Source organism: Corynebacterium sp. HMSC22B11 (assembly GCF_001815965.1).
Classification (GTDB): domain Bacteria; phylum Actinomycetota; class Actinomycetes; order Mycobacteriales; family Mycobacteriaceae; genus Corynebacterium.
Map to the genome: position 1 here is coordinate 1 of NZ_KV823508.1, position 57,671 is coordinate 57,671.

The 57,671-nt window shown below is 64.7% G+C and carries 50 protein-coding genes (1 of these 50 running past the window's edge); 28 read left to right on the forward strand and 22 right to left on the reverse strand.

Annotated features, from left to right (window positions below):
* The first annotated feature begins 305 nt into the window (after window positions 1-305).
* The 4 genes from nrdH to nrdE all read left to right on the forward strand — a co-directional run bounded on the left by nrdH (window position 306) and on the right by nrdE (window position 4,889).
* Window positions 306-536, forward strand: a complete 231-nt coding sequence (gene nrdH, locus HMPREF3088_RS07560) for a glutaredoxin-like protein NrdH (RefSeq protein ID WP_070759159.1) — start codon at window positions 306-308, stop codon at window positions 534-536.
* Window positions 537-862: 326 nt separating this feature from the next.
* Complete coding sequence (locus tag HMPREF3088_RS07565) at window positions 863-2,197, forward strand: MFS transporter (RefSeq protein WP_070759160.1); 1,335 nt, start codon at window positions 863-865, stop codon at window positions 2,195-2,197.
* Between the two features lie 7 nt (window positions 2,198-2,204).
* On the forward strand, window positions 2,205-2,639 hold the full coding sequence (gene nrdI / locus HMPREF3088_RS07570) for a class Ib ribonucleoside-diphosphate reductase assembly flavoprotein NrdI (protein WP_070759161.1): 435 nt from the start codon (window positions 2,205-2,207) through the stop codon (window positions 2,637-2,639).
* Window positions 2,640-2,729: 90 nt separating this feature from the next.
* A complete protein-coding gene (gene nrdE, locus HMPREF3088_RS07575; protein ID WP_070759188.1) occupies window positions 2,730-4,889 on the forward strand; it encodes a class 1b ribonucleoside-diphosphate reductase subunit alpha in 2,160 nt (719 codons plus the stop codon).
* Between the two features lie 129 nt (window positions 4,890-5,018).
* On the opposite strand, the gene HMPREF3088_RS07580 is transcribed toward nrdE, so the two are convergent.
* Window positions 5,019-5,510 (reverse strand): ferritin, encoded by a 492-nt coding sequence (locus tag HMPREF3088_RS07580; RefSeq protein ID WP_070759162.1) that lies wholly within the window; start codon window positions 5,508-5,510, stop codon window positions 5,019-5,021.
* 248 nt (window positions 5,511-5,758) lie between these two features.
* On the opposite strand from HMPREF3088_RS07580, the gene nrdF reads away from it, so the two are divergent.
* From nrdF to HMPREF3088_RS07600, 4 genes are all read left to right on the forward strand, one after another.
* On the forward strand, window positions 5,759-6,754 hold the full coding sequence (gene nrdF, locus HMPREF3088_RS07585) for a class 1b ribonucleoside-diphosphate reductase subunit beta (protein ID WP_070759163.1): 996 nt from the start codon (window positions 5,759-5,761) through the stop codon (window positions 6,752-6,754).
* 307 nt (window positions 6,755-7,061) lie between these two features.
* Complete coding sequence (gene ctaD, locus HMPREF3088_RS07590) at window positions 7,062-8,759, forward strand: aa3-type cytochrome oxidase subunit I (protein ID WP_070759164.1); 1,698 nt, start codon at window positions 7,062-7,064, stop codon at window positions 8,757-8,759.
* A gap of 98 nt (window positions 8,760-8,857) precedes the next feature.
* Window positions 8,858-10,246, forward strand: coding sequence for a phosphoserine phosphatase SerB (gene serB, locus HMPREF3088_RS07595; RefSeq protein ID WP_070759165.1), 1,389 nt, complete (start codon window positions 8,858-8,860; stop codon window positions 10,244-10,246).
* A complete protein-coding gene (locus tag HMPREF3088_RS07600; protein WP_246818114.1) occupies window positions 10,246-11,112 on the forward strand; it encodes an aminoacyl-tRNA hydrolase in 867 nt (288 codons plus the stop codon). The genes serB and HMPREF3088_RS07600 overlap by 1 nt, the downstream gene beginning before the upstream one ends.
* A gap of 93 nt (window positions 11,113-11,205) precedes the next feature.
* Here HMPREF3088_RS07600 and HMPREF3088_RS07605 read toward each other — a convergent pair whose 3' ends face one another.
* The 3 genes from HMPREF3088_RS07605 to HMPREF3088_RS07615 all read right to left on the reverse strand — a co-directional run bounded on the left by HMPREF3088_RS07605 (window position 11,206) and on the right by HMPREF3088_RS07615 (window position 16,340).
* Window positions 11,206-12,777 carry an AMP-binding protein gene (locus HMPREF3088_RS07605; RefSeq protein ID WP_070759166.1) on the reverse strand — a complete coding sequence of 524 codons (1,572 nt, stop codon included), beginning with the start codon at window positions 12,775-12,777 and terminating at the stop codon, window positions 11,206-11,208.
* A gap of 148 nt (window positions 12,778-12,925) precedes the next feature.
* Window positions 12,926-14,929 carry an ATP-dependent DNA helicase gene (locus HMPREF3088_RS07610; protein WP_070759167.1) on the reverse strand — a complete coding sequence of 668 codons (2,004 nt, stop codon included), beginning with the start codon at window positions 14,927-14,929 and terminating at the stop codon, window positions 12,926-12,928.
* A gap of 73 nt (window positions 14,930-15,002) precedes the next feature.
* Window positions 15,003-16,340 carry a nicotinate phosphoribosyltransferase gene (locus tag HMPREF3088_RS07615; RefSeq protein WP_070759190.1) on the reverse strand — a complete coding sequence of 446 codons (1,338 nt, stop codon included), beginning with the start codon at window positions 16,338-16,340 and terminating at the stop codon, window positions 15,003-15,005.
* Between the two features lie 202 nt (window positions 16,341-16,542).
* On the opposite strand from HMPREF3088_RS07615, the gene clpS reads away from it, so the two are divergent.
* The 9 genes from clpS to HMPREF3088_RS07660 all read left to right on the forward strand — a co-directional run bounded on the left by clpS (window position 16,543) and on the right by HMPREF3088_RS07660 (window position 24,276).
* Window positions 16,543-16,848 (forward strand): ATP-dependent Clp protease adapter ClpS, encoded by a 306-nt coding sequence (gene clpS / locus HMPREF3088_RS07620; RefSeq protein ID WP_148812702.1) that lies wholly within the window; start codon window positions 16,543-16,545, stop codon window positions 16,846-16,848.
* A gap of 35 nt (window positions 16,849-16,883) precedes the next feature.
* Complete coding sequence (locus tag HMPREF3088_RS07625) at window positions 16,884-17,558, forward strand: DUF2017 domain-containing protein (protein WP_083317363.1); 675 nt, start codon at window positions 16,884-16,886, stop codon at window positions 17,556-17,558.
* Between the two features lies 1 nt (window position 17,559).
* The gene (locus HMPREF3088_RS07630) at window positions 17,560-18,729 is read left to right on the forward strand and encodes a P1 family peptidase (protein WP_070759169.1); all 1,170 of its coding nucleotides are present in this window, start codon (window positions 17,560-17,562) and stop codon (window positions 18,727-18,729) included.
* Between the two features lie 69 nt (window positions 18,730-18,798).
* A complete protein-coding gene (locus tag HMPREF3088_RS07635; RefSeq protein WP_070759170.1) occupies window positions 18,799-19,383 on the forward strand; it encodes a rhomboid family intramembrane serine protease in 585 nt (194 codons plus the stop codon).
* A 184-nt stretch (window positions 19,384-19,567) separates the two neighbouring features.
* The gene (murI, locus tag HMPREF3088_RS07640; RefSeq protein ID WP_070759192.1) at window positions 19,568-20,422 is read left to right on the forward strand and encodes a glutamate racemase; all 855 of its coding nucleotides are present in this window, start codon (window positions 19,568-19,570) and stop codon (window positions 20,420-20,422) included.
* A gap of 155 nt (window positions 20,423-20,577) precedes the next feature.
* On the forward strand, window positions 20,578-21,372 hold the full coding sequence (locus tag HMPREF3088_RS07645; RefSeq protein ID WP_070759193.1) for an MBL fold metallo-hydrolase: 795 nt from the start codon (window positions 20,578-20,580) through the stop codon (window positions 21,370-21,372).
* A gap of 21 nt (window positions 21,373-21,393) precedes the next feature.
* Window positions 21,394-22,167 (forward strand): ribonuclease PH, encoded by a 774-nt coding sequence (rph, locus tag HMPREF3088_RS07650; protein ID WP_070759171.1) that lies wholly within the window; start codon window positions 21,394-21,396, stop codon window positions 22,165-22,167.
* Between the two features lie 32 nt (window positions 22,168-22,199).
* Window positions 22,200-22,838: a non-canonical purine NTP pyrophosphatase gene (locus tag HMPREF3088_RS07655; RefSeq protein ID WP_070759172.1), complete on the forward strand. Its 639-nt coding sequence runs from the start codon at window positions 22,200-22,202 to the stop codon at window positions 22,836-22,838.
* Between the two features lie 82 nt (window positions 22,839-22,920).
* Window positions 22,921-24,276: an amidohydrolase gene (locus HMPREF3088_RS07660; protein ID WP_070759173.1), complete on the forward strand. Its 1,356-nt coding sequence runs from the start codon at window positions 22,921-22,923 to the stop codon at window positions 24,274-24,276.
* A gap of 75 nt (window positions 24,277-24,351) precedes the next feature.
* Here HMPREF3088_RS07660 and HMPREF3088_RS07665 read toward each other — a convergent pair whose 3' ends face one another.
* The 6 genes from HMPREF3088_RS07665 to HMPREF3088_RS07690 form a co-directional block, all read right to left on the reverse strand.
* Entirely contained in the window at window positions 24,352-24,732 is a 381-nt protein-coding gene (locus tag HMPREF3088_RS07665) for a DUF3817 domain-containing protein (protein ID WP_070759174.1), read from the reverse strand.
* Window positions 24,733-24,787: 55 nt separating this feature from the next.
* Window positions 24,788-25,231 carry a hypothetical protein gene (locus HMPREF3088_RS07670; RefSeq protein WP_012360708.1) on the reverse strand — a complete coding sequence of 148 codons (444 nt, stop codon included), beginning with the start codon at window positions 25,229-25,231 and terminating at the stop codon, window positions 24,788-24,790.
* 765 nt (window positions 25,232-25,996) lie between these two features.
* The gene (locus tag HMPREF3088_RS07675) at window positions 25,997-28,561 is read right to left on the reverse strand and encodes a DEAD/DEAH box helicase (protein WP_070759175.1); all 2,565 of its coding nucleotides are present in this window, start codon (window positions 28,559-28,561) and stop codon (window positions 25,997-25,999) included.
* Window positions 28,558-29,523 (reverse strand): HamA C-terminal domain-containing protein, encoded by a 966-nt coding sequence (locus HMPREF3088_RS07680; protein WP_070759176.1) that lies wholly within the window; start codon window positions 29,521-29,523, stop codon window positions 28,558-28,560. Before HMPREF3088_RS07680 ends, HMPREF3088_RS07675 begins: the two co-directional genes overlap by 4 nt.
* Before the next feature lie 231 nt (window positions 29,524-29,754).
* Window positions 29,755-30,093 carry a sulfate permease gene (locus HMPREF3088_RS07685; protein WP_070759177.1) on the reverse strand — a complete coding sequence of 113 codons (339 nt, stop codon included), beginning with the start codon at window positions 30,091-30,093 and terminating at the stop codon, window positions 29,755-29,757.
* 193 nt (window positions 30,094-30,286) lie between these two features.
* Window positions 30,287-31,180 (reverse strand): hypothetical protein, encoded by an 894-nt coding sequence (locus HMPREF3088_RS07690; protein ID WP_141759454.1) that lies wholly within the window; start codon window positions 31,178-31,180, stop codon window positions 30,287-30,289.
* Between the two features lie 128 nt (window positions 31,181-31,308).
* Between HMPREF3088_RS07690 and HMPREF3088_RS07695 the strand changes: the two genes are divergently transcribed.
* The gene (locus tag HMPREF3088_RS07695) at window positions 31,309-32,880 is read left to right on the forward strand and encodes a recombinase family protein (protein ID WP_070759179.1); all 1,572 of its coding nucleotides are present in this window, start codon (window positions 31,309-31,311) and stop codon (window positions 32,878-32,880) included.
* A 44-nt stretch (window positions 32,881-32,924) separates the two neighbouring features.
* Here HMPREF3088_RS07695 and HMPREF3088_RS07700 read toward each other — a convergent pair whose 3' ends face one another.
* Both HMPREF3088_RS07700 and HMPREF3088_RS07705 read right to left on the reverse strand, forming a co-directional pair.
* Window positions 32,925-33,137 carry a hypothetical protein gene (locus tag HMPREF3088_RS07700; RefSeq protein WP_034375397.1) on the reverse strand — a complete coding sequence of 71 codons (213 nt, stop codon included), beginning with the start codon at window positions 33,135-33,137 and terminating at the stop codon, window positions 32,925-32,927.
* 30 nt (window positions 33,138-33,167) lie between these two features.
* Window positions 33,168-33,869, reverse strand: coding sequence for an exopolyphosphatase (locus HMPREF3088_RS07705; protein ID WP_227909757.1), 702 nt, complete (start codon window positions 33,867-33,869; stop codon window positions 33,168-33,170).
* A gap of 520 nt (window positions 33,870-34,389) precedes the next feature.
* Here HMPREF3088_RS07705 and HMPREF3088_RS07710 point away from each other — a divergent pair.
* A complete protein-coding gene (locus HMPREF3088_RS07710; RefSeq protein WP_102239633.1) occupies window positions 34,390-34,659 on the forward strand; it encodes a helix-turn-helix domain-containing protein in 270 nt (89 codons plus the stop codon).
* A gap of 30 nt (window positions 34,660-34,689) precedes the next feature.
* Here the strand turns inward: HMPREF3088_RS07710 and HMPREF3088_RS07715 are convergent, their stop codons facing one another.
* From HMPREF3088_RS07715 to HMPREF3088_RS07725, 3 genes are all read right to left on the reverse strand, one after another.
* Window positions 34,690-35,277: a ClpP family protease gene (locus HMPREF3088_RS07715; RefSeq protein WP_034375306.1), complete on the reverse strand. Its 588-nt coding sequence runs from the start codon at window positions 35,275-35,277 to the stop codon at window positions 34,690-34,692.
* Entirely contained in the window at window positions 35,274-35,906 is a 633-nt protein-coding gene (locus tag HMPREF3088_RS07720) for a ClpP family protease (protein ID WP_034375303.1), read from the reverse strand. Before HMPREF3088_RS07720 ends, HMPREF3088_RS07715 begins: the two co-directional genes overlap by 4 nt.
* 141 nt (window positions 35,907-36,047) lie before the next feature.
* Window positions 36,048-36,653 carry a LysE family translocator gene (locus HMPREF3088_RS07725; protein ID WP_034375299.1) on the reverse strand — a complete coding sequence of 202 codons (606 nt, stop codon included), beginning with the start codon at window positions 36,651-36,653 and terminating at the stop codon, window positions 36,048-36,050.
* Between the two features lie 110 nt (window positions 36,654-36,763).
* On the opposite strand from HMPREF3088_RS07725, the gene HMPREF3088_RS07730 reads away from it, so the two are divergent.
* A complete protein-coding gene (locus HMPREF3088_RS07730; protein WP_034375297.1) occupies window positions 36,764-38,122 on the forward strand; it encodes an aminotransferase-like domain-containing protein in 1,359 nt (452 codons plus the stop codon).
* A gap of 131 nt (window positions 38,123-38,253) precedes the next feature.
* Here the strand turns inward: HMPREF3088_RS07730 and soxR are convergent, their stop codons facing one another.
* On the reverse strand, window positions 38,254-38,715 hold the full coding sequence (gene soxR / locus HMPREF3088_RS10230) for a redox-sensitive transcriptional activator SoxR (RefSeq protein WP_034375295.1): 462 nt from the start codon (window positions 38,713-38,715) through the stop codon (window positions 38,254-38,256).
* A gap of 50 nt (window positions 38,716-38,765) precedes the next feature.
* Between soxR and HMPREF3088_RS07735 the strand changes: the two genes are divergently transcribed.
* A complete protein-coding gene (locus HMPREF3088_RS07735) occupies window positions 38,766-40,199 on the forward strand; it encodes an MFS transporter (RefSeq protein WP_218079000.1) in 1,434 nt (477 codons plus the stop codon).
* On the opposite strand, the gene HMPREF3088_RS07740 is transcribed toward HMPREF3088_RS07735, so the two are convergent.
* From HMPREF3088_RS07740 to HMPREF3088_RS07750, 3 genes are read right to left on the reverse strand one after another with little or no spacing between them, the layout of a single operon-like run.
* Window positions 40,196-41,074, reverse strand: coding sequence for a siderophore-interacting protein (locus HMPREF3088_RS07740; protein ID WP_034375290.1), 879 nt, complete (start codon window positions 41,072-41,074; stop codon window positions 40,196-40,198). The genes HMPREF3088_RS07735 and HMPREF3088_RS07740 overlap by 4 nt on opposite strands.
* Window positions 41,071-42,666, reverse strand: coding sequence for an ATP-binding cassette domain-containing protein (locus HMPREF3088_RS07745; protein ID WP_034375287.1), 1,596 nt, complete (start codon window positions 42,664-42,666; stop codon window positions 41,071-41,073). The genes HMPREF3088_RS07740 and HMPREF3088_RS07745 overlap by 4 nt, the downstream gene beginning before the upstream one ends.
* Entirely contained in the window at window positions 42,663-44,270 is a 1,608-nt protein-coding gene (locus HMPREF3088_RS07750) for an ATP-binding cassette domain-containing protein (RefSeq protein WP_034375285.1), read from the reverse strand. The genes HMPREF3088_RS07745 and HMPREF3088_RS07750 overlap by 4 nt, the downstream gene beginning before the upstream one ends.
* 54 nt (window positions 44,271-44,324) lie before the next feature.
* Here HMPREF3088_RS07750 and HMPREF3088_RS07755 point away from each other — a divergent pair, with 54 nt between their 5' ends.
* The 5 genes from HMPREF3088_RS07755 (at window position 44,325) to mobF (ending at window position 51,631) form a co-directional block, all read left to right on the forward strand.
* Window positions 44,325-44,924: a TetR/AcrR family transcriptional regulator gene (locus HMPREF3088_RS07755; RefSeq protein ID WP_070759195.1), complete on the forward strand. Its 600-nt coding sequence runs from the start codon at window positions 44,325-44,327 to the stop codon at window positions 44,922-44,924.
* Between the two features lie 33 nt (window positions 44,925-44,957).
* Window positions 44,958-45,977 carry an ABC transporter substrate-binding protein gene (locus HMPREF3088_RS07760; RefSeq protein WP_070759180.1) on the forward strand — a complete coding sequence of 340 codons (1,020 nt, stop codon included), beginning with the start codon at window positions 44,958-44,960 and terminating at the stop codon, window positions 45,975-45,977.
* Window positions 45,974-46,984: a FecCD family ABC transporter permease gene (locus HMPREF3088_RS07765; RefSeq protein WP_070759181.1), complete on the forward strand. Its 1,011-nt coding sequence runs from the start codon at window positions 45,974-45,976 to the stop codon at window positions 46,982-46,984. Before HMPREF3088_RS07760 ends, HMPREF3088_RS07765 begins: the two co-directional genes overlap by 4 nt.
* Window positions 46,981-47,988, forward strand: a complete 1,008-nt coding sequence (locus HMPREF3088_RS07770) for a FecCD family ABC transporter permease (protein WP_034375273.1) — start codon at window positions 46,981-46,983, stop codon at window positions 47,986-47,988. Before HMPREF3088_RS07765 ends, HMPREF3088_RS07770 begins: the two co-directional genes overlap by 4 nt.
* Window positions 47,989-48,175: 187 nt before the next feature.
* Complete coding sequence (mobF, locus tag HMPREF3088_RS07775) at window positions 48,176-51,631, forward strand: MobF family relaxase (RefSeq protein ID WP_246818115.1); 3,456 nt, start codon at window positions 48,176-48,178, stop codon at window positions 51,629-51,631.
* A gap of 166 nt (window positions 51,632-51,797) precedes the next feature.
* Here mobF and HMPREF3088_RS07780 read toward each other — a convergent pair whose 3' ends face one another.
* Genes HMPREF3088_RS07780 through HMPREF3088_RS07790 form a run of 3 tightly spaced genes read right to left on the reverse strand, consistent with a single transcriptional unit; the run spans window position 51,798 to window position 56,003 of the window.
* Window positions 51,798-52,589, reverse strand: coding sequence for a siderophore-interacting protein (locus HMPREF3088_RS07780; RefSeq protein ID WP_070759182.1), 792 nt, complete (start codon window positions 52,587-52,589; stop codon window positions 51,798-51,800).
* Between the two features lie 4 nt (window positions 52,590-52,593).
* A complete protein-coding gene (locus tag HMPREF3088_RS07785) occupies window positions 52,594-54,372 on the reverse strand; it encodes an ABC transporter ATP-binding protein (RefSeq protein ID WP_070759183.1) in 1,779 nt (592 codons plus the stop codon).
* Window positions 54,369-56,003, reverse strand: coding sequence for an ABC transporter transmembrane domain-containing protein (locus tag HMPREF3088_RS07790; protein ID WP_052127051.1), 1,635 nt, complete (start codon window positions 56,001-56,003; stop codon window positions 54,369-54,371). Before HMPREF3088_RS07790 ends, HMPREF3088_RS07785 begins: the two co-directional genes overlap by 4 nt.
* 121 nt (window positions 56,004-56,124) lie before the next feature.
* Between HMPREF3088_RS07790 and HMPREF3088_RS07795 the strand changes: the two genes are divergently transcribed.
* Both HMPREF3088_RS07795 and HMPREF3088_RS10730 read left to right on the forward strand, forming a co-directional pair.
* Window positions 56,125-56,958, forward strand: a complete 834-nt coding sequence (locus tag HMPREF3088_RS07795) for a helix-turn-helix transcriptional regulator (protein WP_052127050.1) — start codon at window positions 56,125-56,127, stop codon at window positions 56,956-56,958.
* 239 nt (window positions 56,959-57,197) lie between these two features.
* On the forward strand, window positions 57,198-57,671 hold the 5' portion of the coding sequence (locus HMPREF3088_RS10730; RefSeq protein WP_070759184.1) for an iron-siderophore ABC transporter substrate-binding protein. It continues 591 nt past the right edge of the window; the window shows 474 of its 1,065 coding nt (coding positions 1-474); the start codon lies at window positions 57,198-57,200; its stop codon lies beyond the right edge, outside the window.

Consider the following 57,671-nt stretch of genomic DNA (forward strand, 5'->3'; position numbering starts at 1 on the left):
ACGCCGGGCAGACACACTTTTTGCTACTTAACCCGTTGGCGGTGCATCGGGGGAGTAGAGGGGGATACTGAGTGTGGAATTACAATCTTGTATTCCGGGGCTCAACATGTAGTGGCGAGCTCAAATCACCACCTGCGCTTTTAATACCGACAACCACAATATCTAGTGTCTTGCGCACCTATGTGGCCCAAAATATTGTGGCAATACGGGTTGTGCGAGTGGTGACAGGTGTGTAATCTCAAGGCAGTCAACACGCCACAGACTCCGCCCACAGGGGCGGCGCGATACAGGAGATTTGCGCGGATATGATCACCGTTTACACCAAGCCAGCTTGCGTCCAGTGCACCGCAACCCAGAGGGCTCTCGACAAGGCTGGGCTGGAATACGAGATGGTCGATATCAGCCTCGACGATGAGGCCCGCGAGTACGTCCTGGCACTCGGCCACCTCCAGGCTCCGGTCGTCGTCTCCGGCGAGGACCACTGGTCCGGCTTCCGCCCAGACCGCATCAAGGCGCTGAGCACCGCGGCTGCCTAAGTCGCCGAGTGTCGCAGCAGCCTGAGGCGTCGTCACCGGACATCCTGCTGCAGCTCACTCAAACTTTCTAGCCCCGCGCCCAGCCTGAAGTGCGAGGCCGGGACACAATTCTGCGGGCTGGATGCCCGCGCCGCCTCCCACGCTAGGAGCGGCACCTCAACCGCCAGCGTTAGAAACTTTGCGCTGTCTTTACTTATGCCTGATTTCGCCTCACGCGGGAGCGGGCCCAATGCAACAGCCCAGGTGGGAAGGGCCCACTGCGCCCCTGCGTCAGCGCTGCACCCACGCGGGGAAGCCACTGGAAACCAAGAAAGGTCACGGTCGTCGTGCGTCAACTGCTCGTAGACACCACGCCCTTGAAGGTTCCCGAATTTCGCCGCCTATGGCAGGCAAACATCGTCACCGTTATCGGCGCACAGCTCAACATCATCGCTGTTCCTGCCCACATCTACGCGCTGACCGGCAGTTCCGCCTACGTCGGACTCGCCAGCCTCTGCGGCTTCGTCCCGCTGGTGGTCTTCGGACTCTACGGCGGTTCCCTCGCAGACAGCATGGACCGCCGAACCCTGCTCCACATCACCACCACCGGCATGATTCTTTCGGCGGCAGGATTCTGGGTCTTCGCGGCGACCGGTGGCGCCTCCGTGTGGCCCTTGCTTGCCCTATTCGCGGTGCAGCAAGGATTCTTTGCCGTCAACCAGCCCACCAGGGTTGCCATCATTGCCACCCTGGTGGGCAGGCAACAGATCGCCGCGGCGACCAGCCTTAACATGACAGTCCAGCAGGCCGGAGCGATCGTCGGTCCGGTGCTGGGCGGCATGTTGATTCCGATCCTCGGGTTCAGCTGGTTGTACTTCCTGGATTTTATGGCGCTGTTCGCCACGCTCTACGCCGTGCACCGACTGCCCGCGTTGCCGCCGCGGACTACCGATGACGGACAGCCCGCGAAGGCGGGGATCGCCTCCGTGATCGACGGCTTCCGGTTCCTGCTCACACAGCCGATCATCCTCATGACTTTCGCCATCGACCTCATCGCGATGGTTTTCGGCTCGCCGCGGGCACTTATCCCGCAGATGTCCGCCGAGGACTTCGGGGAACAGGCCAGTGGCGGCATCATGTACGCGCTACTGTTCGCGGCCCTGCCCGTGGGCGCAGTCCTCGGTGGACTGTTCTCCGGCGTGGTGACGAAAATCGAACGCCGCGGACTGGGCGTGAGCTGCTTCGTTGGGCTCTGGGGCGTGGCGATCCTCGTCATGGGACTGGCCGTGTCTGCAGCGAATGGCACAGTGGGATTGTGGGCGGCGGTGGCCCTGCTGGCCTTCGCGGCGGGTGGTGCTGCGGACATGTTCTCCGCGGTGCTGCGCTCCACGATGCTGCAGGAAGCCGCGACCGATGAGGTACGCGGCCGAGTGCAGAGCGTGTTCTTCGTGGTCGTCGTCGGCGGTCCCCGAATCGCGGACGGCCTCCACGGCTGGGCGGGCTCCCACTACCCGGCCGGCGCCGTCACCGCAGCAGGCGGTGGCTTAGTCATCATCGGGAGCATCGTGATGCTCCTGGTCGTGCCACGTTTCCTGACGTGGACGCCAGCAGCCGCCCTCGAAAACATCGAGGCCGAGCATCACGGGGATGCGGCTCAAGGCATTCAGAAAGAAGGATCTTAGAGTTCACATGCTCATCACGTACTTCTCATCAACGACCAACAACACGCACCGCTTCGTGCAAAAGCTCGGGCTGCCGAATAAACGCATCCCGATCTACCGCTACGAGGAACCGTTGGTGGTCGATGAACCCCACGTACTCATCGTGCCCACCTACGGCGGTGGGGTGGGTATGGTGGGGGAGAACTCCCGACCCGTCCCCAAACAGGTCATCCACTTCCTCAACGAGAAGCAAAACCGGGATTATCTGCGAGGGGTCATCGCCGCTGGCAATATCAATTTTGGTCCAGATTTCTGCCTCGCCGGGGACGTCATCTCAGCCAAGTGTCAAGTGTCCTACCTCTATCGCTTCGAAATGATGGGCACGGAGCATGACGTGGAACGGGTCAAGGAGGGCCTCGCAGAATTCAAGCAGGCCATGATCGCCGAAGGCACCTGGGAATAACGGCCCCGAACGCCACATTAAAACTAAAAACAACGCACTACCGCCAGCTACTGGCGTCGTAATAAAGAAGAACATCAAGAGAGGACAATGATGGCCGAGAACTTTGGCAAGACTGTCGCAGAGCCAGTCAAGGAGTCCGAGAAGCTGGACTACCACGCGCTCAACGCAATGCTGAACCTGTACGACGAAAACGGGCAGATTCAGTTCGACGCGGACCACAAGGCCGCGAACCAGTTCTTCCTGCAGCACGTAAACCAGAACACCGTGTTCTTCCACAACCTGGCGGAAAAGCTCGAGTACCTGGTTGAGAACAAGTACTACGACAAGGAAATCCTCGACAAGTACGATTTCCCCTTCATTAAGGCGCTGTTCAAGCAGGCTTACGCCAAGAAGTTCCGCTTCCAGTCCTTCCTCGGGGCGTACAAGTACTACACCTCCTACACCCTGAAGACCTTCGACGGTAAGCGCTACCTCGAGCGCTTCGAGGACCGCGTCTGCATGGTCGCCCTCGGCCTCGCGGATGGCGATGAGGAGATGGCGAAGTCCCTGGTGGACGAGATTATCGACGGCCGTTTCCAGCCGGCGACCCCAACCTTCCTCAACATCGGTAAGGCACAGCGTGGTGAGCCGGTGAGCTGCTTCCTCCTGCGCATCGAGGACAACATGGAGTCCATCGGCCGCTCCATCAACTCCGCCCTGCAGCTCTCCAAGCGCGGCGGTGGCGTGGCACTGCTGCTGAGCAACATCCGTGAAGCAGGCGCGCCGATTAAGCACATCGAGAACCAGTCTTCCGGCATCATCCCGGTCATGAAGCTGCTGGAGGACGCCTTCTCCTACGCCAACCAGCTGGGTGCCCGCCAGGGGGCCGGCGCGGTGTACCTCAACGCCCACCACCCGGACATCCTGAATTTCCTGGACACCAAGCGCGAGAACGCGGACGAGAAGATCCGCATTAAGACGCTCTCCCTCGGCGTGGTGATCCCGGACGTCACCTTCGAATTGGCCCGCAAGAACGCGGACATGTACCTGTTCTCCCCGTACGACGTCGAGCGCGTCTACGGCAAGCCTTTCGCCGACATCTCCGTCACCGAGCACTACGACGAGATGGTTGAGGACCCACGCATCCGCAAGAAGAAGATCAACGCCCGTGACTTCTTCCAGACCCTCGCGGAGATCCAGTTCGAGTCCGGCTACCCGTACATCATGTACGAGGACACCGTGAACCGTGCCAACCCGATTGTCGGCCGCATTACCCACTCGAACCTGTGCTCCGAGATCCTGCAGGTCTCCACGCCGTCCGTCTTCAACGAGGACCTCACCTACGAGACCATCGGCGATGACATCTCCTGCAACCTGGGCTCCATGAACATTGCCATGGCGATGGACTCCGCGGACTTCTCGAAGACCATCGAGACCGCAATCCGGGCGCTCACCGCTGTCTCGGATCAGACGGACATCGACTCCGTGCCGTCCATCCGCCAGGGCAACGATCACTCGCACGCCATCGGGCTGGGGCAGATGAACCTGCACGGCTACCTGGGCCGCGAGCACATCCACTATGGCTCCGAGGAGGCACTGGACTTCACCAACGCCTACTTTGCTGCCGTGATGTACGAGTGCCTGAAGGCCTCCAACAAGATCGCGATCGAGCGCGGCACGGCATTCCACGACTTCGAAAACTCCGAGTACGCATCCGGTGCCTTCTTCGACCGTTACGACCCGGCTGAGTTTGCCCCGAAGACGGAGAAGGTCAAGGAGATCTTTGCCGCATCCAGCATCGAGGTGCCGACCGCCGAGGACTGGGCGGAGCTCAAGGCCTCCGTGGCGAAGCACGGCATCTACAACCGCAACCTGCAGGCGGTTCCGCCGACCGGCTCGATCTCCTACATCAACAACTCCACCTCCTCGATCCACCCGATCGCCTCGAAGATCGAGATCCGCAAGGAGGGCAAGATCGGCCGCGTCTACTACGCAGCGCCGCACATGAATAACGAGAACCTGGAGTACTTCGAGGACGCCTACGAGATCGGCTACGAGAAGATCATCGACACCTACGCGGTGGCGACCAAGTATGTGGACCAGGGCCTGTCGCTGACGCTGTTCTTCAAGGACACCGCCACGACCCGCGACATCAACCGTGCCCAGATCTACGCTTGGCGCAAGGGGATCAAGACGATCTACTACGTCCGCCTGCGCCAGACTGCGCTGAGCGGTACCGAGGTCGAGGGCTGCGTGTCCTGCATGCTCTAAGGAGCGCTCGCGCTGAATAGTTGAAGGGTGGTGTCGGAATGATCCGACACCACCCTTTGGCTTGGGGCTGTTAAGTCAGCGCCCTGCTGATGCCACGCAACCGTGGCGGGGGAGGAGGCGAGGCGTGTTTTACTCGCGGCCGCCGAGCTGGGCGTCGAGCCGCAGCAGGCCGCTGCCGTCGGCGCCGACCATCTTCAGGCGGTCGATGATCTCGCCAACGGTGGCCTCCTCCTCGACCTGCTCGCTCAGGAAGGAATCCAGCAGCGGTCGGGAATCGATGTCCTTGACCTCCTCGGCGACCCGAACGAGGTCGCGGATCATCGCGGAGACCTTCTTCTCGTGAGCCAGGGAGAGCTCGAAAGCCTCCAGGGCGCTCTCGATCTTGATCTCCGGGAGCTCGATAGTCTTCAGATTGACGCGGGCATCGCGGTCGATGAGGTGATCGGCGAAGCGCTGGGCGTGCTGCCGCTCCTCGTCAGCCTGCGCGAACATCCACGCGCTCATGCCGGTCAGAGAGAGGCGGTCCAGTTCGTATGCCAGCTGGGTGTAGACCAGTGCAGCCTGGTGCTCGGCGATGACTTGATTATTGAGTGCTTCTTCAAGCTTTTGATTGATGCTCATAGCAGCAATATTACTGGACGGTGGGGCGTGTGACTAGGGGGAAGCGACGATGGTGGTGGAACGAGCGCCGGGACTGGCACGCAATGCTGGATTGCGAACCAGTGGTACCCGCCACCACGCCGTGCGGTGAAGAGCCCTGACGGGTAGAGTAGGTATGTATTCATTTCGCTCACCGCGCACTATACGCGCAGGTCAGCGGTTGGAAAGTTGGGAACTCTGCCGAGTTCAGATGAGGAGAATGCGCGTTTATGCCTGCTAGGCCATCTCAGTCCCCTGCGCAGCACAAGGCGGGGAATATCATCGGTTCCGTTAACTGGAATGAGGTTCCGGACGACCGTGACCTCGAGGTATGGGATCGGCTGACGGCCAACTTCTGGCTGCCAGAAAAGGTACCCGTCTCGAACGACATCCAGAGCTGGGCCACGCTCAACGATGCGGAGAAGAACGCGACGATGCGCGTGTTCACCGGGTTGACGATGCTCGACACCATCCAGGGCACGGTCGGCGCGGTCTCCCTGATCCCGGAAGCGACCACCATGCACGAGGAGGCGGTGCTCACCAATATCGCCTTCATGGAGTCGGTTCACGCGAAGTCCTATTCCCAGATCTTCATGACCCTGGCGAGCACTCGTGAGATCAACGACGCGTTCCGCTGGTCCGAGGAGAACGAAAACCTTCAGCGCAAGGGTGAGATCATCCTTCAGTACTACAAGGGCGACGATCCGCTGAAGCGCAAGATTGCCTCCGTGCTGCTGGAGTCCTTCCTCTTCTACTCCGGGTTTTACCTGCCGATGCGCTGGTCCTCCATGGGCAAGCTGACGAATACCGCGGACATCATCCGCCTCATCATCCGCGATGAGTCCGTCCACGGTTACTACATCGGCTACAAGTACCAGCGAGCCCTCGAGAACGAGAGCCCGGAGCGCCAGGAGGAGCTGAAGGGCTTCGTCGTCGAGCAGCTGCTGGACCTCTACGACAATGAGGTCGAATACACCGAGTCCATCTACGACGAGATCGGCTGGACCGAAGATGTGAAGCGCTTCCTGCGCTACAACGCCAACAAGGCGATGAACAACCTTGGCTATGACGGGCTGTTCCCGGTAGAGGAGACCCGCGTTTCCGCTGCCATCCTCGCCGCGCTGAACCCGGGTGGCGACGAGAATCACGACTTCTTCAGTGGCTCTGGGTCCTCCTATGTCATCGGTAAGGCGGAGAGCACCACCGACGACGACTGGGACTTCTAGCTCCGCGCTCCAGCCCATAACACGAACGGCCGGCTCGCTAGGTGCAGCGAAACGGCCGTTTGGTGTTTTTAAGCGTGGAGAAACCTTGGAACTACCCCCAAAACTGTGAAGGAACTGGAGGTTTCCCGCCACCCGGCTTCTTATATTCGGGAAAAGGGGATAACATAGCACCAACCCTTCGTGTAGGGACCCTTTCTGGGCTGCAAGGAAGCTAATGCTCTCGCAGTCAGAAGAGGGCTCTGAGAAGGCCAAAATTCTTTGGAGTGTCAGGGAAAACCCCTCGACACTGCGTAGTCAGGAGGAATCAATGACCGCGGTCGCGCCACGGGAACCACAGCAAGTTGCTCCCGAACGCCCACAACCGTCTGGCCATGGGCGCCGAGGCAGCTTTGCCTGGCATGCGCTGACGACCACCGACCACAAGCTGCTGGGCATCATGTACCTCATGATGGCCTTCACCTTCTTCCTGGTTGGTGGCCTCATGGCCCTGCTTATCCGTCTCGAGCTGTTCAATCCGGGCATGCAGTTCCTGTCCCCGGAGCAGTTCAACCAGCTGTTCACCATGCACGGCACCATCATGCTGCTGCTGTATGGCTCCCCAATGGTGTTCGGCTTCGCTAACTACATCGTTCCGCTCCAGATTGGTGCACCGGACGTGGCCTTCCCGCGTCTGAACGCCTTTGGCTTCTGGCTCACCACCGCCGGTGGTGTCCTGATGCTGACCGGCTTCCTCACCCCGGGCGGCGCGGCTGACTTCGGCTGGACCATGTACCAGCCACTGGCAGACGCTATTCACTCCCCGGGCCTGGGTTCTGACCTGTGGATCGTGGGTGTCGGCGTCGGTGGTGTCGGTACCATTCTTTCCGGTGTGAATATGATCACGACCATCCTGGTGCTGCGCGCCCCGGGTATGACCATGTTCCGCATGCCGATCTTCACCTGGAACATCTTCGTTACCTCCCTGCTGGTCCTGCTGATCTTCCCACTGCTGGCTGCTGCCGCACTGGGTGTTCTCTACGACCGCAAGCTGGGCGGCCACATCTACGATCCGGGCAACGGTGGCGCCATCATGTGGCAGCACCTGTTCTGGTTCTTCGGCCACCCTGAGGTCTACGTCCTGGCTCTGCCGTTCTTCGGCATCGTCTCCGAGATCTTCCCGGTCTTCTCCCGCAAGCCGATGTTCGGCTACGTGGGCCTGGTCTTCGCAACCCTGTCCATCGCTGCTCTGTCCATGGCTGTGTGGGCACACCACATGTTCGTCACCGGCGCGGTTCTGCTTCCGTTCTTCGCCTTCATGACGTTCCTGATTGCAGTCCCGACCGGTATGAAGTTCTTCAACTGGCTCGGTACCATGTGGGGCGGTCGCCTGACCTTCGAAACCCCGATGATGTTCGCACTGGGCTTCTTCGCCACCTTCCTCTTCGGTGGTCTGACCGGCATCATGCTGGCTGGCCCGGCAATGGACTTCCACCTGTCTGATACCTACTTCGTGGTTGCGCACTTCCACTACACCCTGTTCGGCACGGTTGCCTTCGCATCCTTCGCTGGCCTGTACTTCTGGTTCCCGAAGATGACGGGCCGCATGCTGGACGAGCGTCTGGGCAAGCTGCACTTCTGGCTGACCATGATCGGCTTCCACACCACGTTCCTGATTCAGCACTGGGCTGGTAACTCCGGTATGCCGCGTCGTTACGCGGACTACCTGCCGACCGACGGCTTCACCGGCTACAACCAGGTCTCCACCATCGGTGCCCTGATCCTGGCCGTCTCCGTGCTGCCGTTCCTGTGGAACGTCTTCAAGTCCTACCGTTACGGCGAGGTCGTCACCGTCGATGACCCATGGGGCTACGGCAACTCCCTCGAGTGGGCAACCTCTTGCCCGCCGCCGCGCCACAACTTCACCTCCATGCCGCGGATCCGCTCCGAGCGCCCAGCGTTCGAGCTGCACTACCCGCACATGGTCAAGCGCATGCGCGACGAGGCTCACGTCGGCCGCCACTTCTAAGAAGTCGGCCACGGTGCCGGGGCCAGCAGCCAGCTGGCCGCGGCGCATACTCCAGCACTGAGGTGCTGTGAGCGCAAACCACACCCTTACTACGCAGGGTGTGGTTTTTCTTTTGCCGAAAAACGGGGGTAGCGGATCCTCCTTGCCACAGCCACTGTGGTTCAATCGTGGGTGTGACTAGCGCAAATAACTCCACCCCAGTCGATAATCTCCAGCCCACGAGGCTCGCTTTCCCCGAAGAGCTGGAATCCATCCTGAATAACGGCTGCGAACCGGCCGTCATCACCGTCACGGGTGACGACAAGCCCGGCGTTACCGCCCGCTTCTTCCGCAGCCTCGCTGCCCACGACGTCCAGCTCATCGACGTCGAGCAATCCGTCTTCCGCGGCAATCTCGCCCTCGCTGCCCTCGTCGGCGTCGACGCTGATACGTTGGCCACCCTGAACAACGAGCTGCCCGCCGACCTGGAGGCCCTCGGCATGAGCGTGCAGATCCAGACGGACACGGAGGCCATGGCGACCAAGCCGATGCCCTCCCACGTCATGGTCGTGCTCGGGCGCCGAATCACCGCCGAGGACGTCCAGCGCATCGGACAAACGCTGGCCGCCGAGGACGCGAATATCGATACGATTCGCGGGATCGCCGATTACCCGGTCACCGGGCTGGAGATTCACTTCACCGTCGCTAATCCCCGCCCGGGTGGCGGCGTGGAGCTGCGCAAGGCAGTCTCCGAGCTCACCGCTGAGCTACACCTCGACATCGCAGTCGAGCGCGCCGGCCTGGCTCGCCGCAGCAAGCGCCTGATCTGCTTCGACGTGGACTCCACCCTCATCCAGCAGGAGGTCATTGAGATGCTGGCGGCCTACGCCGGCCGCGAGGACGAGGTCGCCGCTGTTACCGAGCGAGCCATGCGTGGTGAACTGGACTTCGCGGAATCCCTCCACGAGCGCGTCAAGGCCCTGGCTGGGCTCGATGCGTCTGTCGTGGAGAAGGTCGCCAACGACATTAAGCTCACCCCGGGTGCGCGCACCACGATTCGTACCCTCAAGCGCCTGGGATACAAGACTGGCGTGGTCTCTGGCGGCTTCATTCAGATCATCGAGCCGCTGGCCCGCGAGCTGGGCCTCGACTTCGCCCGAGCCAACACCTTGGAAATCCGCGAAGGCAAGCTCACGGGTCGCGTGATCGGCCCGGTCATCGACCGCCGCGCGAAGGCCGAGTCCCTCAAGGAATTCGCCTGGTCGAATGGCATCAAGCTCAACCAGACCGTGGCAGTGGGCGACGGTGCGAACGATATCGACATGCTCTCCACCGCGGGTCTGGGCATCGCCTTCAACGCGAAGCCGGCCCTTCGCGAGGTGGCTGACGCATCCGTGAATTACCCATTCCTTGACCAAGTACTCTTCCTGCTCGGCATCTCCCGCTCCGAGATCGAGCACGAGGACATGGCTGACGGCACCTACCGCCGCCCGCCACTGCAGGACTAGTGCGCGAGTACAACGAGCCAGGGGAGTTGGAAGCAGACGAGCGGGAGCTGGTCCGGCGGGCGCATGCGATGCTCGTCCACCTTGCTGGGCACCCTGGTACCGAAGACCCACAAGACCCGAGCAGCGTGCAGGCTATGCCCATGGTCCTGCACCTGCCGAAGGTGGATGCGCCACTGCGCCACGATCTCCTGGCTGCGGCTGCCTCCGCCTGCGCCCGTGTCTGCCTCGACCCTCGAGCAGGTGAGGAAGACAGCGAGTGGGCCCAGGCATTAAAAAGCTGGTACGGCGCGAAGATTCGGAAACTCGCCCGCCGCGCCCGCGCCAGCAAGTGGGACGCGGTTCTTGGGCTGCCTGGGCACGAGGTGAATGTGCACGGTGCGATGGCGAAGGCGTTCCTACCCGGGCGCGTTGATGGCGTGGATCCGAGGATCAACAAGCTGCAGATCCAGGGTTCCGACTTGCCACCCGAACCTGGCCCGCTGCCCGCACCCGAACCGGATCCATTGCACCCAGTCATTTTCGTGGACGCCGGGCTGGGCATGACGGTCGGCAAGGCCGCAGCCCAGGTCGGCCACGGGTCGATGCTTTATGCTGCCTTCCTCAGCCCGAAGCAGGCGGTTGCGTGGTTCGAGCTGGGCTGTCCCGTGCACGTGCGGGAAATCCCGGCCGAGGAGTTCGCCGCCAAGCGCGCGGCACTTGCGGAACGTCACGCTGCAGACGCTGCCGCTGCGAGCTCGCGGTGGATCACCGCGGTGGGCGGGCAGTGGCCGGTGGTGGAGGTTCGCGACGCAGGCCACACGGAGATCCCCGCGGGGAGCGCGACTGTTATTGCTGCCTCCTATGGCGGCCAGCAGCCTCCGCGTTAGCGCGACCCGCCCGGAGGTCTGAGAGATCGTATTTCGAGACTGTGAGGGCTGCGGGGAGTGCTCGGGACGTGACCCGAGCGATGCCGCCTCTCGCTAGTCCTCGCGGGCCCGAAGCACGCGACGCAGGATCTTGCCGGTTGAGGACTTCGGGATCGCATCGATGAATTCGATGGCCCGCACCTTCTTATAGCTCGGCACCTGCTCGGCCACGTAGGCCATGATGTCCTCAGCCGTGGCCGTGGCGTTCTGCTGCAGCACGACGAAGCCCTTGGGGATCTCCAAGCCATCCTCACCCGCGACCCCGATCACCGCGGAGTCCGCGACCTCCGGGTGCGTGAGCAGTAGGGCCTCCAGCTCGGCGGGAGCGACCTGGTAGCCCTTGTACTTGATGACCTCTTTGAGGCGGTCCACGACATAAACATTGCCCTCGGGGTCCTGGACCGCGAGGTCGCCGGTGCGCAGCCAGCCACCGTCCACGAGGGTTTCTGCCGTCTCCCGGTCGCGGTTCAGGTAGCCGAGCATCACCTGGGGGCCACTCACCCACAGCTCGCCGACCTCCGAGTGCCCGTTGCTCGGCCGCGGAATCTCCTCTCCCGATTCGACGGCGACGAGCTTGTGCTCAGTGTTTGCCACTGGCAGCCCGATGGAGCCGCGGGGCACGCTCATGTCCAGGTTCAGGTGGGTGACCGGGGAGGACTCGGTCATCCCGAAGCCCTGGTAGACGTCCACCCCGAGGCGCTCCTGGACGGCCTCCGCGAGGCTGGTGTCCAACGCCGCAGCGCCCGAGAGCACGGCCCGCAGGCTGCTCAGATCGAATTCCTCGACCTGGGGGTGCTTCGCCAGCAGCACCGCGATGGGTGGGGCGATGAATGTGAAGGTCACGCCGAAACGCTCGTGAGAGGCGAGGAAGCTGCCCAGCTCGAAACGCGGCTGGGTCACCAGCGTGGCGCGCTGCTTGAGCGCGAGGTTCAGCAGCGCGGTGAGCCCGTAGATGTGGAAGAAGGGCAGCACCCCGAAGACGACGTCCTCCCGGGTCACGAGGTCCTGATCCGCAGCCTGGCAGACGTTGGCGACCAGGTTGCGGTGGCTGAGGCGAACCCCCTTCGGATCCTGGGTGGTTCCGGAGGAGTACGGCAGGACGGCGAGGTGGGTCGCAGGGTCAAAACTGATGTCCTCCGGCGCGTGTCGCCGCTCGGCCAGCATCTGCTGCATTCCCGAATTGCGGTCGAGGTGGTGGACCTGTTCCTCGCTGAGCCCGGCGGCTTGAGCTGCCTGGGCGGCGTGATCGCCCATCGCGGCCAGCGTGACGAGCATGCGCGCGCCGGAGTCTTGCAGCTGCCGGGTGATGGCGGCCTCGTCCGCCAGGAGGGAGACCGGGGTGAGGGTCGCGCCCAGGCGCCAGACGGCGTGGGCGTAGACGACGAAGGCCAGGGAGTTGGGGCAGTGTAGTGCGACCACATCGCCGCTGCGGATACCGAGGTGGGAAAGCCCACCGGCAACGCAGTTGATGTAGCTGCGCAGCTGCTGATAGGTGGTTTCCGTGCCATCGGCGATGTCGATGATCGCAACCTTGTCCTCGTCCGCCGGATCCAGCTGGCCGAAGGTGAATTCGTAGATTCCAACGTCGGGGATCTGGATGGTCTCCCGCGTGCTCTGAACTGGCATGGCTGGTCCTTCCTAAGCGCCATCGGATGATCGCGCGCTGTACGAGGCAAATATTTTTGCGGGCCCACCTAAAGCGGGAACCGCAGTTGGCACCATGATAAACGCCACACCACGGGCTTTAGGCCGATTTCATCGAGCCCACGGCGCGCTATTTCCCGGGCTGCGCATTCAGCCTGCGCAGCGCCCCGCGCGCCACATCCAGATCCGAGGTCTCCCAGAACCGTGGCATGCTGGCGCGGATGAAGGAGCCGTAGCGCGCGGTGGCCAGTCGGGAGTCCAGCACGGCGACGACGCCGCGGTCGTCCACGCTGCGCAGCAGCCGTCCCGCCCCCTGCGCCATCAGCAGCGCGGCGTGGGTCGCAGCGACTTCCATGAAGCCACTGCGGCCAGCTTTATCTGCGGCCTCCTTGCGGGCCTGCTTCAGCGGGTCATCCGGGCGGGGGAAGGGGATGCGGTCGATGAGCACCAGTTGCAGCGCGGAGCCGGGCACGTCCACACCCTGCCACAGACCCAGGGTGCCGAAGAGGCACGCGGACTCGTCCTTCCGGAACTTCTCCACGAGGCTGGACATCGAATCCTCGCCCTGCAGGAGGATCTCGTAGGGAACCACGCTGCGTAGCTGATCCGCCATCTCCTCGGCCGCCCGGCGGGAGGAGAACAGGCCGAGGGTGCGGCCACCGGCGGCGTTGATGAGCTGGGCGGCGTGGTCGATGAAGCCACTGGATGGGCCACTGCGCCCAGGCGCGGCGAGGTCGCGGGCGACGTAGAGGATGCCGTGGGTCCGGGCGTCGAAGGGGGTTCCCACGTCGAGGGTCTTCGTATCCTTCGCCGCACCCCATTGGGCGAGCATGGCGGTGAATTTCCCGCCCAGCGCGAGGGTCGCGGACGTCAGAATCACCGTAGATTGGGCGAAGAGCCGCTGCCGCAGCAGGTCGGCGACGGACAACGGTGCGACGCGGACGACCTTGCGGTTGCCGTCGGCAGAGAGCCAGACGACGTCCTCTCCGAGCAGGTCCTCCTGATCCGCGGCGGCATCCGCGGTGGAGGCCTCGAGGACGCGCACGCAGGTATCGTTCAGCTCTTCGGTGGCCACGAGCAGGGCCTGGCGCTCGGCGGCCTTCGCCGGGTCGTTAGCGAACTCGCCGGCGGGTACCGAGTTGATCTGTCGGTTGGTTTTCCACGCCGCGTCCTTGAGTACGCTGAGGGGAACCTCTAGCCCGTTGGGAACCCCGGTCCACCGGCCGACGATCCGATCACCGTCGGTGGCGATCGCGCCGTCGAGAGCGGTGACCCACTCGTCGAGCGCCTCGATCAGCGCATCGCCGGTGCCGTCCGGGCCGATCTTGCCGGTGCGTTTGGCGAGGATCGCGATATTGGTGGGGGAGAGTTCCGCGGTGGCTGTGGAGGTGATGCGGGACTCGAGCTCGTGGGCCTCATCGATCACCACGCAGTCGTGCTCCGGCAGGACCGGCACGTCGGAGAGGGCGTCGATGGCCAGCAGCGCGTGGTTGGTGACGACGATGTCCGCCTCGGCTGCTTCCGCCCGGGCCCGTTCCGCGAAGCACTGGTCGCCGAAGGGGCAGCGGCTCGCGCCGACGCACTCCCGGGAGCTGACGGAGACCTGCCGCCAGGCGGTGTCGGACACGCCGCGGTCGAGGTTATCCCGGTCGCCGTCCTCAGTCTCCTGAGCCCACTCGTGTAGGCGGGCCACCTGGGCTCCCGTTTTCGAGATTTGGGAGGGGTCGAGGAGCGCGTCCTCCTCGGCCTCGGGGATGGCCTCGTCGCCGATGCCGTTGATTTTATTGAGGCAGAGGTAGTTATTGCGGCCCTTGAGAATCGCGGAATTCAACGGGCGGGGGAGGTGCTCCTCCAGGGCGTCGGAGAGGCGCGGCAGGTCGCGTTCCACCAGCTGGCGCTGCAGGGCGATGGTCGCGGTGGAGACGATGACGGGGACGTTCGTCTGGGTGGCGTGCCGCGCCGCGGGGACCAGGTAGGCCAGGGACTTACCCGTTCCCGTGCCCGCCTGGACAGCCAGGTGCGTGGATTGTTCCATGGCCTCGGTGACGGCATCGGCCATTTTTTGCTGGCCGGGGCGCGGCGCACCGCCAATGCTGGCGACGGCTGTGGCGAGGAGGTCTTGGGTGGAACTCACGGGAGCACTTCTTCTACGAGTAACGGGAAAGGTACTGGTGACCGGTCGGGGAGCTGGCCGGTTTCTGCCCCAGTTAGCCCTGGGTGTGGGGCACGTGGCGGACGCTGATTACCGGCTCGTCGCGGGATAGGGCCAGGCCCTCCCACGGCAGGGAGACTAGCCGGTCGGCCAGCAGTTGGCGGGAATCCTCGAGGGTGGGCAGGCCATCCACTGGCTCGCCATCGCGGATGAGCGGGACGGAGAGCTCGATGGCCTCGAGGATGCCGGTATCCGGGCGGGCCTCGCCGAAGGGGAAGGTGATCTCCTCGACGGCGGTGCCGGTGTCCCGGCAGGTGCGGATCGCTGCCTTCGCACCGCCCCGCGAGTCCTTGCCGCGGGAGCGCTTCGCCACCGGTGCTCCTTCGACCTCGACGAGCTTGTAGACCAGTCCGGCGGTCGGCGCCCCGGAGCCGGTGACCACGGAGGTGCCCACGCCGAAGCCGTCCACCGGCTCGCTGCGCAGCGCGGCGATGGAGAATTCATCCATATCGCTGGAGACGATGATCTTCGTGTTGTGCGCGCCCAGGGAATCCAACTGGTCGCGGACCTGCTGGGCGAGCACACCGAGGTCGCCGGAGTCGATGCGCACCCCGCCGAGCTCCGGGCCGGCCACGCGGATGGCGGTTTCCACGCCTTCGGCGATGTCGTAGGTGTCCACCAGCAGGGTCGTGCCCACGCCGTGGGCGGCGATCTGTGCCCGGAAGGCGGCCTCCTCGTCGGTGGTTCCATCCGGGTGGGTGTGCAGCAGTGTCCAGGCATGCGCTGCGGTGCCGGAGGCCGGGATGTTGTAGCGGAAGGCGGCCTCGAGGTTGGAGGTGGCGTCGAAGCCGGCGAGGTAGGCGGCGCGGGCGCTGGATACGGCCGCGTACTCGTGGGTGCGGCGGCTGCCCATCTCGATGATGGGGCGACCATTGGCGGCGGTGACCATGCGGGCGGCCGCGGAGGCCACGGCGGAGTCTGCGTTGAGGATGGAGAGGATCACCGTTTCCAGGATCACGCATTCGGCGAAGGTGCCGCGGACGGTGAGGATCGGGGAGTGCGGGAAGTAGACCTCGCCCTCCAGGTAGCCGTCCACCTGCCCTCGGAAGCGGTAGTTGCGCAGGTATTCCAGGGTCTCGGGCTGCAGGAAGTCCAGGTTTTCCAGCTGGGCCTCTGTGAAGACGAAGTCCCGGATCGCGCGGAGGACGCGCTCGGTGCCGGCGACGACCCCGTAGCGGCGCTCGTTGGGAAGGCGGCGGGTGAAGACCTCGAAGGCGCACTGCTTCTCGGCCGTACCGTCCTGCAAAGCGGCTTCCAGCATGGTCAGCTCGTACTTATCGGTGAGCAGGGCGGAAGAGCGCGGTGCAGAGAGGTATGGGTCGAGGTGGCCGATCGAGCCGTAGGCGGCGTCTTGTTGTGGGTTCTGGGCTGTGGAAGACAAGTGGATCCCTACGCGTTTTCTTCTTCAGGTGGTGCCGTGGCCGATGAATGGCCTCGGCGAATACTCACACTCTAGCGAGCGGTGCGGACAGGCAAAGAAATATTCCATCGCGATGCCTTCGCTGCCCCGCCGTGGCGACGGTATCCTTGGGGGCATGACTTCCCCGGCTGCACCAAGCGCAACCCCAGTTGCGGAGAAACGACCCGAGACCCTCGCGGATGCCGATCTGCCGTGGCAGTGCATCTGTTGGGACGATCCCGTCAATCTCATGAGCTACGTGACCTACGTCTTCGAAACCGTGCTCGGTTACTCCCGCAAGAAGGCCACCGAGTTGATGATGCGGGTCCACACCGAGGGTAAGGCCGTGGTCTCGTCCGGCGAGCGCGATAAGGTCGAGGGAGATGTCAAGAAGCTCCACACAGCGGGCCTGTGGGCCACGATGGAGCAGGCGGCAGGCTAGTAAGCATCCCGCGAGGCGAGGAGGACTCCCCACAGATGGAACCGTGGAAGAAGAAGACCGGCATGCTGCGTGGCACGCGCTTCGTCACCCAGCTCAACCCCCTGGAACGGGAGACCTTGGGTAATTGCGCCGCCACCGTCGCCGACGCCCTGATGGAGCGGGTGCGCACCGCGCCAAAGGATGAGCTAGCGGAGCTGACCGGCATGGCCAGCGGTCATTCGGAGCCACCGAGCAGCCCGGCGCTTGCGCGAATTCTGCCGGACTTCTTCGCAGACGGTGCCGAGGAGGTCGAGGGGGATGCCGCGCTGACCCGGCAGCTCAACGAGACCGACATCATCAAGAGTAAGTTGATGAACCTCGCGCTCATTGCCGAACACATTGGCCCGGATGGCTCGGTGAACATCACCCTGAGCCAGGAGGAAGTCCAGCCGTGGCTCTCGGCCATCAACGACGTGCGGAACTACTATCACGAGCTCTGCCAGCCCGCGCTGCACGGGCTGGAGGGGCCGGATCGGGTTGACGCGGCCAAGGAGTTGACCTCGTGGCTGGCATTCCACCAGGACAGCCTGCTGCGCGCGATGAGGGGGGAGCCGCCCGCAGAGATGATGGACAACCCGGACGGCGACGATCCGCAGAATCCGGACGAGGGCCGCGGTGAAGGGCCGGAGGGGCAACACGGCCCGGGCAACCGACCGACGGGCGAGTTTTAGGATGTCCGCCGAATTGTTCGGCGCCCAGCCGGGGCCCAGCAACTCGCTTATCGACGTCCGTGGCCTCGGCGTGGGGCACGCGATCAGTGAGGGTGGGGCCGGAGACTCCGGGGCCACGATCATCGCCGCGCCTGCCGGGGCAGTTGCCTCGGTCGATGTGCGTGGTGGCGGGCCTGGCACCCGCGAGACGGATCTGTTGGAGCCACACAATACGGTCGAGCAGGTTCACGCCATCGCATTGTGCGGTGGCTCTGCCTACGGCCTTGCAGCCGCCGACGGCGCGATGGCCGCCCTGGAGGCGGCGGGCATCGGCTTCCCCGTGCTGGGGGAGGACGCACCCGAGAAGATCGTGCCGATCGTGCCGGGTGCGGTGATCTTCGACCTGCTGCTGGGCCGCTGGGACTCCCGCCCCAGCCCGGAGACCGGCGCGGCGGCCGCCGAGGCCGCGTTGCGCAGTGCAACAATCGCCCGCGACGGGGAACCACCACGCGGGCAGGGCGGGAATGATGCAGCTTTCGCCCCCGCTACCGCATCGGGCAACCTCGGTGCTGGACTGGGAGCTTCCGCCGGTGCCCTGAAGGGCGGATTCGGGCAGGCCAGCGCGGTACTCCCGGAACTGCCGGGCGAGCTCGCGGCACTCAGCGGGGCGACGGTGGCTGTGGGCATCGTCGTCAACCCGCAGGGCGCGGTCTTCAACCCCGCCACCGGGCGACTGTGGGGCTTCGATGCAGAGCTGGCCGGTGAGTTCGGCGCCGCCTCGATCACGCCGGTCTCCGAGGAGGCCGCGGCGCACTTGCGCGGAATGAACCTCGCGGGCACCAAATTCCCCGCACCGGGCGACGGGCAGCCCGGCAGCGGCAGCCCGCAGCTGAACACCACCATTGGCGTGGTCGCTACGGACGCCCCGCTCACCAAGGCGCAGGCCAAGCGCCTGGCGCTCTCCGCTCACGACGGCCTGGCACGCGCGATCCGCCCAGCACACATGCCCATGGACGGGGACACCCTCTTTGGGCTGGCCACCGGTATCCGTAGCGGCAGCGTGGACGCCGTGGGCATGTCCGTGCTCGCCGCCACGGCCGCCAACTGCGTGGAACGGGCTATCGTGCACGCCGTGCTGGCGGCAGAGCCCGCCTACGAGCACCCCTCCTGGCGCAGTATCGTGGGCTGTTAAAGAACCCCACGGCTTCATCCCGTCACCGCGCCGGGGTGGTACCACCCCCTAAAGTTCAGGAGCCTGAGCATGCCGAACCTCGCCTTCGCCCTGCGGCTCGTGGCGGTGGCCTGGATTGTCCAGGTCATCAACATGATGCTGGGGTACGGACTCAACGCCTTCGGTATCCGGCCCGGTGATCCCTACGGCCTTCTCGGTGTGTTCGCCGCGCCTTTCCTGCACGGGGGCTGGGATCACCTCATCGCCAACTCCATGACTGCGGTTGTGCTGATCACGATGATCTGCTGGTCAGGCAGACGCGTCTTCTGGCGCAGTTCCCTGATCATCCTGCTCGCCAGCGGGGTGGGGACCTGGCTCATTGGTGGCGCGGGCACCGTTCACGTCGGTGCCTCCGGCATGATCTACGGCTGGGTCGCGTTCCTCATCACCCGCGGACTCTTTACCAAGAAGCTCAGCCAGCTGGCCGGCGGGGTCGTGGTGCTGTTGCTCTACGGCTCCCTGTGGACCGGGATTCTGCCCACTGACCAGGCCATTAGCTGGCAGGGGCACCTCTGCGGGGCGCTGGCCGGCATTCTCGCCGCCTGGCTGATGCCGAAGATGCCCACCGCCACCCGTGCCGTGCGCACCGCGGGCCGGGCCTCCCTGGGTATGTAGTCGCGCCCGTTTCGCACCGCCCCTGGCGACGCATTCTCATCCCCGGTACTCTAACCAATCCTTGCGACCCCACCACCCCGGCTCACCAGTCACAGGACGCGGCCGGCGCATGGATGCGTGGGGCCGTGAGCGACGTCGTTAAACTAAGACCGCGAGAATAACTAAGGAAGGACCGAGCATGCACATGGCGGAGAAGGCGGACGGCGGCAGCGCGGCGGAGCAGGAATCCCACAACAACGCGCCCATCGGGATCTTCGACTCCGGGGTCGGCGGACTCACCGTGGCGCGCACGATCGTGGACCTACTGCCGCACGAATCCATCATCTACATCGGGGATACCGCGAATTCGCCCTATGGGGATAAGACGATCGCACAGGTTCGCGAGTACGCCCGCATGGTCGCCGACGAGCTGGTTGCCCGCGGGGTGAAGATGATCGTCATCGCCTGCAACACCGCCACCGCGGCCTTCATGCGCGACGCCCGCGAGCGATACCCGATCCCGGTCGTCGAGGTCATCCTCCCCGCGGTCCGCCGCGCCGTCTCTGCAACCCGGAACAACCGCATCGGCCTGATCGGGACGCAGGCGACGGTGACCTCCGGGGCGTACCAGGACCTCTTTGCTGCTAGTCCGGGCGTCACCGCCGTTGCCCAAGCCTGTCCGCAGTTCGTTCCCTTCGTGGAGCGGGGGATCACCTCGGGCCGCCAGATCCACGCGTTGGCGGAAGGGTACCTCGAGCCGTTGAAGGAGGCCGGGGTGGACACCGTGGTGCTGGGGTGCACGCACTATCCGCTGCTCACCGGGGTGGTGCAGTTCGTCATGGGGGAGGACGTCACGCTGGTGAACTCCGCGGAGGAGACCGCGAAGATGGTCTACCGCACGCTGGCAGAAAGCGGGCAACTGGCGGATAACGACCCGGAGCGCCACGCCACCTTGTCCTTCGAATCCACCGGGGACCCGCACCGCTTTGCTCAGCTCGCACAGCGCTTCTTGGGTCCCAAGATCACGAGTGTGTCGCAAATCCCCGAGCTGCTGCGCTAGTCCCTGTTCTAGCCCCTGGGGCGCGACGGAACCGCCCCGGAGTCGGTCCTGGACAGCCCGGAAACCACCCCGCTGAAGGAAACCTGATCAAAAGCTTGCCCAAATATCGAAAAACGCCGGGCGTCGTGAAACAATGTCCACTTATGGAGATGCTTGTGTTGGGTTGTTCCGGAAGCGTGCCCGGCCCCTCGGCCGCGGCCTCGGGGTATTTCCTGCGCAGCGCGGCGGGCGAGGGCGTGGTCGTGGACCTGGGCTCGGGGGTGCTCAAGCAGATGCAACGCTACGAGGGGATCGACCCCTCAGACTGCCACGTCGTCCTTTCCCACATGCACGCCGACCACTGCTCGGACGTCCCGAGCCTGCTGGTGTGGCGCCGCTACCACCCCTTCGCGCCGGCGAGCACCCGCCACAAGCTGATCGGGCCGAGCATCGCCGCCAAGCACATCGGCCAGGCCAGCGCCGACTCCCCGGAGGCGCCGGACGACCTCACCGACACCTTCGAGGTCCTCGACCACGTTGTCGGGCCGGAGAGCGACTTCGACGCCGAGACCTGGCCGCACCACACCATCGGCGACCTGCGGATCTATGCCGCGGACGCCATCCACCCCACCGAGGCCTACATCATCCGCTTCGAGGACTCCTCCGGCTTCTCCGTGGTTTACAGCGGAGACACCGCGCCGACCCCGGCCCTGGCGCGCATCGCCGCGGGGGCGGACGTCCTCGTCTGCGAGGCGACCTGGGGTGATGGGGCAGCGACCATGCCGGAGGGCATGCACCTCTCCGGCGCGGAGGCCGGCGAGGCCGCCCAGGCAGCGGGCGTGGGCCGGCTCGTTTTGACCCACATTCCGCCATGGGGGGATAAGGCCGCCACGGTCGCCGCGGCCGCCCGCCACTACACGGGGCCGATCGAGGTTGCCCGGCCGGGTCTGCGCATCAGCGAACAGCACTAAGCGCCCGCTACACTGGCTGGCATGTCTAATACGCCAGAACAAAGCACCCATACCCGCGCCGATGGCCGCAGCGTCGACCAGCTGCGCGACATCCGAATCACCCGCCGGTTCACCACCAACCCGGCAGGCAGCGTGCTCGTCGAATTCGGGAACACCCGGGTGATGTGCACCGCCAGCGTGGAGCTCGGCGTGCCGCGCTTCAAGCGGGATTCCGGCGAGGGCTGGCTCACCGCGGAGTACGCGATGCTGCCGTCTGCCACCCACGAGCGCATGCCGCGCGAGTCCATGCGCGGCAAGGTCAAGGGTCGCACCCACGAGATCTCCCGCCTGGTTGGTCGCGCCCTGCGCGCCGCCGTGGACCTGACCGAGCTGGGCGAGAACACCATCGCCATCGACTGCGACGTCCTGCAGGCCGACGGCGGCACCCGCACCGCCGCGATCACCGGTGCCTACGTCGCCCTCGCCGATGCCCTGGCCTACCTGCAGGAGCAGGGTGTTGTGCCGGGCACGCCGCTGCGCGACCCCGTCGCTGCCGTCTCCGTGGGCATCATCGACGGCGTGGCCTGCCTCGACCTGCCCTATGAGGAGGACTCGCGGGCAGACGTGGACATGAACGTCGTGATGACCAAGGCCGGCCGCTTCGTGGAGATCCAGGGCACCGGCGAGGCCGCGGAGTTCGACCGCGCGGAGCTCAACACGATGCTGGACCTGGCCGAGGGCGGCCTGCACCAGTTGATCGAGCTGCAAGAGCGCGCACTGAACACCGACCCGGCTTCCGGCCCGGTCACGCTCTAGAACCCCCACAGACCACGCGGAAGGAGGACGCAATGCAGGTGCTGGTGGCGTCCAGAAATAAGAAGAAGCTCGCGGAGCTGCAGCGGGTGCTCGCGGCGGCAAACGTCGAGGGCATCGAGCTGCTCAGCCTTGCGGACGTGCCGGAGTATCCGGAGACCCCGGAGACCGGCGCGACCTTTGAGGCCAACGCCCGGATCAAGGCCCTCGACGGGGTGCGACATGCTGGCCTGCCCACCGTCGCGGATGATTCCGGCCTGTCCGTCGACGCGCTCAACGGCATGCCCGGGGTGCTCTCGGCCCGCTGGTGCGGGGCCCACGGGGAGGACGCCGAGAACAACCGGCTGCTGTTAGCCCAGCTCTCCGACGTTCCCGACGACCGACGTGGCGCCCGATTCGTCTCCTCCTGCGTGCTCGCTGTTCCCTCCGAGATTGCCGATGCCGCCGGCCTGGAGCCCGAGGTGGCAGTTACCGGCGAGTGGGAGGGCCGGATTCTGCGTGCTGAGCAGGGCACCAACGGCTTCGGCTACGACCCGCTCTTCGAGCCTGCGGAAGCGCCGGGGCAGTCCTCGGCGGAGCTCACCCCGGAGCGTAAGGACGAGCTCTCCCACCGCGGCAAGGCGCTGCAGCAGCTGGTCCCGGCGCTGCGTGCGCTGGCTCAGTCCGCGCAGTAGACCAGCCGGGTCCCGCGTGGGCGAAAACGCCACCGGGGCACCCAGCGCGCAATAAGGTCGAACGCAAGAAAGGAAGTGCACCGTGACCACTCCACCCACCCCGAGCACGATCGTCGCCAACGCTGCGGCGGATCTGAGCTGGCAGGAGGACCTGTATAAACACCTCCACGCCCACCCAGAGCTCTCGGGGGCCGAGGAGCAGACGGCCCAGCGTATCGAGGAGGAGCTGCAGCGCTTCCCCGACTGGGCGGTCACGACCGGCATCGGCGGCTACGGCATCACCGCAGTGCTGCGCAACGGCGACGGCCCGACGGTGCTGATGCGCGCGGACTTCGATGGCCTGCCCGTCGCCGAAGCCACCGAGGTGGACTACGCCTCGAAGCATTCCCAGCTCAACGCGGAGGGCCAGCGAGTGCCGACGATGCACGCCTGCGGCCACGACCACCACACCAGCTCGCTGCTGGGTGCCATGGCGATCCTGGATGCGACGCGGCAGGACTGGTCCGGCACCGTCATCGCGCTCTTTCAGCCCGCGGAGGAGGCCGCGGTGGGTGCGCACCGCATGGTCTCCGATGGGCTGGACCAGATCATTCCGCGCCCGGATGTGTGCCTGGCTCAGCACGTCGTCGCGGGGCCTGCGGGCGAGATCTACACCGCGCCGGGCCCGGTGATGACCTCCTCGACCACCATCGAGATCACCCTGTACGGGCGCGGCGCGCACGCCTCTATGCCGCACCGTTCGGTCGACCCGGTGGTGCTGGCCGCATCCACCGTGATGCGCCTGCAGACGATCGTGTCCCGGGAGGTTCCGCCAGGCCAGTTCGCCGTGGTCACGGTCGCGTCCGTGGAGGCGGGTAAGGCCAATAACGTGATCCCGGACTCGGCGAAGATCTCTCTGAGCTGCCGCTTCTACGACGAGGATCTGCGCAAGCGCGTGGTGGCCGCGATCAAGCGGATCGTGCGCGCCGAGGCTCAGGCAGCGGGCGCGGACCGGGAGCCGAGCTTTAAATTCGTCGGCATGCTGGGGGCGACCGACAATGCGGCCGAGGTCTTCGAGACCGTGCGGCCCGCCTTCGACGAGCGCTTCAGCAAGAACAGCCTGGACATGGAGCCGTGGACGGCCTCCGAGGATTTCTCGGTGATCCCGAAGCACTTCGGGGTGCCTTATCTGCTGTGGACCGTGGGCATTACGCCGCGGCGCCAGTGGCAGCGGGCCGAGGAAGCGGGCCGGTTGGATATCGACATTCCGACGAACCACAACCCGGGCTTCCTTCCTGACCTGGGCACGCTGCCGGTGGCTACGGAGGCCGCGGCGGTCGCGATTCTGGCCTGCCTGCGGCGCAGTTGGCCGGATACCTCCAGCCCGGAGGAACTGCGGCAGCAGCCGACGGAAAAAGAAATCGCCGCGGCACAGATCGAGACTGCGCCGGGCGACTAAACCGGGCGATTAATAAGTCCCGGAGAGGAGGAGCGGGGTGGTGCCGGGGGTCCGCCGGCACCGCAACGCCGTCGGTTAGTTCAGAGCGAAAGCTTCCTTGACCTCGACGCGACGCTTGTGCTCGACGAAGAAGCTCAGCAGCGGAACCACACCGGCGAGGATGGTGGTCAGCCACTTACTGGGCTCCCAGCGTGCCTTGGTGCCCAGATCCAGGCAGGTGATGCAGTAGAGCATGAAGAAGATGCCGTGGGCCGGGCCGATATAGGAGAACCAGGCTGGGGTGTTATCGCTGCCCAGGATCAAGTACTTGAAGGTCATCTCAACGACCAACACGAGCAGCCAGATACCGGTGGCGATCGCCATGACCGAGTACCACTTCAGGGCCTTTGCGACCCGCTGCTGGCGTGCCGGGTGGATCTGGGCGCCCGCTGGCTGGGGCGAGGCTGGCTGCGTCATCTCAAGTTCTTCCTCTACGGTTGGGGTGGATTATCGGGAATCGGGCGTGCGGGCGCTAACCCTCGTTGGCCTGGCGCTTCCTTCGTTCTTCCTGGGCCGGTAGCGGTGCCGAGCGGGCATCCCGCCTGCGGTGATCCTCGAAAACCTCCGCGGTCTCGGATTCCCTCGTTGCGCTGGGGGCCAGGAAGTCTTCCGGGACCTCGGTGAGCTGGTCTTCCGCGTATTTTTCGACGGCGGCCTCGTCGTCGCCGAGTAGGCGCTCCCGCTCGTATTCGATGTACTTGCGGTAGGTGACGATAAGGAAGATGCCGAAGATCGGCCACTGGAGCGCATAGCCCAAGTTCTGGAAGGAGCCGCTGGTGGATTGCCAGCGTTCATATTGCCACCACGCGAGTAGCAGCGTGGCGATGACGCCGAGTGCGAGAAAGATGATCTGCACAATGCGCACGCGCAGGGGAAAGGGCTCCTGCGGATCCTGGTTTTCGCGCGATTCCTTCACAACTCCCGAGTCTACCCACGGCGGGGGCGAATCCAAATGACCGCCGGATGAGAAAATCCGGCGGTCACGAGGGGAAATACGAAGGGGAAATTATGGTGCCCCAACGTGGAGGAAACTGTAACCGCGTTCACGGCGCTGAAATCGTTGATTTCTCAGGGATGTAGCGAAGGGTACGATGTTGAAGATTTGGGTCCATCCACGCCGCGGACCGATGTTCGGGGCCCAGTCGTGACGCCGATTGGGACGGCTGTAACCCCTGTCACCCCGGAGATGATCGAGAGTATGGTTTCGGCATATGAATCGGGAGCCCCGTTGATTTCGATTGCTCGCGAGCACCGGCTAGGTAAGGAGAAGGTAAGGGATCTCTTGAAGGATGCTGGTGTTCGGATCCGTCGACAGGGTCTAGACGATGAGCAGGTGGCTAATGCTGTTCGAAGGTATAGGGAGGGTTTCACCACTCGTGAGATTGCCCGCGAGTTAGGCGTGGGGCACTCAATGGTATGGCGGGGACTCAAGGAGGCTGGAGTAAAACTGCGTTCTCAATTTCAACGCCCAAGATCGAAGTGACCTAAAGCGAGCGAGTGTAAGCAAAACCTCTGGCCTGACGCATCGCACAACTGCACAAAATACTGCACTTCTACGCCTGAGAAGTATCGGACGTCGCCGCACTTGAGCGCAGGCGTCCAAATGCTTGAAATCTCACCGAAACCGCGTGATTCTGGTCCCCATTCTGGTCGCCCTCGGGCCCGAGATGGTGCCTACGCATTAACCTGCTCGCCAGCGACGCTCGGAGAAGAGTTGTCGTTGAGCGACGATCTCACGTGCAGCAAACGCAGGCAGCTCTAGCTGCTCCACGTCAACATTCTCGATCCAAGCTGTGCATTGCGCAGGAGAGAGTGAGGGATCCAGTACAAACTCCGCAATCGCGCGAGTAGTAGCCCTTGACAACCCAACCGAAATGAAGGACATGTCGGTTGGCCGTGGCACTCCCAGTTCAAGCATCATCTCGATATCGACGGCATCCGCATCGATCTGTCGACCAAGTTCTCCCGCCGCTTGCGCCACGACGTCGGCGTAGCAGGAAAGGTACCTTGGCGCCTCAAAACGCGCGATGTCCTCTACGTCCGCCATCACCTTACGAATCAGGCCCGGATAGGAGACTTCTAGGCCTTGATCGCGTCGCCACCTCGCGCGGTTGTCGATAATGACACTAAGAGGCACACCTCTCATCCAGTGAACGATGAGGCGCGCAAGCGACAAGCGACGAGACTCAGGCTCGAACGACCCACCCAGGTGCTCAGCTACATAGTCCAGCGCGGTCTTGTACTCATCGAAAGCATCATCGCTAGTTGGAGGAACGAGAGCAAGTTCCTCGGGGTGACCGTTTGCCAATACGGCGTCCAAGAGGCGCTGCATCGACATCGGACTGATGCCTGCATGTTTCTTCACGAGGTCTGGGCGAAGCCGCAGCGTTGGCGTCACGCGCTCAAGTGCCTCAGCGATCCGGTCGGTCTCCTCCGCCCTCAAGGAGACACCATGAAGCCCAACCAGATTTCCGTCAGATATGAAGCGCCCAACAAGCCAGTTGAAGGCTGATTCGAGTTCCGGAGGCGTCTCGCGATCAGCCTTGTGCGCGCCACGGTCGATGTACTCGATTACGCTAGCTACGTTGGACAGCGTCGTAGTCGCCGCGGGCACGATCGATGACCGCTCTCGCCTCCCGGGCTTCTCAGGCCAGGCCTTCGCATCTGATGTATCAACGCAGAATATGTTCCCCTGGAACTCAGTGCCCCATCTACCAGCTCTTCCGGCCAGGTTCCAAAAGTCTGGCATGGGCATATGCATCCTGGGCCCCTTGCGCGGAGCGCGTAGGAAGAGGTTTCGGCACGGCAGGTTCACTCCCTCAAGAAGGGTGGAAGTGCATACGAGGTATCTGATTTCTCCTCGCTTGAATAACTCCTCAACCTTCGCCTTGAGCACGAGAGGCATGTCACCGTAGTGGAAGGCGACACCCCGCCTGGCGAACTCGGCGAGTTGAAACCTCTCGTGCACGACGCCTTTGGAAAAGTCGACCAACTCCTGGACAGCATCCGACTCTATCGCGAGGTCTTCGCCTAGAGCATCGAATATGGTTCTCGCAAACTTCTCCGCTTCAGCCGGTCCGTTCGCAAAGACAAGGTTCCCTGTGGAGTCGCCCCCAATCGCGGCAGCGATGAGAGGAACTTTCTGCCCAACACCATCTGGAGCGAGGGGTAGTTCTATCTGACCAACCTCCCGTTCCTTACCTTCGTACACGAGTGAGAGCGCATAGCGGCGCGGCTTCCGACGGACCTGGTTGATGAAGACGAGGTTCTGATTCACCGTCACGGTCTCGCCGACGAGTGCGGCTTTGCGATCCTGCGAAGATGCTGGATCCAGGAGTATGTCGGGGTTGGCTGACAAAGGACTCGCAAACACTAACCGAACAGTTGGGTCCCGGCGAAGGGCTTCGTCTAGCACCTGCGTTAGCAGTATCCCGCGAGTGCCATCAGCGATCTTTTGCGCTTCGTCTACAAAGATCACCGATGGTGAAAACTGCGGCAACCGCTGATGCAGCAGGTGAAGACGCTCTTGCGTGAGAACGAACACCTGTCGTTCGAAGCCAGTAATTTCAGGGTCCCACGGGAGGGTGTGAACCCCGACGCTGTCATCCAGTTTGGATCGAAAGACCTCGCTAACCTCCTCCACGAGGGCTCTGGTAGGCGCTATGTACACAAGTCGTGCAGGCGTCGATCCTCGCAGTTCGGAGAACATCCACTCGCGGATGATGTACGACTTACCTGCGGATGTCGGCGCAGATACACTCACCCAGTCATTGGCAGAAGCGAGCTCCCAGAACGCTTTTTGAAAAGGGTTGACGTCGATAACGTCGCCTCTCGGCAGCGTTACCGTTAGCTCGGCGCGACGGCCTAGCGCGTCAAGGACAAGTGTCGATGAGTTTGCTTCGATCGACGCGATGATGCTCTCGTCACGGTCTCGTGCCAAATCGATTGCTGGCTGATTCCCCACACGATCTAGGAGAAGAATGGCGGCGGCTCGCTGCTCATCGCTGCTGTGGCGCGACCTCAGGCATCCTTGCGCAACACGCAGCACGGCATCCTGAGCAACCTCATTCGCCTCTGGCGTTAGCGCACTCGCACACACCAAAAGAAAAGCCCAGTCCGGCTCGCGCGTGGGAGACGCGGATTCGTCCAGAAAAGGCACATCCGCCTGTACCGAACTGACCGCGATTTCCTCCAGTCCAGCTCGGAACCGGCTGAGGGCGAGCACCCGGTCCGACAACTGACTCATGGCTTGACCTCAATCCGAAGCTCAGTCTTGATTGCCTTTCGAAATTCCTCGACGGACGGCATTGGAAAGAAGAACACCTCGATAGCATGCTTAGTCAGGGAACGATTCTCAAGGCGCGTCTTTGTGGATTGCGCCCAACTACTGAGGACTTCGTCCAGTTCAGCCTTAAGAGATGCTTCCTCACGAGGAAGACTTGGATAGTTTTCATGAACGAACCCAATAAGGCAGGCGCCACGCATCTCGACATTCGCAGAGAGGAGCGATCGGTCGTTGAAGTACTCGAGCAGACGAGCCGTTACCTCCGCGTTTCCAGTGTCGGCGTAGTGTCTGATCAGGAAGACGTCTTGCTCGTGAGCGGTGCCAGCCAGATAAGGCGCGATGCTATCCATGCAATCCGTCATCGCTTTAGCAACCGACTCATAGAGCTTTGCTTCACCCCAATAAACAGCTAGATCCCCGTTATCAAGGAGCTTCGCATGGACTCCGTCAGCCCCGTGGTACTGCATCTCGGTACTCGTCTTTAGAGACATCTTGCTAAGAACCTGCGGTATCTGGAGTCCTTTTTCAAGCAACGCATATAAAAGGAGTTCTGCACCCTCCCCGGTCTTGACCTGGGTCTGAGTGAACAGGCGTGACGCTTCGTTAGCTAGGCGAGTAATCTCTGGAATCTGCCTATCCGGAGATAGTTGTCTGGCCTTTTCAATTTCCGTCCGAGGAATGCAGTAGTTAACGATCTGATTCGCAAGCTGCTGCGCCAGCGTCTTGAGGCGAGGGGTTCCCAAAGGGTCACTTCGGAGAAAATGACAGCGGACAATCGAACGCGTGCCTTCAACAGCGATTGGTTCGCCGTAAGTGACTAACGAACTCTCTACTTCGTCCCAGCCACCCCGCACGAGCCGTTGAACAGCCTCGATCAACGGGACTTGTTCGTCAATGGTAGTCTGACCCGCCTCGCTAGTCATGCGGTAAGCCGATCTTGCTCCGGGCGGACGACGCGACGACCAGCGCTCTAACGTCCCACGATTCGTGTCTGTTCATAATCGACCTCTTCAGCTGAGGGTCGAGTGGACCGACGACCCGGTTCAAACTGTCATGGCACGAATTTTACCGTACTGCTATGGCAGATACCCTTCGACACGCAGACCGTCATGTTGGAAGGCGCCGCAATTCGTGTGCTGCCGAGAACCATTGCGTTACCGAAGCGACCTTGCAGACCCTGACGTGTGGTGCGGGCGGCCGCTCCGATGGTGGATGAGGAGCACGACGCTCCAGGGGCCGAAGAGAAGGAACTTCAACGCATTCCACAGCATGAGGACGAACATGAGGTAGAGCCATTTGCTCCAGCCCTGCTCAATGAGCCCAATGCAGGTGACTGCGATCAGCAGGTAGACGACGCCGAGGAGCATGGAGGGGATCCCCCATTTGAGACCGCGCCGGGTGCGCAGCTTGTCGAGAAGGATGTTCGTCGGCATCCACCTGCGGAGGAAGATGCGGGTGTGGATGCTGGCGTTCCAAAGCCGGTTCAGGAGCATGATGTGGGCCTCACTTTCGCACGCAGGACTATCGCGGTGTGGCTGGTCCTGAGTGGTTCAGTACCCGAGATCATTCCCGGACGGTCTGCCTCACCCCAGCTTGCGGGGATCGGCGCGTGGTTGCTCCTGCCAACATCAGGATACGGCGAGCCCCGGCAAGAAGGAATACCCCCAAGGTCCTGGCGGGCTGTGCCTAGAGCGTCCGCCCGCCCGGTCGCTGCGCGGCTTCTTGAGTTCTCTCAACGGTGTCGTTTCGGTGTCTGGCGAGTGCGGTTTGGGTGCGTTCGTAGTCGATGCGTTGCGCATCATCGGCAGGTATCGGCCCGAGGGCGCTTGTTGAGGTGATGCCCCAACGGTCACGGTATGCGACGACCGCACGGACCACGTCGCGCTGCACTTGCTGGTCCCGCTTGGCGAGTGTGCTCAGCCACGGTGCGGGCTGCTCGATTGCGGCCTGGGTGAGAGTATCGATGCGTTGCTCCACGAGGCGCTCACGCTCGTTCAATGCCCGCAGCATCGCAGGGTCGCTAATGCCCGTAGCTCGCGGTACGAGCCCCGCGATGAGCCCCGCCTCGCTCCTCGACGAGGGTGGGTAGGTACTGGCGATCTTTTGGATCCGGTACCGAAGCAGTGACCCGAGGTCCTCCACGCCGTCGAGGTTCCCAGCCTGCACGATCTGTGGCAGAAGTTGCGCGATGTCGTGGCCCGCGGCCTCGAGGCGACGCAGTTCAGTGGTGAGGATTCCAAACGACTCAGTCTCCACAAGCTCATCGATGACATCGACGCTCAGGCCTCCGCGCTCGAGCAGGACGGTCCAGCGATGTTGCTGAGCTTCTTGTGCGATGGCGTCGTATTCAGCGGCAAGCTGCGCGAGCGATCCCCACGCTTCTTGCTCGGCAGTGATGGTGTCGTGAGCGGATTGTTCCGCCCCGACGTGTTGCAGGATGCCATAAAGGATGCTCCTGGCGGTCACCTGAAGGTCGTCGCGGTGCTGGTGCTCTTCGAGGTGGTGCTGATCGGTGGCGATATAGGCGCGGTTTGATTCCCGGCCGCGACTCATCGCGACGTAGAACGATTCACGAGTCATCTCAGGCGACGACACAATCGCATGCGCCGTCGTCACGGTCGAGCCCTGCGCACGATGCGCAGTGATCGCGTAGCCGAGGTTCTGTAAACGCACCTACCTCTCACACGAGAAGGAAGGCGGGCCGGAGCATGGGCCAAAACGAGCAGCAAGAGCAGACCACGGAGCCATTGCGGGCGGTGGTGTACGTCCGCATCAGTGACGACCCCGAGGGCACCGAACGCGGCGTGGATCGGCAGGAGTCGGACTGCCGAGCCTACGCCGCCGCCCACGGGTGGGAAGTCGCAGCGGTGTTTCGTGAGAATGACACGTCGGCGTTCAAGCAGCGCACGATCACGCTCCCGTCTGGTGAGCGGGTGCGGCGGGTGATCCCTCCTCAGTTCCGCGCCATGCTCACACACCTCACCGACGGTCACGCGCAGGTGATGGTCGCCTACGACTTGGATCGTGCGGTGCGCGACCCGCGCGACTTGGAAGACCTCATCGATGCGAAGGTGCTCGGCGGGTTCACCGTCCGCTCAGTCACCGGCTCACTTCGGTTGGATACGGACTCTGACGTGGCGATGGCCAGGGTGCTGGTGGCGATGGCGAACAAGTCGTCCGCTGACACTGCCCGCCGTGTCGCACGGGCGGCGAAACAGCAGGCAATCGAGGGTGCCTGGCACGGCGGCAGGGTGCCATTCGGATACCGCGCCGAGGCAGGCGCGCTTGTGACCGATCCGGTGACGGGGCCGCTGGTAGTCGAGATGTATCAGCGGGTGCTGGCCGGTGACTCGCTCTATCGCATTCGCAAGGACTGGAATGCGCGCGGCATCCTCACCACCCACGGGTGCGCCTGGTCAGATCGGACACTCAAGATGGTGCTCTACAACCCCTCCAACAAGGGTGTGCGCGAGTATCGGCCCGTCATGCCGGACGGGAGTCGCGCGAAGACCTCGAAAATGCAAGTGAAAGCGGCGTGGCCCGCGCTCGTGGATGAGGACACCTGGCAGCAAGTCTCCGATGTGCTCGACGCGAGGAAGCAAGCGCGGAGCTTCCACCAACCCGGCACCGGGGCGGCGAAGCGCATGTATCCCTTCTCGGGGCTGATCCGCTGTTCGAAGTGCGGGACGGCGATGATTCACCGGGGCGGCGTGTACCAGTGCATCCAGCCCACGCGGGGCGGGTGTCACCGTTCGATCCGTTCTGCCGAAATCGAGAGGCTCGTGGAAGAGGCTGTGCTGGCGACGTTCGAGCAGATCACTCTCCACCCCAAAGAACGCCAACGATCCAGCGGCGACCTTGTGGCGCGAGTCGGGCTCACAGCGATGCTCGACGCGGACCGGGAGCGCCTGGCCAGGCTTGATGACGACTACTACGACGGGCTGATCGATAAAGCGATGTGGGTGCGGCAGCGCGCGAGGATCGCGGAGCGGATCGAGGCGACCCGCCGCGAGTACACCGCCGCCATGCCTGAGCACGCTGGGTCGAGCATCGACGTCACTACGGTTGCGACCGAATGGGAGGGCCGCACCCCGATGTGGCAGTACCAAGCGGCGAGCCTCATTCTCCAAGCCGTACTCGTGCACGCGCTCCCGCAGGGCATGAACGGTGCGACCCCGGCCCGTCGCCGTAACGAGAGCGTCGAAGCGTTCCATGTGCGTCGTGCTGCGTACCGTGCCGAAGTCCTCTCGCACCGGGTCGAGTTCATCTGGCGCGCATAAGCCGGATCGTGCGTGATTGGCCCCGCCCCTGGCAGCAAAGCAGATTAGGGGGCGGGGCCGTTGCCTTTCTCAGCGACAGCCGGGCTCATGGGGCGTGGCGTGGTGCAGAGCTCGCGCAGTTCGGCCAGCACCGCAGGATCGGCCACCACGGTGGTGAAGCCCTGCGCACTACGGGAGGCGGCGGCGAGCCGCGCGCCGAGCGTGGCAGCAGACGACGGAACAGGGGCGGCGGCGGGGATGGCGGTGTGGGTGTTCATACCGTTAGGTGCGGAGCCCCGCCCCCAGATTCATCGTGGGTTGTGCTTGTCGGGATGGGCGGCGCGGATCGCATCCATCAGCGCCTCGTCGTCGCGCAGAGCGTCCACCGTTTCGCCGCGCAGTAATCGCAGCAGCACACCGTCACCGACCGGGGTACCAGCATGTTTCCGGTCGGGATGCCCGAGCACGATCCGCAACAAGGTCGACCACGAGCGGGGCGGCAGACCGAGCAGCACCGGGATCGTGCGGTCGCGGCGCAGTACCTCGACCCCGCGCTGACGCGAGGACAGATCAGCGAGCCGGTAGACCACATGCTCAACGCACTCGGCAACGAGCGCAGTATCCCAGCCCGCCGAGACGAATAGCGCGACCGTCGCAGACAGCAGCGCGGCCACTCGTGCCTCATGCTCGTTCTCGTCCGCGTCGTCGTCGTTGTGTGTGAATGCGGGGTGATAGTCGGCCAAGCGCTCTCGCTCGGCGAACCGCACAGCATCATGAAACCCGACGATCCGAGCGGTGTGACGCACCTTGTTGGCAGAGGTCAGCATTCCTGCGGCACGAGTCTCCGCGTGACAAGTGATCTGCACGGCACGGGTGACCACGGCCCACGGGTTGTCCGCGTTCCGCGTCGAGGGAGCGAGCATAACCTCGAACGCGGCAGAGGCGACCTCCCAGGCGTCCAGTCCGTGCTTACGCGCGAGTGGCCGGTACTTCGTAGCGGTGTACCGCATAAGTTCTGATGCTTCACGGTCACCCCGCCAGGCGCCCGGCCCGGACTCATGTAACCGGACAAGGAGGGCCCGCAGTCCATGCGGGCTCTCGAATTCGTGGCAGAATGAATCTGCTGGGGCCGCGGCATCGATGCTCGCGGCTGGTGTGCTGTGCTCGTCCACGGTGACGCCTCCCACAAGGGAGGTGCGACAGCGGAACCCGCGACCGGTTTTTCAATCCCAGCGTTATCAGGCGGGTAGTGCCCTGGGTGGGCGACAAGTATGTGAGCGTGATCTGCGGACTTGTTCGCTCTGCGACGCAGAGGATCGCCTCCGACCCCTTGGGAATGGATTGCGCTAGAAGGCGCTGATCTGGACACCGTCTCCGCTGTGAGCAGATTCGGCTGCGGGCTCGGGGGCGGGGGCTTTATCATGAAGCATGGTTGAAACGCCCACGGCTGCGAGCCCGATCAGCCCCAAAAGCACTGATGCCGATGGTGAATCCAGGGTTCCCGAATCCCGCGAACCCCTGTGGCGGCACATGCTCGGTGAATCGCTGAGAGAGCGGCGGACAGATAGCGGTGAGACCTTAAACGAGGTGGCCGCGCGCGCGGGGGTATCGCCGCAGTATCTTTCCGAGATCGAGCGGGGGCTGAAGGAACCTTCGAGCGAGATTATCGCTGCGGTTGGAGGCGCATTAGGGATCACGCTGCTTGATCTCACCTTGGATGTTGCTCGGTCCCTCGCGATGACGAGTGACACACAGGTCGAGATTTCGGTATCGCAGTCGTTCTTTGCGCTTGCTGCCTGATCCCGTGTCTGTGAGCCAGCCATCCTGCTATCACCGTTGCGCGATCACATGGTCAAGAAGTCCGTAATCGCGGGCGGTGCTCGCGGTGAACACCCGATCATGGTCGGTGTCCGCGCGGAGCGTTTCGATGCTCTGGCCCGTGTGGTGCGCGAGTACGCCCTCGATGTCGGAGCGTAGTCTGATGACTTCATCGGCTTGCAAGATGAGATCGGGGATCGTCCCTCGGCCTTGCGCGGCTGGCTGGTGGAGCACGATCCGTGCGTGCGGCAGCGCCGCACGTTTCCCTGGTGCGCCAGCGGCGAGAAGCACTGCTCCGACGGATACCGCTTGCCCGACACATGTTGTGGCGACATTAGGCTTGATGAACTTCATCGTGTCGTAAATGGCGAGCATAGCGCTCGGGTCGCCGCCCTCGCAGTTGATGTAGAGCTGGATGTCACTATCAGGACTGTCTGCTTCGAGGTACAGCAGTTGTGCGATGAGGGCGTTGGCGACTCCCGCGTCGATCCCGGTTCCTAAGTAGACGACACGCTCGGTGAGCAGGTGGGAATACACGTCCATGATGCGTTCACCACGAGGATGTTGCGCGATGACATTGGGAATGGTGTAGCTGCTCATCGGCTTGACCCCTTCGGCTCGGAAGTGAACCCGGTCACCGTCTGGCGTTGCTGGGGCCGGTAGTCGTCGAAGGAACCCACGATGGTGTCGATGAAGCCGTACTCGCGGGCCTGCAAAGCTGAGTACCAGTGGTCGTGCAAGGAGTCTTCAAAGATGCGTTCGACCGGTTGTCCGGTGTCCTCCGCGATCAACCCGAGAACGGTATCGCGCGTGTGGCGGAGGTCGTCCGCTTGTAACGCGATGTCCACAGCGGCACCGCCGATTCCGGCCGAGCCCTGGTGCATGAGTACGCGGGCGTGTGGGAACGCCTTCCGTTTGCCTTTGGTGCCCGCGGAGAGCAGGAACTGTCCGGCGCTGTATGCGATACCGAAAACGAGCGTTGAAACGTCGTTGGGGATCGTGTTCATGACGTCACGTATCGCGAGCATCGCCGGTACCGATCCGCCAGGAGAATGAATCCACAGTGCGATATCGGCTGACGAGTCAATCGAGGCAAGGCTGATGAGTTGTGTTGCGAGCAAGGTGCCGTTGTCGTCATCGAGCGGCCCATCGAGGACGAGCACCCTTCGCTCGTACAGTTCGCGTCTTACGGATTCGGTGAACAGTGGCTGTTTCGGGGAATCGCTCATGCTTCAATCGTCGCTCTCAGCGCAGCAGCGCGTTGAGGTATCTGCTGTTGGCAGAGCTGCCCACAGCAGAGAGGCACCGGTGCCAGATCGGACTACACGGCTGCAGCTTTCTGTCGATCTACCTGACGGCAGGCTTCGTTGTTAGCCGAGGCGTGCCGTCAGCATGGGGTACAGGGTTGCCAGGAGAAGAATCGCCATGAGGATGTTGAACATGCGCCTGTTCTGAGCGCGCTGGAGCCAACCTCGAACACTTGATCCGAACAGCGCCCACAACGCAACGCTCGGCGCGTTGACCAGCGCGTAAATGATGGCGACGACCGCTACCTGCACCACGGTTGCCCCGGCTGGGAGGTAGTTCGCGGACGCTCCTACTGCCATCACCCATGCTTTCGGGTTCACCCACTGAAACGCGGCGGCGCCAAGGAATCCGAGGGGTCTCCGGCGCGTTCCGCTGTCGGACGGTGCGGGGGCTGTGGCGATCTGCCAGGCGAGCCAAACGAGATACAGCGCCCCAACGATCCGTACCCCGGTGTAGAGGGGCGGGTACGCGGTGAACAGTTCGGCAAAACCGAGCCCGACTCCGAATACCATCACTCCGAATCCGATGCTGATCCCGGCGAGGTGCGGGAGCGTCTTGGCGAAGCCGAAATTGACCCCGGAGGCGAGGAGCATCAGGTTGTTCGGTCCAGGAGTGATCGAAGTGACCAGAGCATAGAACCCCAGAGCGAGGAGCGTGTCAGTATTCATCCGGGGACAGCCCCCGGCAGGGAGGGCGCAGGATTGGATCTTTCACACACACTGCGAGTGTGACACTCATCGGCTCAATGCGGCAGGTGTCCTAGTACACTTGACTTCCGATGAGTACACGATCGACCTGGCACCCGTGGATCGAGGACGGTGGCACAGCAGCCCTCCACGAGAGACTCGCGGGAGCACTTGAGAGCGACATTCTCCGTGGCGAGATTGCCCCCGGGGCGCGCCTGCCTGCACATCGTGATCTAGCCCGGCGGTTGGGTATATCGGTGGGCACGGTAACGCGTGCCTACATGAACCTTGAACGCCGAGGGCTGGTTACTGGCGAACATGGACGGGGCACATTCGTTGCTGCGCCGGACTGTCCACGCGACGGGACTGAGCTCATAGACCTGTCTGTCAACGTTCCGCCGCCGATGCTTGCCGCCCGAAAGCTGGCAAGCACGTTGACAGCCCTGCCTCAGCTTGTATCAACGACCGACCTCTCGACCTACTCCGACCCACTCGGCATGCTGCGTCATCGACAGGCGATCGCCACTTGGTTGAGCACCCAGGGCATGCCGGTTACGGCTGAACGAGTGCTGATTACACATGGCGCACAACATGCTCTCGCTGTCGCCTTCGCTGCTGCAGGTGAGCCCAGAGGGGTCGTGATCACTGAAGCACATACCTATCCAGGAGCCCTTGAGTCGGTCCGGCAAACCGGGAAACAACTCATCTCCGTACGCACTGATGACCACGGAGTGATCCCTGACGTGCTCGCAGACGTGCTGAGATCAACTCAGGACGCACCTTCTCGGATCGTGTATCTGACACCAACTCTGCACAACCCGTTCGGCTACGTCATGGATCAACGACGACGGACCAGCATCGTCGACGTGTGCCGCAAGTATGATGCCACCATCATTGAAGACGATGTCTACTCGGTGTTCCGAGCCGCCCAGACAACACCGTTGGCAACGCTCGCCCCCGAAAGAACCTGGTACGTCAACGGCTTCTCCAAGAGCCTAAGTCCAGGCCTCCGAGTCGGTACCCTCGTCTCTCCCGAAAACAACCAGCTCCAGGGACGTGCCGTCCTCCAAGCAACGACCCTGGGGGTCAGCCCGTTAATGGCTGAACTTGTCGCGCGATGGATCTCTGACGGCACCGCCGCCGATATCGCTATCGCGTTGCGCGCCGAATCCGAAGAACGGCTCGACCTCGCCGGGTCGATGCTCGCCGACCGTATCCCGTTTCTTCCCTCTGGCGGCTTCCACCTCTGGCTCCCGATGCCCAGGGCCCAAGCAGAGGAAACCGCGCACCTGGCAGCGCGCGAAGGCATACTCGTCACGCCTCCGACAGCAACGCTCACTGATCCGTCGAGTGAAGAATCGGGTCTCCGTGTGTGCATCGGCCGCCCCGATCCTCGGCAACTCGAACGCGGGCTCGCGCGGCTCAAACGCCTCATTGAGACGATGCCCTAAAGAGGAAGGCCACAGAGGCACGCAAGGTGGAAGCATCCGAACGATCGAGAGCCCAGCGGGTTGGGTCCTCGTCTCCCGCGTCGCAGTTCACGAGCCGTCGACGGCAACCGTGCCGGACCTCTGGCTCAACCTCAGTCCCCTTCGGCGGAGTATCGCAATCGTCTGGCACCAGGGCCTTCAGCGGAAAGCTGGTCATCGGGGTTGAGAATGCGACAGGTATTGAGCGAGAGGCAACCGCAGCCGATGCAGCCAACGAGTTCTTCTTCAAGACGTTCCAGTTCTCGTCGTCTCGCTTCAAGTCGCTCGTGCCAGCGTTTAGAGATCTTTCGCCAGTCGGCCTTTCCCGGCATCCGGTTCTCAGGCAGTGACTCGAACACCTGCGCAACCTCGGCCAAAGGAATACCAAAACGACGGGCAGCGCTGATGATCCCGATCCGACGCAGCACATACCTGGGATACCGGCGCTGGTTCCCAGCCGTACGAACGGAAGAGATCAAACCCTGATCCTCATAGAACCTGACCGCGCTGGTAGCGATTCCAGCGCGTCGAGCGACTTCCCCAACCGTGAGGAGATCCGTGGGTGCGTAGCTCACAGCGCCTTCTCCTTGACTTCAAGTGAACTTGAAGTTCTAGCGTAGCTGATGTGACTTCATCGACACCGGAACACCCGCAGCAGCCCACGCCCTCCGCTATTCCTGAAACCCAATCCGGGTGGAGGGCGCTCTTCTCGAAGCCGCACCTATCGGCAGTCATCGTCATGGCGAGCGGGGTCGGCCTGTACGCCATGAACCTGTACTTCACCGCAGCGCTCATGCCAACCGTGGTTTCAGAGATCGGTGGTGAGCAATACTACGCCTGGGCGTCAACCGGGTATTTGATCACAGCGGTGATAGCGACGATGTTCGTCAGCCGCATGCTCACCACGCAGGGAGCTGCCCGAGCCTACGTCACCGCGTACCTGCTCTTCGCTGCCGGGACCCTCATCAGCGCAGCAAGCCCAACGATGGAACTGTTCGTGACCGGGCGAGCAGTACAAGGCTTTGGCGCGGGCCTACTCACGGGCCTCGGCTACGCGGTGATCCGCAGCGTTCTACCCCAGACCCTCTGGACTCGTGGCACCGGAGTGGTGTCCGCGATGTTCGGCATCGGCACTCTCGTAGGTCCTGCACTCGGCGGCGTGTTCGCCGAACTCGACGCATGGCGCCCCGCGTTCGGTGTGCTCGCCGCGCTTGCGATCGCCCTAACGTTCGTGACGCTGCGTGCCTTGCCCCGACATAAACCTGCGAAGTCTCCACAGGCTCGAGTGCCGATCCCTTCAATCATCGCCCTCGCCCTCACGTCAGCAACACTCAGCCTCAGCTCCACCCTTTCAAGTAACTGGGTGCCGGTGATGATCGGCGCAGGGCTGCTTCTTCTCATCGTGTTTCTCGCGGTCGATGCTCGTGACGTTAACGGGGTGCTTCCTCGACTCACCTATACCCGCGGCAACCAACTCAAATGGGTGTACCTCACGGTCGCAGCGCTATGTGCGGGCGTCATGACCGAGAATTTCATCCCGCTGTTTGGACAGCAGCTCGCGAACCTCTCCCCGTTGCTGGCAGGCCTCCTGGGGGCGGTTCTCTCGCTTGGGTGGGTGGTTGCTCAACTTTTCAGTGCGAACGCCACCGGGAACGTAGCTCGCGCGTTTACTCGTACCGGTCCAGTGCTCCTCACCTTTGGCCTGGTCGCCTACGGGCTATTGCAAGTCACGGACGCTTCGGCGCTCACGGTCGTATTGTGGGTGGTCGTGCTATTGATCGCGGGTGTCGGTATCGGACTTGCTTTCCCGCACCTGTCGGTCGCAGCGATGAGTAGCAGCGACGACGAGGTCGAAGGTGCAAAGGCCGCAGCCGCTGTCAGCACGACGCAGTTGATTGCGTTCACCCTCACCTCGGCGATCGCAGGAAACCTGCTCGTCCTCGGCGGCGCGAGCGACCTCACAGCAGCCCGCTGGCTCATCCTGGGAATCGCCGTTATCACCCTCGTCGGCATTTTTACCGCGCTTTCTGTCACCAGGAAGCCTCGAACAGCACGTTAAGAGGCAGGCGCAGCCTTTGGCTTAGCGTCGATATCGTCCGCGAGCATTTCAGTCTCGGCGCGCGTGTCGGGATCAGTGAGGTCGAGGTCTCGCGTCATCGTCTCCGAGAAGGCGTGTCGGATGTGTTCGTCGCGTGTTGTGCTGTCTTGGCCGTGCTTCCAGTAGGCGGCGGCGAACAGGTGGTCTCGATCCTGTCCGTGCCGGATGAGGCATCGGCGTGCCTCTGCGACGGTCGAGGCTTCGGCAGCGAGCCAGGTCTGTACTCCAGTCTTGAGGGGGATCGTGGGGAGCGTTTTATCGAGTTCGTCGCAGAGTTCTGTCGGTGTCCACCCGTTACCTGTGCGGAGATGCAGTTGGAGGCCGGGGTGCGTCGGGATGAGCACGCTATCGTCGGATTCTGGGATGTGAAGCCAGGCATGTACCCGGTTTGCTTCCGGGATGGCGTGGAGGATCGTGGCAGCTGCGGGGAGTGCACTGGCGTCAGCGATGAGAATGTGCTCGATGACCTCATCACCGAGCGCCCACTCGCGGCGGACAGCATACACATCGACGTGGTCGCCCGGGCGGGCCTGGGCCAGCCAGGGCAGGAGGATACCGCTCGTATGGGTGAGGACGTCGATCTCGATCGTTTCGGGTGCGAGTCGGCGTGAGACGGTCATCGCTCGCATCTCGGGCGCGCCGTTCTTCCCAGGTACGGCGATTTTGATGCCGTCTGCGGGCAGTGTGGGCTTGTAGTCGGCCAGGCCTGCCGAGGCGAGGGTGACGCGCGTGTAGCTCGGGGCGATGCTGTGAATGCTGGTGATCTCGGCGTTGGCGGAGACGGGACGCATGGTCTGCTGCGTGAGTTCGCGGATGCGACGGCGGATGGTAGTCATGCCGGCTGTGGTCCTTCCAAGGGGATGGTGTGGTCGGGGTGCCAGATGGCGGGGTCGCGGTGTGTGACGAAGACGAGAGTCGCATCGATGTCAGCGAGGGCGTCGGCGATCCGCTGTTCTGTGGCCGCGTCGAGAGCGGAGGTGGCCTCGTCGAGCACGAGCACCGGTGCGTTCTTGAGGAGAGCGCGTGCGAGCGCGACGCGTTGACGTTCACCTCCGGAGAGCGCTTGCCCGTGGACGCCGAGGTGCTGGTGGATGCCGAGCGGGTCGCGAGCGATCACCTCGCCCAGTTGGGCGCGCTCGGCCGCGTGGATGATCTCGTCGTCGGAGGCTCCGGGGCGGCCGAGTCTGATGTTCTCGGCGAGCGTGCCGGTGAGCACGACGGGATCCTGGGGGACGTAGGCGATTCTTGCGGTGATCTCCGCCTCCTCGAGTGCGGAGAGCGAGACGCCGCCAAGTGTGACGGTGCCCTCGGCAGGGTCGTCGAAGCGCTGCAACAGTCCGAGGATGGTGCTCTTGCCCGCACCGCTGGGTCCGGCGACGTGGACACGTGCCCCTGGGGGAATGGTCGCGGTGATCGTTCGCAGGGCGGGAGGATGTCCGACGTTGCGGAGTTCGATCTCTGAACCTGCCGGAGGTACGGGGTGAGCGGCGGCGGGAAGGCTTGGCGCCGTCGCGGCGGAATGGTAGGCCGAGCTGTGTGAGCGTACGTCGTTCAGGCTGACGCCGGCGAGGGCGAGTTCGTCGATCGGAGCGGACGCTCGGATGGTGAGCACCAGCAACGCGAGGGCTGCCGCCGGGGCCGCGAACTGTCCGGACACGGCAAGAAGGATCAGCATCCCGGCAACGGGCGTGGCCGATGCGAGAGAGGACACGAGGGTTGCGGGCGCTGCGGCACGGTTGGTTCGCGCCATGGCCTGTTCCTGTCGTGCCCATGCTTCATCTGCGCGGACGAGACCTCGGGGACCGGCTGCGGTGCGGATCAGTTCGAGGTGGTCGACGAGTTCCATCGTCGCGCGCGTCGCCTCCTGCTCGATGCGATGACGTTCGGCGTCAGCGCGTTGCAGATGGCGTTGCGCGAGCATCTGCGCGGCGAGGGCGGCCAGAAGTAAGAGGGCGAGCACGCCTGCCTCGCGAGCACCGGACACGAGTCCGACCGCAACAATCATGAGCAGAGGGACGAGCGGCGCGCAGATCACTGTCTGCAGCTGATGGGCGGGCACACCCATCAGCGCCGGGATGCTGCGTCCGGCAACGGTGGTCACGAGTGCGCGGTTATCTGCCGTGAACCAGGACAGCTTCGCGGCCGAAAGGGATTGGCCGAGCTGGGCGTAGAGGTCGCCGGCCAATCGCGCGCCGCCCAGATACCCGGTGCGGGAGACCAGCACGGTGGCGACCAGCGACACCGCCGCTGCGGCGAGCACGGGCAGGACGCCGCCCCGGTCACGGATCGCGACGGCAAGGACCGTGTAGGCGGTAGCTTCGGCGAGGGCTACGAGCACCCAGCCGGTGCCGATCCATGCGATCCGCCGTCTCGCCGGGGTCGGGAAGCCCGGCCGCGCCTGCTCGGTTGCAGAGGTGCTGCGATTCATCGGTCGTCTCCTTCCGTAGGCGCGGCCGCCGGGAGGAGCCTGAGGACATGGTCGGCTCGGTCGGCGAGGCGCGGATCGTGGGTGACCGCCACGACGGTCTTCCCGTCAGCGCGGGCGAGTTCTTCGAGTTCGTCCCAGAAGCGGGTGGCTGTCGCGTCGTCGAGGGCGCTCGTGGGCTCGTCGAGCAGGATCGCGCCCGCGGGCGCGAGGAACGCGCGGGCAAGCGAAACGCGCTGGCGCTCTCCACCTGACAGCAGGGCGGCGTCGGTATCGAGCGGGAGGTCGAGCTGGGCGCGAGCGAGGGCGGCCGTCAGCGTCGCGTCGTCGGCATCGGGGGCGGTCAGGCGAAGGTTCTCGCGGATGCTTGCGGGAAGCACGTCGCCGCCCTGCGGGATCAGCAGAACCGCCTCCGGCCGTGCCTCTTCGGAGAACGCCGACACGTCGGTTCCGCCGATCCTGACGATGCCGCTCACAGGCGGCTGCAGGCCCGCGAGCACGCGAAGGAGGGTGCTCTTTCCCGCACCACTCGGGCCCGTGACCGCCGTCACCGCGGACGCCGGCGCGGTCAGGGCGAGCCCGTCAAGGATCCTCCGCTCGCCCACCGAGACCACGATCCCGTCCGCCAGAACGCCCGCCGGCCCATCAATCGGGTTCGCGCTGCCGTGCGGCAGCACAGGTTCGGCGAGGAGCGCCCCGATGCGTGAGGCAGCGGCCCGCCCCGCGCTGATGTAGTCGAGGCCGTGTCCGAGCCGGAGTGCGGGCGTGACGAGGGCGAGGCTGAGCAGGAGGATTGCCGCGAGCACGGCGGGCTCCCGGGCGGAGCCGACCGCGTAGGCGATGGCGTAACTCGCGGCCGCTTGCAGCAGGCCGACGGCGACCGCGGCGGGAGTGGCGACGCGTCGCACCCAGGCGAGCATGCCGGTGGTGAAGCGCCGGGCGGCGTCCGTATAGTCCGCGAGGGCGCCTTCCGCTGCGCCGTAGCTGCGGAAGACATGGATGCCACGGGCGTAGTCGTCGATCGCGGTCGTGATCTCGCCCATCACCCGACCCCGCTCGGCACCATGTCTCGCCGAGAGTCGTGGGATCACCGTGAGGTAGGCCGCCCCGGCGAGCACCCCCGGGACGAGGGCGAGCAGGGATACGGGCCCGGCGAGTGCCAGCATCAGTAGAACGGCGCACATGGGGACCGCGACGAGGGTGGCTGCCTCCGCGGGAAGGTGGGCGATCATGTGGTGCAGCGCGGCGACGTCCTCGGAGACGAGCCGACGCGACCGATCCGTCGGGTAGGCGGCCAAACGATCGGCCGGCAGCCGGAGCAGACTACCGGCCACCTCGCGTCGCACACGCGCCTCGAACCGCCCCTCGACAGCGTGCGCGAGCCACGAAGCACCCGCAGCCAGGAGCGCCGCGCACAGCCAGGCGCCGCAGGCCCAACCCACCCCTTCGGGGGCCGGGGTGTCGATCATGCGCACGATCTGCCACATCGCGGCCAGACCGCACAGACCCGAGAGCGTCGCGCCAGCCGCTGCAACGGCCAGCGCCGGGAGGGAGGGACGCAGCAGTCGCAGGACGGCGGGGTCGAAGAGAGGTGTCGTGGTTGTCACCCCCAACACTATACGCGTATAGTTAGGGTGACCTAAAACGAATTGGAGGACATTGTGAACAAACTGGTTCCCGCGCAGATCGTGGACGAGGCCCTCGCCGTCATACGTTCCGATGGCGAGGTTGCGCTCTCGATGCGTTCCCTTGCCACGAAGCTGGGTGTGACCCCGATGGCGCTGTACCACCACTTCGCAGATCGCGACGCGCTGCTACTCGCACTGGTGGAGCGCGTCTCCGAGACGATCGCCTTCCCGGTACCCTCACACGACCCCGTACGGGACTCGGTCGATCTCGCCCTGTGCCTGCACGGCTTCCTCGTCGAGCACCCATGGATGATCCGCCTGATCTCCACCGGCAGGCTCGCAAGCCCGGCCGGCCTCCGGTTCCCGGAAGGGTTCCTCTCCTGCGCACGCCACGCCGGGCTCGATGACGAGGCAGCGTTCGTGTTCTACCGAACCATGTTCGCAACCATCCTCGGGCAGGCCACCATCACCTGCGACAAGCGGGACCGCCCGAGCGTTCTCCCCGAACACGACGGAGCCCGCGTGCTGCTCCCCGTCGTCACGGAACTGGCGCCGCGCTGGCAGGAACTCGACGCGGCGCAGACCCCGGCGCGAGTGTTCGAAGCCGTGGCGGGCATCCTGTCCGCCGCCTAAGGCCATACCCCAGCAAAGAAACGAGAAAGATCCATGCTCAGATCCGCACATACCCGTACCGCCTCCGCGATGGCTGCAGTGTTGGCCGTCGCGCTGCTACTCGCCGGCTGTGCCTCCGGGCCTACGGCGCCTTCCACGGACGGATCCACACCCGGCGACGGCGCATTCCCGCTGACCCTGCACAACGCCTACGGCGACGTCACGATCACGGACAAGCCCGAACGGATCGCCGCCCTCGGCTACGCCGACGTGGCGCTGGCATCGGCGATGGGTGCGGAGGTGGTGCTCGCGCCCGAATCATTCACGTCGGTCGCCGGAGCAGGCGATGACAAGAACCTGCCGTACATCGACCCGCTCCCCGAGGACACGACCTGGGTGAACCCGATGAGCATCAACGTCGAGCAGGTCGCCTCCGCTAAGCCTGACCTCATCCTCGCCACCGCCGCGTTCACACTGGACGAGGCCATGTACCAGCAGCTCAGCGACATCGCACCCGTCGTCACCTACGAGGAAGGCCTCTACCAAGCCACCAGTGAGGAATCCGCCGCGCGCGTCGGGCAAGCCCTCGGCGACCCCGAGGCCGCAGCTCAGCTGATCCAGCAGGCCGACGACGCCATCGCGAAGATGAAGGAAGAACTGCCGAACCTCGACGGCGGCACCTTCCTGTACGGGCAGGCCCGCGACGGCGTGGTCGTGTTCCTGGTCGATCAGGAGAACGTCACCGCCCGGTTCATGCAGCAGCTCGGACTCATCTCCCTCCCCGCGATCACGGACCTCGGCGGACAGGGCTCCGTGCCCGGCTCGATCGACGTGAGCTTCGAACAGGCCCCGCTGTTCAACGACGCCGGCGTGCTGTTCATGACGTACCAGTCCGACGCCCTGCAGGAGAAGTTCGAGTCCGACCCGATCGTGTCCCAGCAGCCGATCATGCAGCAGCGGTACTTCCCCGTCGGCCTCGAGGCCGCGACCGCCTTGCAGGACCCCAACGTCGCGGCCGTGCCGTGGCTGCTCGAAGAGCTGCGCCCCGGCCTCGAACTCATCCCCGCGACGTGACCCGCCCGCTCGAGGAGGCGCGGCCCGCCCGCTGGCCACGCCTCCTCGCAACGGTGCTCCTCGCAGCCATCCTGGTAGGCCTGCTCGCCTCCGCCAGCATACTGATCGGCTCCCGACCCGTCGGCCCCGCCGAGATCATGGCGCTCGTCAGCGGGCAAGGATCGGAGGACGTGCGGACCCTTGTCGGCGAGGTACGTCTGCCGCGCACCCTCGCCGGGCTGCTCGTCGGTGCTGCACTGGCCTGGGCCGGGGCGCTCATGCAGGCGATGACCCGGAACCCCCTCGCAGACCCGGGACTTCTCGGCGTCGGATCAGGGGCCGCATTCGCGGTGACGATCGGCATGAGCTGGCTCGGACTCCGCTCCGCCCTCGGGATCGCCGCCTCCGCGATCATCGGTGCCGCAGCGGTCACCACGGTCGTGCTCATCCTCGGCCTCCGAGGGCGTGCGGACGGTTCTCGGCTGATCCTCGCCGGAGTCGCATTCAGCATGACCATCTCCGGTATCCAGTCGGCCATCACCCTGCTGAACCCCCGCGCTCTCGACGCGATGCGAGCCTGGTCCGCCGGATCGCTCGCAAGCCCCGATCGCGAGGTCATCGCCCTCTCCCTCCCGGTACTGGCCGCCGGCGCTCTGATCGCCCTTCTGCTGGTCCGCCCGATGGACGCGCTCGCCCTCGGCGACGACCTCGCCCGCGGCCTCGGCTCCCACCCCCTGGCCACCCGTGCCGGCACCGGGCTCGCAGCCGTGTGCCTCGTCGGCGCCGCCACCGCGATCGCCGGACCCATCGGGTTCATCGGCCTCATGGTGCCGCACATCGTCCGGCCCTTCACCGGCCCCCGCACCGCACCCCTCCTCCTGATATCCGCGTTCACGGGCGCCGGCCTGGTCCTCACCGCCGACATCCTGTCCCGCATCATCCTCTGGCCAGGAGAGATCCCCGTCGGCGTCGTCTGCGCAGCCCTCGGGGCGCTCGCGATGCTCGTCCTCCTCCGGAGACACCAATGACCCGACGCCCGACCAACCACAGACCCGGTGATCGCACCGCATGGCGGTGGACGATCGCATCCCTCGCACTCACCGGTCTGATCCTCGCCTCACTCACTTCCGGCGACCTGCCGCTGACCCCGCAGGAGGTACTCGACGCGCTCCTCGGACGCGCCGACGACTTCACGACGACCGTCGTCCTGACCTGGCGGCTGCCACGCGCACTCACCGCCCTCGCATTCGGCGCAGCACTCGGCGCAGCCGGCGCGATCTTCCAATCCCTCACCCGCAACCCGCTCGGCAGCCCCGACGTCATCGGCTTCAACACCGGCGCATACACCGGGGTTCTCCTCACGCTGCTCCTCCTCCCAGCAAGCGGGTTCCTCACTCTCGCAATGGCCTCCATCGTCGGCGGCCTCGTGACGGCTGTCCTCGTGCTCGCCCTCGCCCGTCACACGCGAAGCGGGGTCCGCCGCGGCCTCATCCTCACCGGGATCGCCATCAGCGCCCTCCTCGCCGCGGTCAACACCTGGTTGCTGTACCGCACCGACACCGCCACCGCGACAACCGGCTCCATCTGGGCCGCCGGCACCCTGGACAACATACGCTGGGCACAGGCCTGGCCCGCCCTCACGACCCTGGCCATCATTGGAATCGCCACCGCCACTGTTCTCCCGACGCTCCGCATCCTCGCCCTCGGCGACGACCTCGCCACAGCACTCGGCCTACGAGTGCCCCGCACGAGAACGACACTCGCCATCTCCGCGGTACTCCTCACCGCCACCACCACCGCGGTCGCCGGACCGATCATGTTCATCGCCCTCGCCGCGCCCCACATCGCAAAGACCCTGCTCCCACGCAGCCGACCGATCCTCGCCGCCACTGTCTCCGGCGCGATCTTGCTCGCCGCCGCCGACTGGATCGCCGCCCACGCCTTCGCACCAACCCAGCTCCCCGTCGGCGCGATCACCGTCACCCTCGGCGGACTCTACCTCACACTCTCGATCCTGCTGCGACGTCAATGATCAGTCCCGAACCTGCCGAAGAAGCGTCACACGGCCAGACGGCACCTTCCATCCCGCATAGGCCTGAGCACAACAGATCCTCTCGAAAGATCGCTTAGCCTTCACCATCTACACAGTTATGCACGTATGCCACCGTGGGTGGGGTGTGCGCACCTCCTTCATGAGACGACTCATGAGGGAGGCCAGGGTGAAGGGCGGCGTGATCCTGTTCCGCGGCAACGGTGCTGCCGCGCGCCGTTATGTCGAGGCCGACCGTTCGCGCGCTGACGAGTATTACCTCGGCGCGGACAACGCCGTCGCCGAATACACCGTGCTCGATGCTCGTGGCGAGGTCACCGCCACCCGTTCCCTGAGCGCCGCGGAGTATGAGGGGTGGGTGGACTGGATAAACCCGCTCACGGGCGAGTCGATGGGCACCCCGCGTAAACCCGGCGAGAGGTCGAAGGGGTCGCCGTTGTTCGCGGAGATGGCGATCAACGCCCCCAAGAGCCTGTCGGTCGCAGCCGCCCTCCACCCCGAAGTCTCCGCCGCGCTCGATCAGGCGCAGCAGGACGCACTGGGAGAGATTCGACGCTGGCTCGGCCAGCAATCCGTGACGAGGGTCGGCCCGCGCGACCAACGGGAGGTGCTGCCTATCGAGCGGATGCAGGTCGTCGGCATCACTCACAAAACCTCTCGGGCGGGTGACCCGCACCGGCATATCCACATGCAGATCGGTACCCGGGTGTGGGCGGCTGGAAAGTGGCGGGCACTGGATACCGCCGCGTTGTTCAAGCAGCAGGGCGTGATTCGTGCCCTCGGCACGGCGGTCATCGCCGCGCACCCGCACCTCGCGCAGACCCTCGCAGAGCACGGCCTGACCCTCGATCCCGTGTCCGGGGAGGTGACGGAGTTGCAGCCGTTCAACGGTGTCATGTCGAAGCGGTCGGCGCAGATCAGACGCAACCTTGACCGGCTCGAAGCCGAATGGGAAGCTGACCGTCCGGGCGAAGTGCTCGGCCCGGTCATGAGCGCGAAGTTGCAGGGCATCGCGTGGACGCACCAGCGGCCAGGGAAGAAGCCCACGGATTTGAAGAATGAGCAGTGGTGGGTGCAGGAACTTCGCGACGCCGGATACGATCCCGCACGTGTCGAACAGCGTGCAGTGCAGCGCGCGGTGACGCTGGATGAGCTTGCGGTGCAGGAGGTTGCATCACGGGCATTGGATCGCTGCGCCGCCGCATCATCAGCATGGACAACGCACACAGTTCAGGAGCACGTCACCCGCATCACCACCGAACACGGCGTGCAAACCACACCTGCCGAGCTGCGCGACTTCATCGCACTCGCAACTAACCTTGCGCTCTCCGATTGCTTCTCCGTCCTCCCGCCAGAGGCGGCAACGCCGGAGCATGTCGCCCACCTGACTAGCCTCGCCGTGGTCGCCGCCGAGACCGCGCTACGCGACCAACTGGCGGCTGCGTCACCAGGGCAGGAGCATGCGCACCCGGACGTGACCGAGGCCGCGCGGGCGGCAGGGCTCGACGCTGGACAGAGTGCCGCTGCTGCTGCGGTCGCTTCGGCCGACCCGCTCGTGATCGTGGAAGGCGCTGCGGGGAGCGGGAAAACGACGATGCTCCGCACCGCCATCGAAGTTGCCGCCGAACACAGGCGGGCGTCGCGGGTGGTTGCACCGACGTTGCGCGCAGCGCAGGTCGCACACGAAGAACTCCGCGTACCTGCAACATCGGTCGCGGCGCTCGTGCACGCCCACGGATGGCGGTGGAACCGCGACGGCGTATGGACACGCCTGAATCCCGGTGACACCGACCCCGACACCAGACGGATCTACACCGGCCCCGCGCGGGATGCGGTGCTGTTGCGGGGTGAGCGGGTGATCGTGGACGAGGCCGGGATGCTCGACCAAGACACTGCCCACGCCCTCCTCACCATCACCCAAGAGGCAGGCGCGATTGTCGCGCTCGTGGGCGACCGCGCACAACTCCCTGCCGTGGGCCGGGGCGGGGTGCTCGATATGGCCGCCCAGATACGCGGCCGCACCTACGACATGACCGAACTGCACAGGTTTGCTGACGCGGAGTACGCAGCACTCACGTTGACGATGCGCGACCGACAGAACCCCGGCGAGGTGTTCGACCGACTCGCCGCAATGGGCTTCGTGACGCTCCATACTGGTGAGGAGTCGGCCCGCGACCACATCGCCGAGAACGCTAGCCAAGATGAGGCGATCACCGTCGCCTTGAACGACGAAGCCGCCGCCTTGAACGAGCGCATCCGCATGGGACGCATCGAACGCGGTGAGGTCGACGACACGATCACGGTGACCGGGAGCGACGATCTGCCCATCGGTCGGGGTGATCTGATCCAGACGCGGAAGAACGACACCGGTTTGGGCGTGGCGAACCGGCAACAGTGGATTGTGCAGCACGTCGCTGAGGACGGCACTCTCTATGCGAGGGAAGTCGCGAGCGGGCGGCGGAACCCGCGCACCGTCGCTATACCTGCCGAGTATGTGAGCGAACACGCGCACCTGTCCTACGCCGCCACCGCTTACGGCGTCCAAGGCACAACGGTCAACACCTCCCACACGTTTCTGTCGGAGGCGACGAGCGCGGCAGGCATCTATGTCGGCATGACCCGAGGCCGAAAGAACAACCGGCTGCACGTCATCGCCGAGAACCTGGCCGATGCTCGGGGGCAGTTCGTCACAGCGATGCAGCGCGACCCCGCCGACCGAGGCCTCGAGCACGCCACCGCGCAAGCTGCGGAAGCAGTGCGCGGCATCGTCAAGAACGGCCCGATTCAGCGCGTCAACGCAGAACTCGCCAGGCTCGATAGGGAAGCCAAGCGCGCAGAACAGGCGGCGCAGCGGTGGGAGCAGACCGCCAAGCAGCTCGACGCCCAACGTGCCAGGCACCGTGACGAATACGAAGAGAGCATCGCCGTGCTTCGTCGGGCCGAGAAAGAAGCCGGACGTGTGCGTGCCGAGGTAGCCGCGCCTCTCGTCGAGCAAGCCGAGCACGACGGCGCGGCGTACCTCGCCACCGTCGAAGCAGAGCGGACAGCGAGCGTACGTCTGGCAACTGTCGGGCGGTTCGGGCGGCGCAAGGTCCGCGATGAGTACCGCGCCGCGAGCGAACAAACGCAGATCACGCGAGCCCGCGTCCGGGATGCGTGGGAGGCTGAGCCGCCACGAACACCCAGCGCGCTACCCGAGTGGGTTGTGCAGGTCACGGGGCGGCGAGCAGAGGCCGATCCCCGAGTGCGAGACGCTGACCATGCTGTCGAATTCGCTCGCACCGAACGAGCCGCAACAAGTGAGCGTCATCGGAACGAGCGCCTGGTGCTCCTGGCGAGCGAGTACGGGCCGGAGAACGCGCGTGCTCGCCAGCACGGGATGCGCGCCCTCAACCCTGCTCGTAATGCCCGCGCCGCCCGCGCTCGTGCAGCGCTGCTTCGTGCCGAGAGCGAGGAAATCCGCGGCATTCCCGCGAATGACGCAGCTGAGCTTATCGAGGCCAAACGCGTAGAGCGGGAACTTGCGCAACATGAAGCCGAACGGCGTCAACGCCAACTCTCCTCTCCCGCTGGGTCGATGCGTCGTAATCCAGATGGGCGATCAGGACACGGGCTGGGACTATGACCCGCACTACGGCAGCGCGTTCATCTTGGTGTCACACCCCATGGATTCTCCGAGTGGTCTTCCTCTGGCCGTGACGACTGGGTCCCGGTCCTCGGTGTAGCGTTCTGCTCGGAAACTCTGCAACCGGTGTGGCGTCAGAATCGCGGTGTGGCACTTCAGGAGTCTGTTAGTCAGAGCCCCCTAAATCGGCGGGCTGGTTTCCGGCTCTGGTTTCGGTCCAGTAGCCGATCACGTGGTGACGGTCGCGGGGTGAGCCGAGTCGCTTGCGGAGCTCGCTGCGGATAGCGCGGCTGGCGGATGCTTCGCACGCCGCCCACGCGTACCAGGGCTCAGCGGGCGGGGTAAGCGCAGCAACGGTGGCGGGCAGCGCGCTGGGGCCATGGCCATTTCCGGTCCCGGTCAGCCAGCGGTATTCGACGGTGGCGGCGGAGTCGATCGTTTGGATGTCGGCGGCCTCGGGTACTTCGATGATGGCGAGGGCTCGGGTGGTCTCGGGGAGTTCTTCGATAATGCGTCCCAGGCCGGGAAGCCCAGTGGCGTCGGCGATGAGGAGTTGGAACGTCGCGTCTGATGGCGGGCGGTAGTAGGAGCCGCCGCCATGGAAGGCGCCGATGATGTGGCCGGGCTCTGCGCGTTCGGCCCAGTTCGAGGCGATTCCTTCGCCATGGATCGCGAAGTCGATATCGAAACGGCGGCCGTCGTCGTAGACGCGGCGGACAGTGTAATGGCGCCACGGGGGTTCTTCGCCGGTCCACCCGGGCCCGTACTCGGGCGAGTTGAACGTCGTCAGATCGGCTTCGGTCTCGCCGGGGCGGGGTATCGCGATATCCATGCGTTCGTCGCCGGTGCCGTCGGTGGGCCAGCGCCAGTCGCCGATGGTCTGGAACGAGATCTGGATCATGTGCGGGGTGAGTCGTGCGACGCGTTCGACGCGGGCGGGGGAGCAAGGGACGGTCATGGGGCTATTCCTCCTCGAGAGATGCGGGCGATGGCTGAGGTCGGGAAGTCTGGTCGCGTTCACGTGTCCAGGCCTCCCAGAGTGAGCGGAAGACGCCGCCACGGGCGAGGAGGTCGTCGAGGTCGCCTTGCTCGATGATGCGGCCGGCCTCGAATACAGCGATCGAGTCGGCGTGCTCGGCGTGGGAGAGACGATGGGCGATGATGATCGCGGTGCGTCCGTGAACGGCCGCGTCGACGGCGCGGTCGAGTGTCGTGTCTGCGCCCGCATGAGCGGATGCTTCGTCGAGCACCACGATGGGCGGGTCGGCGAGCAGGACGCGGGCAAGCGCGATCTGCTGGAGGCGTTGCTCGTCGAGATCCTGTGGGGCGGGCGTGTCGAGCCCGTGCGCAAGGTCGTCGACCCAGTGGGCGCCGACCGCGTGGAGGGCGGTTCGCAGTTCGTCGTCGGAGGCGTCCGCGCGAGCGAGTCGCAGGTTGTCGCCGAGTGTGCCGGAGAACAGGTGCGTCTCTTGCGTGACGAGCATGACCGCGGGCTTGCTCGAGTCCTGCACGGCTCGGGTTGCGGGTCGTTCCCCGACGAGCACGGCGCCCCGGTCAGGCTCGGCCAGTCCTGCGATGAGTCTCGCGGTGGTCGATTTCCCCGATCCGCTTGCCCCGACGAGCACGACGCGCATCCCCGGGGCGATCTTGATACTGACATCGGCGATGGCGGGTCGTTCCGATCCCGCCCCGGGATAGGTGAACGTCACGTGATGGAGCTCGACGGAGGCATCGCGAATCGGTTGTCGCGGGGCTGCCGGAGCGGTGCTGTGCAGCACGCCGACGAGACGCTCGAGTCCCGCCTGGGCGCGTTGCAGATCATCGATGCTCGACAGCAAGGCTTCGATGGGGCCGAACAGGCGGTGGAAGAACAGCGCGGCGGCGGTCACCGTCCCGACGGTCATTCCGGCCGTCTCCACGAGCCAGAATCCGACGGTGAGCACGGCGGCGAGACCTGCGAACTCGGCCAGGTTGAGCGTGCCGTTGAACACGTTTCGCGCCCTGCCGGCCGTGCGAGCGGTGTCTACCGCGGTTAGGCTTCGCTCGGCGATCAGTCCGAGACGAGCAGGGGCGAGACGATGGGCGCGAATGGTGCGGGCTCCGGCGACGCTCTCGATTATCGCTTGTCCGCGGTCAGACTCCTCGCGGCGCAGTCGCACGTACAGAGGGCGCGAGCGGCGCAGGAACCGCGTCACCGCGACCAGCTGCAGCGGGACGGCGATCAGCGCGGCCAGCGCGAGGAGCGGATCAAGCGCGGCGATTCCAACTGCCGTGAGCACGATCGTGAACAGGGCGCCGACAAAGCGCGGCAGCACTCCTGACCCGGCCTCGGTGACCGCCTCGACATCACCCGTCAGTCGCGACACCACGTCCGAGCTTCCCGCCCGTTCAACGGTCGTGGCATCGATCCGCATCGCGGCGGTGAATACCTCCTCGCGCAGCTGCGCAAGCATCCCCTGCACACAGACCACCAGCAGCCGTCCGCCCCACCAGGCGGTCGTGGCCGAGACGGTCCCGGCTGCGACGAGGATGCCGGCTGCGAACGGGATGCGCCACGCGTCGACGCCGGAGAGGACGATGTCGACGATCCAGCCCAGCACGGGAGGGATCGCCAATGCACTGGCAGATCCGGTCAGCAGCAACGCCACTGTCGCGGTGATCAGGCCTCGTCGTCGCGCCAGGAGACCACGGACGGTGCGCAGGGTGTCGCGGATCGATGCGACGGGCAGCGTCTCGGTCACGTGTGCACCGCCTGTGCAACCGGGGGCGCGGTGAGGTCGATGACCGTCGCGCAGCTGTCGAGCAGGATCGGGTCGCTTGTGATCAGCAGGATGGTGCGGCCGCATCGTGCGAGGCCGGCTCCCACACGATGCGTCGTGATGGGGTCGAGCGCGGTCGTCGGTTCCTCGAGCACGAGAACATCGGCCGGGGTGTGCAGCGCTCGTGCCAGCAGCAGTCGCTGTCGCTGTCCTCCGGACAGGCGGCGCCCCTGTTCACCGATGGGCGCGTCTGGTGATCCGACATGCTCGATCACGTCGTCCAGCGCGGTCGCTTTCACCAGATCGTCGTTCAACGCGCAGGAAGGGGAGGTCGCGAGGGTGACGTTGTGTCGGATGCTGCCGGTGAACACGAACGCATCATGAGGCGGAGCCAGCACATGCTTCCGGTAGGCATCCGGGCCGATGGTCAGGGCGTCGACCCCGCCGAGCATGAGTTCGCCCGGTGCGGGCACGCTGCGGAACCCCAGCCGGGTGGCCACGTCGTGAGCGTGCCTGGCGCCGGCCACCCGGATGCCGATCATCCGTCCCGGCTGCGACTCGATCACACGACCGTCCATCGTGGCCCACCGCAGCATGCTGTGATCCGGGTCCGTGTCCTGTCCGTCGGGGAGAGTGTGCGGCTCGGTGAGCAGGTCGTGCAGGCGTCGGGCTGATGCGTGCTTGTGCGCCCAGTTCGCCCCGAATGTGCCGATGTGGTCGAGGGAGGCTTGCAGGAACTGGGCCAACCCCACCACGGTGATCAACTGCCCCGGTGTGATCGTCCCGTGCATCGCCATCCAACCGGCCACGGCAGCCAGCGCGCCGAGGTAGAGGACCGATACTGCCGTGCTCACCGCCTGGTAGGTCAACAGTGACCCAGACGCGCGGATCGCGCCGTCGCGGGAGGCTGTGCTCGCTTCGCGGTAGCGGGCGACGATCTGCGGATGGGCTGCGAGGCCGTGGATGATCCGCAGCCCCTCCATGGCGTCCGTCGCCACGTCGCTCGCCCGCGAGACCGCGCTCTGCTCGGCCATGCCCAGACGTTCCAGCGGCCGAGCCAGTGCGGCCATGCCCCACAGCACCAGCAGCGCCCCAGCCAGCGCTCCGAGGCCGAGCGGGATCGAGATGAGTAGCAGCGCAGTCACCGCGGTGAGCAGCGCCGCGATGGTGGCGGCCTGTTCGGCGATGCTCCACGCGACGCCGGCAACCCGATACGTGTCGCTCGTGACGACGGACAACACCTCGCCCGTGCGGCGCGTTCGTATTCCTCGCGGATGCAGCACCCGGGCGACCGCGAGCTGCCGCAGGTCATGCTCACCGTGCCCGTAGATGCGAACCATCGCCAGGCTCGCCCATTGGTAGCTGAACGACAGGATGAGGAACACCGCTCCCAGCACACCCAGCCAAAGCGCCAGCGCGCCCGGATCACGAGGGAGCACCGCCCGGTCGATGACCACGCCGATGAGGATCGGTACCGCTGCCTCGCTCGCCTGGTGAAGCATGAGCCCCGCGGTCGCCGCCGACAGTCGCCACCCGCGTCCGCCACGCGACAGCGCGACGCGTATGACCCGGCCAGGCGTCTGTGGCGTCAAGAGGGGAGTGTCGGTGGTCACTCTTGAGACGCTAGGCGTGCGGGTGACCGCGGGGATGACGAATGTTGTCGCCGATCAGACACTGCAAAATAGATTAGGCTTGCCTAAGTAGACCTATGGCCGTGGACAGTGAGGGGTGCTAGTGACTCTGCTCGATTCGTCGTCGACCGGCGAGTGCATCGATGATGCTGTGGGCTTGCCGGTACGGGAGCGGATCGTGCCCGAAGGGTACCTGCTGACCACCCGGTTCCTGCGATATGCGTACGTCGATGACGCCGATGGGTGCTCGCCGGTCGAGCACGCGCACCCCGAACATGTCGTGTTCTGGCCGGAACGCGCCTCAGCCGAGATCGAGGTGGAGGGCATCCGACGCAGACTCACCGTCGGGCAGGGGCTGTGGGTGCCCGCCGGAACGCGGCACGCGGCAAGCCGCGCCCCCTCCACCACGCTCGCTGCTCTGCACCTCCTACCCGAGGCGTGGGACGGCCCCGCAGCGGAGGTGCGCCCGGTCACCGTGAACGCCGCTCTGCGTGAGCTTCTCACACATCTGGCGATCACCGGTATGCCTCGCCAGCAGCGCTTGCGCGCCCAGCGGGTCTGTCTCGAGCTCGTTGCAGATGAAGTGTTCCCTGTGATCGAACTGCCGCTCCCGCGGGATCCGCGCATCGCTCCAATCGCCCGGGCGATCATGCGTGACCCTGCCGATGACCGCTCGATCGAGGACTGGGCATGGATCACCTCTACCAGCGCTCGCACACTCGCACGTGCGTTTCGTGCCGAGACCGGGATGACGTTCAGTCAGTGGCGCATGGCCGCACGCATGTCCGCCGCGGTCCGTCTCCTCAGCGACGGGACCCCCGTCGGGATGGTGGCACGCAGAGTCGGCTATGCCACCTTCAGCGCCTTCAGCGCCGCATTCCACCGTGTCATGGGGCGTCCGCCGCACCGATTCCTGCCCGCCAATAATGACGACTGACGAAGGTGCTCCTCGGGGTCATGGTCGATGACGCTCGGCGGTGCCTTTTCCTGGGTGCTGCTCGTGCGGGAGCCTCCTCATGTCGATGTGACAGGAGCGGCGGTGAGCTCGTGTCCGTTCAACGCAAGAAGGTGTCCGTTTTCGGCAAGCATCATTCTCTAGAGTGAGCTAAGGCTGGCCTAACCTGGCTGCTGGAGGTCTTCCACCGGAGACACCTGATCACATCACTGAGAGGACTCATGTCCGTTTTACGTCGCACCGGCGCGCTCGTCGCACTCGTCGCATCGATCCTTTTGGCCACCGGCTGCTCGTCCACGCCCGACTCGAGCGCAGCCCCCGACGGGGCGGCCGCGACGGAATCGAGTTACCCTCGCACGATCGAACACGCGTTGGGCGACACGACGATTCCGGAGAAACCGGAGCGCGTGGTGACGCTGAGTTGGATGAACCACGACATCGTCGCCGCGCTCGGCGTCGTTCCGGTCGGCGTTCCCGAGACGTGGGGCGGCGACGAGGAGGGCTTCACCCCGTGGTTCCGTCACCAGATCGAGAACGAGCTGGGCGCGCAGATGCCGGAGGTCATCAACGTGACCGAGGACGGCCCTGACTACGAGCAGATCCTGGCCCTCCAGCCGGACGTCATCATCGGCGTGTACTCCGGCTTCACCGAGACAGAGTACAAGCGGCTCAGCGAGATCGCCCCGACCGTTGGG

Excerpts from the sequence above, each read along its gene's own strand:
- nrdH (WP_070759159.1), top strand. The coding sequence starts at position 306 with ATGATCACCGTTTACACCAAGCCAGCTTGCGTCCAGTGCACCGCAACC.
- nrdI (WP_070759161.1), top strand. The coding sequence starts at position 2,205 with ATGCTCATCACGTACTTCTCATCAACGACCAACAACACGCACCGCTTC.
- nrdE (WP_070759188.1), top strand. The coding sequence starts at position 2,730 with ATGGCCGAGAACTTTGGCAAGACTGTCGCAGAGCCAGTCAAGGAGTCC.
- HMPREF3088_RS07580 (WP_070759162.1), bottom strand. The coding sequence starts at position 5,510 with ATGAGCATCAATCAAAAGCTTGAAGAAGCACTCAATAATCAAGTCATC.
- nrdF (WP_070759163.1), top strand. The coding sequence starts at position 5,759 with ATGCCTGCTAGGCCATCTCAGTCCCCTGCGCAGCACAAGGCGGGGAAT.
- ctaD (WP_070759164.1), top strand. The coding sequence starts at position 7,062 with ATGACCGCGGTCGCGCCACGGGAACCACAGCAAGTTGCTCCCGAACGC.
- HMPREF3088_RS07605 (WP_070759166.1), bottom strand. The coding sequence starts at position 12,777 with ATGCCAGTTCAGAGCACGCGGGAGACCATCCAGATCCCCGACGTTGGA.
- clpS (WP_148812702.1), top strand. The coding sequence starts at position 16,543 with ATGACTTCCCCGGCTGCACCAAGCGCAACCCCAGTTGCGGAGAAACGA.
- HMPREF3088_RS07625 (WP_083317363.1), top strand. The coding sequence starts at position 16,884 with ATGGAACCGTGGAAGAAGAAGACCGGCATGCTGCGTGGCACGCGCTTC.
- HMPREF3088_RS07630 (WP_070759169.1), top strand. The coding sequence starts at position 17,560 with ATGTCCGCCGAATTGTTCGGCGCCCAGCCGGGGCCCAGCAACTCGCTT.
- HMPREF3088_RS07635 (WP_070759170.1), top strand. The coding sequence starts at position 18,799 with ATGCCGAACCTCGCCTTCGCCCTGCGGCTCGTGGCGGTGGCCTGGATT.
- murI (WP_070759192.1), top strand. The coding sequence starts at position 19,568 with ATGGCGGAGAAGGCGGACGGCGGCAGCGCGGCGGAGCAGGAATCCCAC.
- rph (WP_070759171.1), top strand. The coding sequence starts at position 21,394 with ATGTCTAATACGCCAGAACAAAGCACCCATACCCGCGCCGATGGCCGC.
- HMPREF3088_RS07655 (WP_070759172.1), top strand. The coding sequence starts at position 22,200 with ATGCAGGTGCTGGTGGCGTCCAGAAATAAGAAGAAGCTCGCGGAGCTG.
- HMPREF3088_RS07665 (WP_070759174.1), bottom strand. The coding sequence starts at position 24,732 with ATGACGCAGCCAGCCTCGCCCCAGCCAGCGGGCGCCCAGATCCACCCG.
- HMPREF3088_RS07675 (WP_070759175.1), bottom strand. The coding sequence starts at position 28,561 with ATGAGTCAGTTGTCGGACCGGGTGCTCGCCCTCAGCCGGTTCCGAGCT.
- HMPREF3088_RS07680 (WP_070759176.1), bottom strand. The coding sequence starts at position 29,523 with ATGACTAGCGAGGCGGGTCAGACTACCATTGACGAACAAGTCCCGTTG.
- HMPREF3088_RS07685 (WP_070759177.1), bottom strand. The coding sequence starts at position 30,093 with ATGCTCCTGAACCGGCTTTGGAACGCCAGCATCCACACCCGCATCTTC.
- HMPREF3088_RS07690 (WP_141759454.1), bottom strand. The coding sequence starts at position 31,180 with ATGACTCGTGAATCGTTCTACGTCGCGATGAGTCGCGGCCGGGAATCA.
- HMPREF3088_RS07695 (WP_070759179.1), top strand. The coding sequence starts at position 31,309 with ATGGGCCAAAACGAGCAGCAAGAGCAGACCACGGAGCCATTGCGGGCG.
- HMPREF3088_RS07700 (WP_034375397.1), bottom strand. The coding sequence starts at position 33,137 with ATGAACACCCACACCGCCATCCCCGCCGCCGCCCCTGTTCCGTCGTCT.
- HMPREF3088_RS07705 (WP_227909757.1), bottom strand. The coding sequence starts at position 33,869 with ATGCGGTACACCGCTACGAAGTACCGGCCACTCGCGCGTAAGCACGGA.
- HMPREF3088_RS07710 (WP_102239633.1), top strand. The coding sequence starts at position 34,390 with ATGCTCGGTGAATCGCTGAGAGAGCGGCGGACAGATAGCGGTGAGACC.
- HMPREF3088_RS07715 (WP_034375306.1), bottom strand. The coding sequence starts at position 35,277 with ATGAGCAGCTACACCATTCCCAATGTCATCGCGCAACATCCTCGTGGT.
- HMPREF3088_RS07720 (WP_034375303.1), bottom strand. The coding sequence starts at position 35,906 with ATGAGCGATTCCCCGAAACAGCCACTGTTCACCGAATCCGTAAGACGC.
- HMPREF3088_RS07725 (WP_034375299.1), bottom strand. The coding sequence starts at position 36,653 with ATGAATACTGACACGCTCCTCGCTCTGGGGTTCTATGCTCTGGTCACT.
- HMPREF3088_RS07730 (WP_034375297.1), top strand. The coding sequence starts at position 36,764 with ATGAGTACACGATCGACCTGGCACCCGTGGATCGAGGACGGTGGCACA.
- HMPREF3088_RS07740 (WP_034375290.1), bottom strand. The coding sequence starts at position 41,074 with ATGACTACCATCCGCCGTCGCATCCGCGAACTCACGCAGCAGACCATG.
- HMPREF3088_RS07745 (WP_034375287.1), bottom strand. The coding sequence starts at position 42,666 with ATGAATCGCAGCACCTCTGCAACCGAGCAGGCGCGGCCGGGCTTCCCG.
- HMPREF3088_RS07760 (WP_070759180.1), top strand. The coding sequence starts at position 44,958 with ATGCTCAGATCCGCACATACCCGTACCGCCTCCGCGATGGCTGCAGTG.
- HMPREF3088_RS07770 (WP_034375273.1), top strand. The coding sequence starts at position 46,981 with ATGACCCGACGCCCGACCAACCACAGACCCGGTGATCGCACCGCATGG.
- HMPREF3088_RS07780 (WP_070759182.1), bottom strand. The coding sequence starts at position 52,589 with ATGACCGTCCCTTGCTCCCCCGCCCGCGTCGAACGCGTCGCACGACTC.